Below are 55,866 nucleotides of genomic sequence, written 5' to 3' on the forward strand. Positions count from 1 at the left end.
GGCGCCGACGCCACGGACGCGACATCGGCTACCGGAAGTCGATGAGGAGGACGTCGTCGTCGACCGCTGGCGTCGGCTCCGCGGCCGGCGGACCGTCCTCGGCCACGGGTGTCCGGACGATCCGGTCGGCGACCGGGGCGCGGAAGCAGGAGACGACGTACGGGAGCTGCATGCCGTCCATCCCCCGGCCGTAGTCGTCGTAGAAGGCGAGCACCTCGGCGAGCTTGGCGCGGCGGCCCTCCTCGTCGAGGACGGCGACGTTGGAGCGGGAGAGCACGAGGTCCTGGATGGAGTCGCGGTCGATGACCTGCCAGTGCTTGTGCAGCTCGTGCTCGACCGGCCCGAAGCACCCGGAGGCGTCGACCTCGTCGGTCGGGTCGGTGCCGCGCTCCTGGCTGCCGATGATCCGGCCGAGCTTCTTGACCCACGGGATCCGCTCGTCGCGCTGGTTCCAGACCAGGGCCAGGTGGCCGCCGGGCTTGAGGACCCGGGCGATCTCGGGCAGCGCGCGCTCGTGGTCGAACCAGTGGAAGCACTGCGCGCCGATCACCACGTCGTACGACGCGTCCGGGACGGGCAGCTCCTCGGCGGCGGCCGTCGAGGTGCGGACGTCGGGCAGCCGGAGCCGCAGGCGGGCCAGCATCTCGTCGTCGGGGTCGGTCGCGTGCACGTCGTGGCCGGCCGCGACCAGGGCGTCGGTCAGCTTGCCGGTGCCGGCGCCGATCTCGAGGACCGTGAGCGGTTGCTCGCCCACGAGCCAGGCCACCGCCTCGGCGGGGTAGCCCGGGCGTCCGCGGTCGTAGGCATCGGCGACGGAGCCGAAGGAGCGGGCGTGGTCGGGCTGGTCGGTCATCGGGGTCACGGTACCTGCTGGATACGGTTGCGGACGTGAGCGCTGATCCCCTGTCGCGGCTGGTGTCCCTCGAGGGCGTGCCGTCCGCGTACGCCGCCGCCCGGGACGGCATCGACGTGATGCTGCGCGACCGCGGCCTGCGCCGTACCTCTCCCGAGACGACGGGCGAGAGCCTGCTCCGCGGCGCGCACGCGTCGGCGGTGCTGGAGGGCTCGGCGTCGTCGCTGGCCGAGGTGCGCGAGGGCGTCGGGGACGAGATCGCCGGCGACGCGGTCCGGGTCTCGACCGAGCTCCTGGGGCTGGCGCCGGTGCTGTCGCGGGCGCCGCTGCAGGCGTTCGCGCGGATCCACGCGCTCGCTGCCGCGGGGCTGCCCGCCGAGGTCCGCGGCCGCCCGCGCGACGCCGACGCCGCCGCCCGGCTGCGGATCCTGGCCGACGCGCTGTCGGCCCCGACGACCGCCCCGGCGCTGCTGGTCGCCGCCGTCGTGCACGCCGAGCTCGCCACCGGTGCGCCCTTCGCCTCGCACAACGGCATCGTCGCCCGCGCCGCCGAGCGGCTGGTCCTGGTCGCGCGCGGCGTCGACGAGAAGTCCCTGGTCGTCCCCGAGGCCGGCCACCTCGCCCTGCGCGCGGCGTACGAGTCCAACCTGCGCGGCTACCGCGACGGCGGCGACGCGGGTGTCCACTCCTGGCTGCTCTACGCCGCGGAGGCGTACGCCGCCGGCGCCGAGGCGAGCCCGCTGCGGCGGGCTGCGGAGTAGGCGCTCTCCCTGAAGATGCGAACGGCACCCGGGAAAACGAGTGGTTGGGCCGGGTGCCGCCGCTGACACATGAGCCCTGGGCTACCAAGCGTGCAAATTCCAATTGCGGCCCCGGGAGTGTCCCGGCTCGGCCAGCGCCCTGTAGGAAGGGTAGGTCGCCGCGTGGGTACCCGGCTCACGTGCAGGATGTGGAGTTCTTGCCCTCGTTTGTACGCCGGTCTCCGGAGGCCTTCAACCCCCTACGTCCCTTGACTTGTCGGGCCGAGAGTGGGTGGGTCATGTCCCGAGACGACGCTTGCGCGCATTGACCCACAGGACTCCGCCGACCGCCACGACCCCACCCACGGCGAGGGCCGCGAGGGTCTGCTTGGGGGGCAGCGAGACCCGCGACTGGAGGGCCACCGGCTTGGTGAAGACGAGCACCGGCCAGCCGTGCTCGCCCGCCGCCCTGCGCAAGTCCCGGTCGGGGTTGACGGCGTACGGATGGCCGACCGCCTCCAGCATCGGCACGTCGGTGACCGAGTCGCTGTAGCCGAAGCACTCGGCCAGGTCGTAGCCGCGCTCCTCGGCCAGCTCGCGGATCGCGCGCGCCTTCTCCTCGGCGTACGCGTAGTACTCGATGGTGCCGCTGTAGCGCCCGTCGACGATCTCCATGCGGGTCGCGATCACGTGGTCCGCACCGAGCATCGCGGCGATCGGCTCGACCACCTCCGTGCCCGACGCCGAGACGATCACGACGTCGCGGCCGGCCAGGTGGTGCTCGTCGATGAGCGACACGGCCTCGTCGTACACGAGCGGGTCGACGACGTTGTGCAGGGTGTCGGCGACGATCTCGCGGACGGTCGCGACGTCCCAGCCGGTGCACAGCTGCGACATGAACTGCCGCATCTTCTCCATCTGGTCGTGGTCCGCGCCGCCGACGAGGTAGACGAACTGGGCGTACGCCGACCGCAGCACCGCCCGCCGCGAGATCAGGCCGCCGGCCTGGAACGGCTTGCTGAAGGCCAGCGTGCTCGACGTGGCGATGATCGTCTTGTCGAGGTCGAAGAAGGCAGCGGTCGGGCGGGACGCCATGCCGCCATCGTAGGGCGTACGACGGACCGGTCCGGCCCACTTTCCATCCACAGGTACGCGCGAAACCCCTGTCTCCACAAGGGCTCTCGCCTCCGGCCCCTCTCGTCGCCGCTCCGGGTGAGGATCCCGACATGACCTCCGCCACCGCACCCTCGCCCCCACCTCCCCTCGTCGTGACGCGCGACCCGGCGCTGCTCGACGAGCTGCTCCGGCTCGCCGCCGCGGCCGGCATCACCCCCGAGGTGGCCGCCGACAGCGGCGCCGCGCTGCGCGCCTGGTCGTCGGCGCCGGTGGTGCTGGTCGGGGCCGACGTCGCCGACGAGCTCGCCCGGATCGGACCGGTCCGACGCCCTCGCGTCCACGTGGTCGCCCTGCTCGCGGTCCCGGACGAGCTCTTCCGGACCGCGCTCGCCGTGGGCGCCGAGAGCGTCGCCCAGCTCCCGCGCTCGGAGGCCTGGTTGACCGAGATGCTCACGGACCTCGGCGAGGCGGATCGGGCCGCGGGCGTCGTGGTCGGGGTGCTCGGCGGCAGTGGTGGGGCCGGCGCCACGACCTTCGCCTGCGCCCTCGGGCAGCTCGCCTCGCAGCGGGGCCGGGCGCTGGTCGTCGACGCGGACCCGCTCGGTCCGGGCGTCGACCGGGTGCTCGGCCTCGAGGACCGCGACGGCGTCCGGTGGGACGGGCTCTGCCAGACCACGGGTCGCCTCGGCGCCCGGGCGCTGCGCGAGGCCCTGCCCCGTCGTGCCGACCTCGGCGCCCTCACCTGGCGGGTTGGGGCGCCGGGCTCGCTCCAGGCGTTCGCGGTCCGCGAGGTGCTCTCGGCCGCGCGTCGTGGCCACGACTTCGTGGTGGTCGACCTGCCGCGCAGTGCCGACCCGGTGGCCGCCGAGCTCGCCGACCGGTGCGACCAGCTGCTGGTCGTCGTGGTGCCGACGGTGGCCGGGGTGGCCGCCGCGGTCCGCACCTGCGCACGCCGTCCCGACCCGGCGGCCGTCCGGCTGGTGCTGCGGGGATCCGGGATCGACGCAGCGGCGATCCAACGGGCGACGGGCATCCCGGTCATCGTCGAGATGCCCGAGCAGCGCGGGCTCGCGGAGGCCATCGACCTCGGGCTCGGTCCGGTCCGCTCCCGCCGCAGCGCCCTCGGCCGCGCCGCCGGCCAGGTGCTCGACCGGATGGCGCTCGTGCACGGCCGCGAGCTCGCCGCATGACCGCCGGCCCGGGCGCGGTCGCCTCCTCCGACCTCGAGCTGGTGCGTGACCGGCTCGCGCGCGACCCGGGCGACCTCACCCCGCACCGGGTCGCCGAGGCGCTGCGCGAGAGCGGGCGCCCGGTGGGCGACGCGACGGTCCTCGCGGTCTACGAGACGCTCCGCCGCGACGTCGTGGGCGCCGGTCCGCTCGAGCCGCTGCTGCGGCTGCCCCACGTGACCGACGTGCTCGTCAACGGATGCGAGCGGGTCTACCTCGACCGCGGGTCCGGGCTCGAGCTCACGCCGGTGCGGTTCCCCGACGAGGAGTCGGTGCGGCGCCTCGCCCAGCGGCTCGCCGCGCTCGGCGGCCGGCGGCTGGACGACGCGACGCCGTACGCCGACCTGCGGCTGCCGGACGGCACCCGCTTCCACGCCGTCCTGGCGCCGCTCGCCCGGCCCGGCACCGTCGTCTCGCTGCGGGTGCCGCGGCGCGAGTCCTTCAGCATCGGCGAGCTGGTGTCCCTCGGGATGCTCGGCGAGGACGTGGCGGCCGTCCTCGAACAGATCGTCGCCGCCCGGCTGGCGTTCCTCGTCAGCGGCGGCACCGGCACCGGCAAGACCACGCTGCTCGCCGCCCTGCTCGCCCGCGTCGACCCGGCAGAGCGGCTCGTCCTCGTCGAGGACGCCAGCGAGCTGCGGCCCGACCATCCCCACGTCGTCGCGCTCGAGGGGCGCCCGCCCAACATCGAGGGACGGGGCGAGATCCCGGTCCGCACCCTCGTGCGGCAGGCGCTGCGGATGCGCCCCGACCGGCTGGTCGTGGGGGAGGTGCGCGGTGCCGAGGTGGTCGACCTCCTCGCGGCGCTCAACACCGGCCACGAGGGTGGGTGCGGCACCCTCCACGCCAACTCCGCCCGCGACGTCCCCGCCCGGGTCGAGGCCCTGGCCCTGGCCGCGGGTCTCGGGCGCGACGCCGCCCACAGCCAGCTCGCGGCCGCGGTCGACGTGGTGCTCCACGTCGGTCGGGGCCCGGACGGCACCCGTCGGCTGCGGGAGGTCGCGGTCCCGACCCGGGGCGCGGACGGGCTGGTGGTGATGTCGAGCGCCCTCGCCGTCGGCCCCGACGGCACGGCCGCGCCGGGTCCCGCGGCCGAGGGCCTGAGCGCCCGGCTGTGCCGATGACCGGCCTCGCGCCCCTGGCCTGCGTGGCCGCGGCGCTCGCCGCCGCACTCCTGGTCCGACCGCCTCCCGCGCTCCCGGCCCGGCCACGTCCGGCTCGGCCGCCGCGGGCGCTGATCGCGCTCCTCGCGGCGGGGCCCTGCCTGCTCGTGCCGCGCGTCGGCGCGCTCCTGGCGATCGCGGCCGGCGCGACGTGGGCCGGGGTCGCCCTGTGGCGCCAGCACCGTCGTCGGCGACGAGCCGTCGAGGTGGCCGACCGGGTGCTGGAGACCTGCGAGGTCCTCGCCGGTGAGCTCGCGGCGGGGCAGCCTCCGGGAGCCGCCCTCGACCGAGCCGCCGGGATCTGGTCGCCACTGGCGCCGGTGGCGGCGGCGTTCCGGGTCGGCGGCGACGTGCCCGCCTCGCTGCGTCTGGTCGCCGGGGAGGTGGAGGGTGCCCGCGACCTCGCCGTGGTGGCCGCGGCCTGGCAGGTCGCGCACCGCACCGGCCAGGGCCTAGCGGTGACGGTGGAGCGGCTCACCGACTCCCTGCGCGCCGCCGCCGCGACCCGTCGTGTCGTCGCCGGCGAGCTGGCCTCGGCCCGGTCGACGGCCCGGCTGGTCGCCGGGCTGCCCGTGCTCGCGCTGGCGATGGGGTCCGGCGCCGGCGGCGATCCGTGGGGCTTCCTGCTCGGCACGACAGCCGGCCTCGCCTGCCTCACCGGCGGGCTGGCGCTCGGCTTCGCCGGGCTCTGGTGGATCGAGTCGATCGCGCGCGACGCGGAGACCCGCGCATGACCGCCGAGGCCTGGCTCGCCGCCCTCGCGGCCGGTGCCGCCGTCGCGCTGCTCGTCCCGGTCCGGGCGCGGCTGCCCGACCTGCAGGCCCCGGCCGCCGCCGGCGGGCCGCCGGAGGAGCGAGGACTCCTCCACCGGTTCCGGCTGGTGTGGAGCGTCCTGGCCGGCTGCGGCGCCTTCGCATTCCTCGGCGGCCCGGCCGCGCCGGTGGCCGCGGTCGTCGCGGCCGCGACCACCTGGGTGCTCGTCGGTCGCAGCGAGCCACCCGCCACCCGCCGCCGTCGGGAGTCGGTGCGCCGCGAGCTGCCCCACCTGGTGGAGCTGTTCGCCGCGACGCTGCGCGGCGGCGCCTCACCGGGCGACGGCATCGCCGTGGTCTGCGCCGCACTCCCCGGTCCCGCCGCCGACCGGCTCGCCGGCGTCGCCGCCCGGCTCTCCCTCGGGCTCGACCCGGTGGCCGTCTGGTCCGCGCTCGAGACCGACCCCGAGCTCGGCCGGCTCGGCCGCGCGCTCGCCCGCGCCCAGGCGAGCGGCGCTCCCGTCGTCGCGTCCGTCGAGCGCCTCGCCGACGACCTCTCCCGCTCCGCCCGCGCCGAGACCGAGGAGCGAGCCCGCTCGGTCGGCGTCAAGGCGGCCGTCCCGCTCGGCCTCTGCCTGCTCCCCGCCTTCCTGCTCGTCGGCATCGTCCCGCTCGTCGTCGCGCTGCTCGCCACCCTGGACCTCTGATCGCCGAGGCCGCCGAGGCATGTAACGCGGAGTTGTGGGCTCTGCGGGGTCGTTCTGCCGCCTCACCAGACCCCACAACTCCGCGTTACCTGCGGCCGCGGCCGCGAGCCCACCCACCATCCACAGGCGAGCCCCGGACCGAGCTCTCCACAGTCGGCGCGACGCCGGCTGCGACGGCCGGCGCGATCGCGGAAGGTCGACCCGTCGGCCGCATCGGGCGGCCGGAAGACGAAGGAGCTCCTCATGCGCGTCCGCCCCACCTTCCGCCGCTACCTCCACGGCCACCGGGCCCACCTGCGCCGCCCGGCCGCCGCGGACGAGCGGGGCATCACCACCGCCGAGTACGCCGTCGGCACGGCAGCCGGCGCCGGCCTGGCCGGCCTGCTCTACAAGCTGCTCACCGGCGGGTTCGGCGACCAGCTGCTCAAGACGCTGTTCGACCACGTCCTGAGCCTCCTGGGCATCGGATGATCACCCCACGACACCGCGGACTTCCCCCGCTTCACTCCTCCCGTCCGCGCTTCCGCGGGGACCCCGGATGAGGCGCCGCCGGCGCGACCAGCGGGGTGCGGCGACCGCCGAGCTCGCGCTGACCCTGCCGCTGCTCATCGCCGTCACCATCGGGCTGGTCTGGCTGCTCGCCGTCGGGGCCGCGCAGGTGCGCGCCGTCGACGCCGCGCGGGAGACGGCCCGGGCGGTCGCCCGCGGGGACGACGAGGGGGCGGCGGTCGCCCGGGGTCAGCAGGTCGCGCCGGCGGGCAGCCGGGTCGTGGTCACCGACCGGGGCGACGAGGTGGTCGCGGAGGTGACCGGCAGCGTCGGCGGTCCGGGTGGCCTCTTCGGGTTCCTCCCGTCGGTCACCGTCACCGCCCGGTCGGTCGCGGCCGCCGAGGAGACCGCGCCATGAGCCGGCGGCCGGGACGCGGCGACCAACGCGGCTCGGCGACCCTCTTCGCCGTCGCCTGCCTCGCGCTGCTGATGGTCCTCGGCGCCGCGCTCGGGGTGGTGGCCGCGATGGTGCACGCCCACCGGCAGGCCCAGTCCGCCGCCGACCTGGCCGCGTTGGCCGGTGCCCAGGCGCTGGCCCGCGGCCGTGACCCGTGCTCGGCGGCGACGGCGATCGCGAGCGCCAACGACGGGACCCTCGCGTCCTGCCGGGTCGACGGGCGCGACGTGCTGGTCGAGGTCCGGGTCGACGGTCCGCGCTGGCTCGGCCAGCACGGCGACCTCAGCGGTCAGGCCCGGGCCGGCCCCGGCTGAGCGGACCGGCCTGCGGGGTGGGGGCGGCGTCAGCGGGGGCGTCAGAAGGAGCGCTCGGCGCCGTTCCCGTCCTCCTCGCGGCGCTCGGCCTCCTGACGGTCGAGCTTCTCCGAGAGCTCGCCGAGCCGCTTGGACTCGCGCCGGTGCCGCAACGACCGCTTGGTGCCCCACTTGGTCAGGCTGAAGCCGAGCAGGAGGGCCACGCCGCTGCCGACCCCGATCAGGAAGAGCGTGAGGTCGCCGATGCCGACACCGAGCAGCTCGGTGGAGCCGTCGACCGTGCCGACGGCGGCGATGATGGCGAGCGCGCCGAGCGCGATCAGGATCAGACCCAGGACCATGCCCCGAACCTAGAGCATGTCTCCCACCACGTCGGTGGCCTGCTGCGCGCCGTTCATGGCGCCTTGCCATCGCACGCCGTGGACGACGCTCGCGACGGCCAGACGTGAGAGACCTGCCCTGATATGTCGTCGGAGGGTGCACCCGCCAGCAGCAGCGCGAGCAGCGCGGCGGCGCCCGGCTTGTCGAGCGGGTTGTTCTGGTTGCCGCACTTGGGCGACTGGATGCAGGACGGGCAGCCGTCCTCGCAGGCGCAGGAGAGGATCGCGTCGCGGGTCGCGCCCAGCCAGGCACGGGCGGCGTGGAAACCGCGCTCGGAGAAGCCCGCGCCGCCCGGATGGCCGTCGTAGACGAAGACGGTGAGCTGCCCGGTGTCGGGGTGGACGGCCGTCGAGACGCCGCCGATGTCCCAGCGGTCGCAGGTCGCGAAGAGCGGCAGCAGCCCGATCGAGCAGTGCTCCGCGGCGTGCGCGGCGCCCGGCAGGTCGGCGGGCGCGAGGCCGGCCTCCTCCAGCACGGCGTCGGGGACCGTCCACCACACGGCGGCGGTGCGCAGGGTGCGCGGCGGCAGGTCCAGGGGCTCCTCGCCGAGCACCTCGCCGCCGGGCTGGCGGCGCCGCAGGAAGCTCACCACCTGGTGGGTCACCTCGACCTCGCCGAAGGACAGCCGGCACGGGCCCCAGGCGCGGTGGTCGCGCTCGCCGACGATGGTGATCTCGGTGGTCTCCCGCGCGGTCGTGGAGTAGGCCGGGTCGTCGCGCTCGATCTCCGCGACGTGCTGCTCCAGGTCGAGCGAGTGGACGAGCCAGGTCTCGCCGCGGTGGACGTAGACCGCGCCGGCATGGGCGGTGGAGTGGGCGCTCGATGCGTCGACGGTGCCGACGACCCGGCCGGTGCCGCGCTCGACCAGCTGCACGGGCGAGCCGCCGGCGGAGCGGATGTCGGTCAGGTCGCAGGCGCGGCGCCGGTCGGTCCAGAACCACCCGCGCGGTCGGCGCCGGAGCAGGCCGCCCTCGGTCAGCGCGTCGACGACCTCGCGCGCGGTCGGGCCGAAGAGCGGCAGGTCGGCCTCGGTGAGCGGCACCTCCTGGGCAGCGGCGCAGAGGTGCGGGCCGAGGACGTAGGGGTTGCCGGGATCGAAGACGGTCGCCTCGACAGGCCGGCCGAGCAGCGCCTCGGGGTGGCTGACGAGGTAGGTGTCGAGCGGGTCGTCGCGGGCGACGAGGATGCCGAGGGCGTCCTGCGCGCCGCGCCCGGCGCGGCCGACCTGCTGCCACAGCGCCGCGCGGGTGCCGGGGAAGCCGGCGATCAGCACGGCGTCGAGCCCGCTGATGTCGATGCCCAGCTCGAGCGCGTTGGTCGCCGCCAGCCCGATCAGGTCGCCCCGGCGCAACGACTCCTCGATCGCGCGGCGCTCCTCGGGGAGGTAGCCGCCGCGGTAGGGCGCGACCCGCGCCGGCAGGGACGGGTCCACCTCGGCCAGCAGCTCCGCGGCCGTCATCGCGACCTGCTCGGCGCCGCGCCGCGAGCGGATGAAGGCGAGGGTCCGGACGTCCTCGGCGACCAGGTCGGCGAGCAGGTCGGCCGTCTCGGACGACGCCGCCCGCCGCACGGGCGCGCCGTGCTCGCCGGTGGCGCCGCTGAAGGGCGGCTCCCACAGGCCGAGCGCCACCTGACCGCGAGGCGAGGCGTCGTCGGTGATCGCGAGGACGTCGACGCCCGTCAGCCGGTGGGCCGCGGTCTCCGGTTCGGCCACCGTGGCGGAGGCGAGCACGAAGGTGGGCGTGGCGCCGTAGGACGCGCAGACCCGGCGCAGCCGGCGCAGCACGTGCGAGACGTGGGCGCCGAAGACGCCCCGGTAGTGGTGGCACTCGTCGACCACGACGTAGCGCAGGGAGCCGAGGAACGACGACCATCGGGCGTGGCCGGGCAGCAGCGACCGGTGGAGCATGTCCGGGTTGGTGAGGAGGTACTCGCCGTGGTCGCGCGCCCAGTCGCGCTGCTCGCGGCTGCTGTCGCCGTCGTGCGTGGTCGCGCGGACGTCGAGCCCGAGCGCGGACAGCCCGGCGAGCTGGTCGTGGGCGAGCGCCTTGGTCGGCGCGAGGTAGAGGACGGTCGCGCCGCGCTGGCCGCGCGGCCCACGGGCGGCGCGGACCTCCGAGAGCGCCGGCAGCTGGTAGCCGAGGCTCTTCCCCGACGCGGTTCCGGTCGCGAGCACGACGTGCTGCCCGGAGTACGCCGCCTCCGCTGCCGCCACCTGGTGCCACCACGGCTGTGCCACCCCCCGCGCGTGCAGCGCGTCGACCAGCTCCGGGTCGGCCCACGCCGGCCAGTCGGCGTGCCGGGCCGCCCGCTGCGGCAGCACCTCGAGGTGGCGCAGGCGGTCCTCGCGACCCGGGACCGAGGCGAGCCGGTCGACCAGGTCCGCCACCGCCGCCGGGCGGCTGCCCGCAGGGAGGTGGGAGGCCGTCGTCACCCCGCCATTCTCCCCGACGACACCGACACCCGACCGACACCCGGCCGCCCCGCCGGGCCGCACTCCGGCCGGTCGGCGTACGCTGCGAAGCGCCACGGTCCTGACGTCCACAGCAGCCCTCATCCCAGGGTGTGTGGCCTACTTTGTGCGCAGGACCACGAGAGCGTGGTTTCATTGACCTGGCCGGAGGACGGGCGCTCGTCGCCCGCGATCCCGGCGGACTGATCGAACCGTACGGGAGAATCACGTGGATCTGACTCTGACGACGCGCGACGCCGGTGGCAAGACCATCGTTGCGGTCGGCGGCGAGATCGACGTCTACACGGCACCGAAGCTCCGCGACAAGATCACCGAGCTGGTCGCCGCCGGCGTCTACGACATCGTGATCGACATGGAGCAGGTCGAGTTCCTCGACTCCACCGGCCTCGGCGTCCTCGTCGGCGGCCTGAAGAAGGTCCGGGCGCACGACGGCTCGCTCGAGCTGGTCTGCAACCAGGACCGACTGCTCAAGATCTTCAAGATCACCGGGCTCGCGAAGGTGTTCGTCATCCACGACAACGCCGACGCCGCGCTCGCCGGGAGCTGACCGCTCCCGCCCACCGCCTCCGCTCCGCACCGGCCCGCCGTCCACGACGGCGGGCCGTTCGCATTCCCTGCTCCGGGATCCGCGCGCCGGCGCCGGTACGACGCGCCGTGTGGCGTGGATCACATGGTCGTGCTCTGCCGGGCACCCTCATGCGTAGACTCCGGCCCGTCCGTGAGATCTGCGTCACGTCCAGGTGACGGTGAGCCGCGCTCCCGGACGACCTCGATCATCCAACCTGAGCACCACGAGCACCCAGGAGGAATCGCATGACGGGGATCAGTCCCGCTGTCGTGGAAGTCTCCGGGGGCAACCTCGTCCTGGTCATCGTCGTCGCACTGATCGCGCTGGGCGCGCTCGCGATGGCGGCGATGTTCCGCCAGGAGGTTCTTGCCGCCGGTGAGGGCACCGACAACATGAAGAACATCGCCCAGGCGGTGCAGGAGGGCGCCAACGCCTACCTGCAGCGGCAGTTCCGCACGCTGGCGATCTTCGCCGCCGTCGCGTTCTTCCTGCTGCTCGCCCTGCCCGCCGACGACGCCACCGTCCGGATCTTCCGGTCGGTCTTCTTCCTCGTCGGAGCCGGCTTCTCCGCCTCGGTCGGCTACTTCGGCATGTCGCTGGCGGTCCGGGCCAACCTCCGGGTGGCCGCCGCCGCGCAGTCGGAGGGGCGCGACCCGGCCATGAACATCGGCTTCCGCACCGGGGCCACGGTCGGCATGCTGACCGTCGGCCTGGGCCTGCTGGGCGCGAGCATCGTGGTGATCATCTTCCAGGAGCACGCCCCGCACGTGCTCGAGGGCTTCGGCTTCGGTGCCGCGCTGCTCGCGATGTTCATGCGGGTCGGCGGCGGCATCTTCACCAAGGCCGCCGACGTCGGCGCCGACCTGGTCGGCAAGGTCGAGAACAACATCCCCGAGGACGACCCGCGCAACGCCGCGACGATCGCCGACAACGTCGGCGACAACGTCGGCGACTGCGCCGGCATGGCCGCCGACCTCTTCGAGTCCTACGCCGTGACCCTGGTGGCGGCGCTGATCCTGGGCTCCCAGGCGTTCGGCGACAAGGGCCTCGTCTTCCCGCTGCTCGTCCCGGCGATCGGTGCTCTCACCGCCGTCGCGGGCGTCTACCTGTGCAAGCCGCGCGCCGGCGAGAACGGCCTGGTCACCATCAACCGGGCCTTCTACATCTCGGCCGCGATCGGCGCCGTCGCGAGCGTGATCCTGGCGTTCGTCTACCTGCCGACCGACTTCTCCGACCTCGCCAACGCGACCATCGACTCCGACGGCAACCCGGCGCTCATCGCCGCGCTCGCCGTGGTCATCGGCATCGTGCTCGCCGCGGTCATCCTCAGCCTCACCGGCTACTTCACCGGCACCGACTACCGCCCGGTTAAGGACGTCGGCCGTACGTCGCTCACGGGCGCCGCGACCGTCATCCTGTCCGGCCTCTCCGTCGGCTTCGAGTCCGCCGTCTACACGACGCTGGTCATCGGTGCCGCGGTCTTCGGCGCCTTCCTCATCGGCGGCGGCACCGTCGGCATCGCGCTGTTCGCGGTCGCGCTCGCCGGCTGCGGCCTGCTGACCACGGTCGGCGTCATCGTCGCCATGGACACCTTCGGTCCCGTCTCCGACAACGCCCAGGGCATCGCGGAGATGTCCGGCGACGTCGACGGCGAGGGCGCGCAGATCCTCACCGAGCTGGACGCGGTCGGCAACACCACCAAGGCCATCACCAAGGGCATCGCCATCGCGACCGCCGTGCTGGCGGCCAGCGCGCTCTTCGGCTCCTACGTCAACGGCTACACCGACGCCCTCAAGGAGGTCCGGGTCACCGAGGAGCCCAGCAAGCTCACGCAGCTGGCGTTCTCGTTCGACATCTCCAACCCGAACATCCTGGTCGGTGCGCTGCTCGGCGCCGCCGTGGTGTTCCTCTTCTCCGGGCTGGCCATCAACGCCGTCGGCCGGGCCGCCGGCGCGGTGGTCTACGAGGTTCGCCGCCAGTTCCGCGAGATCCCCGGGATCATGGAGGGCACGGGCCGTCCGGAGTACGGCCGCGTGGTCGACATCGTCACCCGCGACTCGCTGCGCGAGCTGGCCACGCCCGGCCTGCTCGCGGTGCTCGCCCCGATCGCGGTCGGGTTCGGTCTCGGCATCGGCCCCCTGGCCGGCTTCCTGGCGGGCGCCATCGCGACCGGCACGCTGATGGCGGTCTTCCTGGCCAACTCGGGCGGCGCCTGGGACAACGCCAAGAAGCTCGTCGAGGACGGCAACCACGGCGGCAAGGGCTCGGAGGCCCACGCCGCGACGGTCATCGGCGACACGGTCGGCGACCCGTTCAAGGACACCGCCGGACCGGCGATCAACCCGCTGCTCAAGGTGATGAACCTGGTCTCGCTGCTGATCGTCTCGGCGATCGTCAAGCTGTCGGTGGGTGAGGACGCCAACACCCCGCTGCGGATCGTGATCGCGCTCGTCGCGTTCGCTGGCATCGCCGTCGCGGTCTACGTGTCGAAGCGCCGCTCGACGGTGATCGGCGACGACGAGCCGACCAGCTCCGCGCCGCCGCCCCCGCCGCCCCCGCCGGCGCAGGACCCGGCGCCGACGCAGCCGTTCGCGCCGACCCAGCAGTAGCCGGCAGCAGCCGCACCAGACGACACGACCCGCCCGGGAGACCGGGCGGGTCGTGTCGCGTTCGGGGTCTGCGGCTACTTCCGCTTCGCCTTGGTCACCGTGAGCGTGACGGCCTTGGACCTCGCGGCGGCGACCTTGCCGGACCCGGCGTACGCCGCGGTCAGCCGGTGCTTGCCGGCCTTGAGGCCCGTGAGCGAGACACCCTTCGCGGCCTGCTGGACCGACACCGTGCGCAGCTTCCTCCTGCCGTCGTAGACGGTGACCTTGCCGGACGGCTTGACGCCCGACCCCGCCTTCACCAGCACCGTGAGCAGGGCCGCCCTGCCCTGCGCGACCGAGGCACGGGCGAGCTTCGAGGAGACCTTCGAAGAGAGCTTCGCGACGGTGAGCATGGCGGTGGTGAACCTGCCGGCCTTGTACGCCGGGCGGGTGGCGGTGATCGTCACCGAGAGCGGCTTCCCGATGTCACGCTTCGTCACCTGGTAGGTCTGGGCGACCGCCCCGGTGATCGCCGTGCCCGCCCGCAGCCACTGGTAGGCGTAGTCGATCTGCACGGCGCCCTCGCTGCCACCGGTCCACTGTCCGGGGTCCGCGGTCAGGAGCCGGCCGACCTTCGGGGTGCCGGTGACACGCGGCTTGGCGACGAAGGTGATCGCGTCGCCGATCAGCGGGTCGACCGGGTCGCTGGTGATCGTGTTGTCGGTGTAGCCGTCGGAGTGGCCGGTGACCTTGACCGTGATCGCGTGACCGTAGTCGGCCGGCACGAGTGGGTAGGTCGCCGCCGTCGCGCCGCTGATCGGGGCGTCGTCGCGCAGCCACTGGTACTTGTTCGTCGCTCCGGCGCCGTCCCAGGTCGGTCCGCTCGTGGTCAGCGTGGTGCCGATCTTCTTCGTGCCGCCGACCGTGACGTCGGCGGTGGGGGTGAGGGCGGGCTGGGTGGCCAGCGGGATGTCGAGCGTGTCGGTGAGGACGGTGACCAGCGGCAGGCCGGCGAGCGCGCCGGTGACCTGGGCGGAGAGGGCGTGGCCCGCGTCGTCGAGCGAGGGGACGTAGGTCTGTCCGTCCGCACCGGGGATGGCGGTCCCGTCGCGCAGCCACTGGTAGGTCGTGCTCACGCCCGGGAGGCTCCAGACCGGGTCGGTCAGGCTGATCAGCTGCCCGACCTCTGCGGTGGCCGGGAGGCCGAGGCCGGAGAGCAGGGCGAGCACGGTGTCGCCGGGCTCGGGGTCGCCCGGGCTGCCGGGGTCGCCGGGGTCGCCGGGATCGCCTGGGTCGGTGGACCCGTCGGGGATCACCGAGATGGCGTTGCTGAAGACCGAGACCGGGAGCAGGCCGAGCACGGTGCCGGTGACGACGGCCTGGATGGCGTGGCCGGCGTCGGCGGTGGTGGTCGGGTAGGTGGTGTCGGTGCCGCCGCCGACCGCGGTTCCGTCGCGGAGCCAGCCCGTCGTGGTGCTGACACCCGGCAGGTTCCACGTCGGCACGGCGGCGACGGAGATCGCGGACCCGGCGACGCCGGTGCCGTCGATGACCGGCGCGGACAGCGCGGCGAGGGTCTCGCCGAGGCCGATGCGATGGTGCGACTGCGCCTGGGCCGGTGCGGAGGTGCCGACCGTGAGGCCGGCGACGACGAGCAGCGGGACGGCGACGGCGCCTGCGGCGCGCACGATGCGATGCATGGCCCGGTGATTCCCGTCACATTCCGTCACCAATCCGATGGACTAGACCTGCCGCGATCGTGTCGGCGGACGCCCCACCCCTAGGCTCCTGGGATGAGCTCGAGCACGATCGCCTCGCTCCCTCACCGGCTGCGCGCGGCGCTCGTGATGGCGGGGTTCACCTACGACGGGGTCGCGGAGATCCTCGGCCCGGAGGCCCACCAGGCCCTGGCCCGCAACGAGACCACGCCCGCGCTGCGACGTACGTCGGGCGGCTGGCCGCTCGAGACCCTGATCCGGCTCTTCCTCCTCCAGACTCCGGTCGAGCTGGACGCGGCCGAGCGGGCGCTGCCCGGGCTCGTCGCGCGGCTGGCAGCGGAGGGCGTCCTCGAGCAGACCGTCGGCGAGGTCGCGGCGCGCCTGGACGTCCGGCCGTACGCCGCGGACGGCGACAACCTCTGGGTGGTCAGCGACCTGACCCCCGGCCTCGACGGCGGTCCCAGCCGGGTCGGCCCCGACCACGTCCTCGGCATCAGCTCCGCCTCGACGTCGCTGGCCCAGATGACCCTGCGTGAGCCGGTCGGTCGCTCGCTCGACCTCGGCACCGGCTGCGGCGTCCAGGCCCTGCACCTGGCGCAGCACAGCGGCGAGGTGGTCGCCACCGACGTCAACCCGCGGGCGCTGCGGATCGCGCGGCTCAACATGGACCTCAACCGGATCGAGACCCCGGTCGACGTCCGGCAGGGCTCGTTCTTCGAGCCGGTCGCGGGGGAGCGCTTCGACCTGATCGCCACCAACCCGCCGTTCGTGATCTCCCCGGCGACCGGCGAGCGCCTCGTCTACCGCGACTCCGGCCTGCCCGGCGACCGCGTCGTCGAGGACATCGTCCGCGCGGCGCCCGACCACCTCACCGAGGGCGGTTGGTGCCAGGTCCTCGCCAACTGGGTGGTCCCGACCGGCGGCGCCTGGCAGGAGCGGCTGGCGTCGTGGGCGGCGTCCGACTGCGACCTCTTCGTGGTCCAGCGCGAGCTGGTCGACCCCGCGGCGTACGTCGAGCTCTGGCTCAAGGACGCCGGGCTGCACGGCGCGCCCGACTACCTCGTCCGCTACGACACCTGGCTGTCGTGGTTCGAGGAGCAGGGCATCGAGGCCGTCGGCTTCGGCTGGATCAACCTGCGCCGCTCCGGCTCGGCCGATCCGGTCCGCGACCTGCTCGAGTGGCCCTACGACGTGGAGCAGCCGATCGCGCCCGCGATCCGCGAGTGGGCGGTCGGCGCCGACGCCACGGTCGGCCTCGACTCCCGGCTGGTCGTCCGCTCCGACGTGCGGCAGGAGACGCAGGGCGCGCCCGGCGCCGCGCACCCGGAGACCGTGGTGCTGCGTCAGCAGCGCGGGCTGCGCCGCGCGCGGCAGGCCGACACCGTCGAGGCGGCCCTGGTCGGGGCCTGCGACGGCGACCTGACTGTCGGCCAGATCCTCGACGCCGTGTCGCAGCTGCTCGACCTCGACCCGGCGGAGACCCGCGAGGCCTACCTGCCGACCGCGCGCGAGCTGGTCCGCGAGGGCTTCCTGACCGCCTGACTCAGTCGCGCGGCAGGTCGATCACGAAGGCCGCGCCGCCCTCGGCCGCGGCCTCGACCCGGATCCGCCCGCCGAGGTGCGTGACCAGCCGGCCGACGATCGCCAGACCCAGCCCGTGGCCGCCCGGCCGCGCCCCGGCGTACCGGTCGTGGAGCACGCCCGGCTCGAACGCGACCCGGGCGTCGTCGGCGGTCAGGCCGGGGCCGCTGTCGCGGACCTGGAGGCGTACGCCGCCGGGGCCGTCGTCGAGCGCGAGCACGACCCGGGCGCCGGGCGGGCAGATGCGCACGGCGTTGTCGGTGAGCGCGTCGAGCACCTGGCGGACCCGGGCGGCGTCGGTCGTGACGACCACCGTTGACGCGGGGACGTCGGCCGTCACCGTCACGCCCGCCGCCTCACCGGCCGGAGCCCAGGCGGCCGCGGCGGTGCGGACGAGGTCGGCGAGGTCGGCGGGCGCGGGGCTGAGCGCGAAGTCGTCGGACTCCATCCGAGCCAGCGCGAGCAGGTCGGCGACGTAGCGGGCCAGCCGGTCCGCCTCGGTGCGCAGCAGGGCCCCGACCTCGGTGGTCTCCTCGGGGGCGATGACGCCGTCGGCGAGTGCCTCGGCGTAGCCGCGCACGGTCGTGAGAGGCGTGCGCAGCTCGTGCGAGACCGAGAGCAGGAAGTCGTGCTGGCGACCCTCGCTCGCGGCGAGCGCCCGGTCGAGCGCGCCGAGCGCGTCGACCAGGTCGCCGGCCTCGCGGCTGTCGGGCTCGGGGAGGTCGAGGCCGCGCTCGCCGGCGGCCATCCGCCGGGCGACGTCGGCCGCCTGGCCCAGCGGGCGGCTCATTCGTCGCGCGACGACCCACGCCGTCAGGCCGGCTGCGGCCAGGCCGAGCAGGATCGCGAGCAGCACCCGGCGGCGGAGCAGGTCGGTGAGCGAGGTGCTCGCGCTCTCGTCGCTCGCGACGACCACGGCCCCGCCGTCGCGGGCGGGACGCGCCTCGAGGACGACCTCCACGCCGTCGAGCGTGCCGTCGGCGGAGACCGACCCGCCCGCGAGGAGCTCGTCGACCTGCGCGTCGGTGAGGGCCTGGGCCGCCCCGACGCGGGCGCCGGTCCGGGTGACGACCCCGAGCTGGAGGTCGGTGCGCCCGGCGATCCGCTCGGCGCGCGGCGTGACCAGCCGCGCGGCGGGGAGGCGGGCGAGCAGGTCGGCCTGCCGGGCCATCGACTCCCGGACCGCCTGGTCGCTGGCGCCCGACAGCAGCGGCGCGAGCAGGCCGGCCACGACCAGGGCCACGAGCACGGCGACCCCGCCCAGGGCGAGCACGAGCCGGACCGCGAGGGGGCGGCGGGTGCTCACCGGCCCTCCGGGAGCACCCGGTAGCCCACGCCGCGCACGGTCTCGATCGGCGCGTGGTCGCCGAGCTTGGCGCGCAGCTGGGCGACGTGCACGTCGACGGTCCGGCTGCCGCCGAAGTCGCCCTGGCCCCAGGCGGTCGCGAGGAGCTCACTGCGGCCGAGCACCCGGCCGCGGGCCGCCATCAGCGCCTCCAGCAGGTTGAACTCGGTGACCGTGAGCGGCACCTCGGCCCCTCCCGCGGTCACCGTCCGGGTGCCGGGGTCGAGCCGGACCGCGCCCACCTCGAGCGGCGGGGAGCCCGGCCGGCCGTCGCGCCGACGGAGCACCGCCTTGACCCGGGCGACGAGCTCTCGCGGGGAGAAGGGCTTCGTCACGTAGTCGTCCGCACCGAGCTCCAGGCCCAGCACCCGGTCGACCTCGTCGTCGCGGGCGGTCACGAAGAGCACCGGCGTCCAGTCGTCGCGCTCGCGCAGGGTGCGGCACACCCAGATGCCGTCCTCGCCGGGCAGCCCGACGTCGAGCACGATCGCGACCGGGCGCAGCCGCTCGACGGCGGCGACCGCCGCGACCCCGTCGCCGACCACGTGCACGCCGTACCCCTCGCGGGTGAGGTAGCGCCGGTGGAGGTCCGCGATCGGCGCCTCGTCCTCGACGACGAGCACCAGCCCGCGCTCGTCGCCGTCGGGAGAGGTCACGGCAGCACGCTAGTGGCGCCGGGCCTGCCACGGGGCGGCCCTGACACGACCCGAACACGTCCCTGACCGAGCCGTCGCCCGGCGCACCCAGCGTGGTGGCCGTGCCGGGACGGGCCCGGCGGGAGAAGGAGCAGGACCCATGGGACTCATCACCTCGATCGCGGCCGTGACGACCGGCGTCGTCGCCACCGGGGCGACCCTCGCCGGCGCGCACGCCACGACCACCTCCACGCCGCAGGCCGACGCCCCGACCATCGCCTGCGGCGCGGTCTGGGACCGCCTGCCCGACGCTCTCCAGGACGACCTCGCCGCGCTCCGCGGCCTCTCGCCGGCCGAGCGGACCAAGGCCGTGCGGGCGATCCGGAAGGACGCCCTCGCCGGGGAGTACGGCGACCGCGTCCAGTCGATCGCGGAGCGCCGGGTCGGCCACCGGGCCGAGGTCTGGAAGCGGCTGCCGGCCGACCTGCGCCACGACCTGCGCGAGGCCCGTCAGGCCGACCCCGCCGACCGCGCGGCGGCGGTCGACGAGATCCGGACCAACGCGCTGGCCGGCGAGTACGGCGACCGCGTGCAGACCATCGCCGAGCGGCTGGCCGACCGCCGGGACGCCTGCGGGACCGCCTAGCCGAGCGACCCGGCGACGTCGAGCGGCTGCTCCTGGACCTCGCTGCCCAGCGTCATGTCGACCTGCAGCCGCAGGGTCGGCACCGGGTCGCAGGAGGCCTCCAGTACGTGCACGGTGCCGGACTCCCCGCCCGCGCTGCTGGCCACCTCGTTGCCGTCGGTGTCGGCGATGAAGAGCACCAGGGGCATCTGCGCGGTGCCCATCGCCCAGTCGTTGGGGAAGGTGAAGGTCTGGTCGCCCTGGACCTTCGCGACCAGCCCGTTGAAGTAGACGAACGGCTCCACGGCGCGGTCGTCCGCGATCTTCCGTGGGCTGACGGCCCAGATCCGCTGCGGTCCGTCGGCCTCGGCCTCGTCCCCGGGCGGGGGGTCGCACGTGACCTCCACGTCGGGGAAGGCGTAGGTCGAGCCGTCGGGTCGGGTCATCACCAGCGTGCTGGTCGGCCCGGACGGCTGGTCCACGGCGATCGTGTCGCCGCTGCCGTCGGAGCCGCTCAGCCCCAGGGCGACCACGCCGCCCACCGCGAGCACGGCCAGCGTCGTCCCGGCCGCGACGGTCCCGCGCCGCCGGCGCTGGCGGACCGCGACCCGGCGGGTGATCCGCTCCGGGGCGTCCAGCGGCGGCGCGAGGGCGGCCTCCAGTCGGTCGAATCCGTCCTTGATCTGCTGCTCGGTCATGACTCAGTCCTCTCGCGTCGTGACGCGCAGCGGGCCGTGCTCGCGCGCGTGCTCCCGGAGCCGCTCGGTCCCGCGGGACAGCTGGCTCTTCACCGTTCCCTCCGAGCAACCCATCCGCTCGGCGATGCCGCGCACGTCCAGGTCCTCGACGTACCGCAGCGCCAGCGCGGTGCGCTGCCGCGGTGAGACGGTCCCGAGCGCCTCGACCAGCCAGCCGTCGAGCTCCCCGACGACCTCGACCGGTGCCGCCTCGGGCGGCGTCCCGAGGAGCGGCAGCTCCCGCCGCAGGCGGCGGATCCGGTCGATGTTCAGGCGCACCATCACGGTGCGGGCGTACGCCGCCGGCGCGTCGAACCGGGTTCGGCCCCACCGCTCCCCGAGCCGCGCGAGGGTCTCCTGGGTCAGGTCCCACGCGTCGTGCGGGTCGGCCGTCAGCGCGTGCGCCAGCCCCAGCAGCGACCGCGTGTGGGCCGCCGCGAAGTCCCTGAAGTCGTCGTCCACGCTCTGCCTCCGAGTGCGTCGTCCTGCCTCTCACCTACTCTCTCTTGACGGGAGCGCCCACCGGTTCGTTGAGGGCCGACGGGAATGCGTTCTGCGCGGCACGCGCTACCGTGTTCGGCCGTACGCCCTAAATGCAGGAGAGAGACAGAGGTCCAGTGGCCCACAAGTTGGTGATCGTCGAGTCCCCGGCGAAGGCCCGCACGATCGGCGGGTACCTCGGCCAGGGGTACGTCGTCGAGTCCTCCATCGGTCACATCCGCGACCTGCCGCAGTCCGCGGCGGACACCCCGGCCAAGATCAAGGACAAGCCGTGGGGCCGGCTCGCGGTCGACGTCGACAACGGCTTCGAGCCCTACTACGTCGTGCCGCGCGACAAGAAGTCGCACATCTCCAAGCTCAAGACCCTGCTGAAGGACGCCGACGAGCTCTACCTCGCCACCGATGAGGACCGCGAGGGAGAGGCCATCGCGTGGCACCTCCTCGACGAGCTGAAGCCGAAGAACATCCCGGTCAAGCGGATGGTCTTCCACGAGATCACCAAGCCCGCGATCCTCGCGGCGGCGGAGAACCCGCGCGAGCTGGCGATGGACCTCGTCGAGGCCCAGGAGACCCGCCGGATCCTCGACCGCCTCTACGGCTACGAGGTCAGCCCGGTCCTCTGGAAGAAGGTCATGTCCGGCCTGTCCGCGGGTCGCGTGCAGTCGGTGGCGACCCGCCTGGTCGTCGACCGCGAGCGCGAGCGGATGGCCTTCCGGGTCGCGTCCTACTGGGACCTCGAGGCCACCTTCGACGCCGGCGCGTCCAAGGAGCCCCGGATGTTCCCGGGCAAGCTCCACTCGATCGACGGCGCCCGCGTCGCCGGCGGCTCCGACTTCGGCGCGGACGGCCTGCTCAAGTCCAAGAAGGACGAGCGCGTCCACCTCGACCGCGCCGCGGCCGAGGTCCTGGTCAGCGCGCTCGCCGACACGACGTACGACGTCCGCTCGGTGGAGGCGAAGCCCTACCGGCGCTCGCCGTACGCCCCCTTCCGCACCACCACCCTCCAGCAGGAGGCGAGCCGCAAGCTCGGCATGAGCGCTTCGGTGACCATGTCGGTCGCCCAGCGTCTCTACGAGAACGGCTTCATCACCTACATGCGTACCGACTCCACGACGCTGTCCGGCGGCGCCGTCGAGGCTGCCCGGTCGCAGGTGCGCGAGCTGTACGGCGCGGAGTACCTCCCTGACGCGCCGCGCACCTACACGAGCAAGGTCAAGAACGCCCAGGAGGCGCACGAGGCGATCCGGCCCGCCGGCGACTCGTTCCGCACCCCCGCGCAGACCGGTCTCACGGGCGAGCAGTTCCGCCTCTACGAGCTGATCTGGATGCGCACCGTCGCATCCCAGATGCGCGACGCCGTCGGCCAGTCGGTCTCGGTGCGCATCGGCGGCGCCGCCTCCGACGGCCGTGACGTGGTCTTCTCCGCGTCCGGTCGGGTCATCACCTTCCACGGCTTCCTCAAGGCGTACGTCGAGGGCACCGACGGCGGCAAGCGCAGCGACGACGACCAGGTCCCGCTGCCCGACCTCCACGAGGGCGACGCCGTCTCGGCCGCCTCGCTGGCCGCCAACGGCCACGAGACCAAGCCGCCGGCGCGCTACACCGAGGCCACGCTGATCAAGGAGCTCGAGGACCGCGAGATCGGCCGGCCGTCGACGTACGCCTCGATCATCGGCACGATCCTCAACCGCGGCTACGTCTACAAGAAGGGCACCGCGCTGGTGCCCGCGTGGCTGGCGTTCTCGGTGACGCGGCTGCTGGAGGAGCACTTCCCGCGGCAGATCTCCTACGAGTTCACCGCCAGCATGGAGGACGTGCTCGACGAGATCGCCGCCGGGCGCAAGGACCGGCAGAGCGAGCTCGGCGAGTTCTACTACGGCTCCGGCGACGTGGAGGGGCTCAAGAAGCTCGTCGACGAGCTCGGTGACATCGACGCCCGCGAGCTCGCGACGTTCCCGATCGCGGGGCCCGACTCGGGCATCCACCTGCGGGTGGGCCGCTACGGCCCCTACCTGGAGGGTCCCGACGACGAGGGCACCGCGTTCGCCGTACGCGCGAACGTGCCCGACGACCTGCCGCCCGACGAGCTGACGCTGGAGAAGGCCAAGGAGCTGCTGGCCAACCCGGCCGGCGAGGAGATCGAGCTCGGCATCCACCCCGAGAGCGGCCTGCACGTCGTGGCGAAGAACGGCCGCTTCGGCCCCTACGTCACCGAGGTCCTGCCGGAGGATGCGAAGAAGGGCGAGAAGCCGCGCACCGGCTCGCTCTTCAAGTCGATGTCGCTGGACACGATCACCCTCGACGACGCGCTCAAGCTGCTGTCGCTGCCGCGCGTCGTGGGCGCCGACCCCGAGTCGGGCGAGGAGATCACCGCGCAGAACGGCCGCTACGGCCCCTACCTCAAGAAGGGCACCGACTCCCGGTCGCTGACCTCCGAGGACCAGCTGCTCACCATCGGCCTCGACGAGGCGCTGCGGATCTACGCCCAGCCCAAGCAGCGCGGCCGGGCCGCTGCCGCAGCCCCCCTGAAGGAGCTGGGCAACGACCCGGTCTCGAAGCAGCCGATCGTGGTGAAGGCCGGCCGGTTCGGCGAGTACGTCACCGACGGTGAGTACAACGCCACGCTGCGCAAGGACGACTCGGTCGAGGCGATCACCCTCGAGCGGGCCGCCGAGCTGCTCGCCGAGCGGCGGGCGAAGGGTCCAGCCAAGAAGGCGGCCAAGAAGACGACCAAGAAGGCCGCTGCGAAGAAGACGACGGCCAAGAAGACGACGGCCAAGAAGACCACCAAGAAGGCCGCCGCCAAGAAGTCCTGAGCCGGAGTCCGGGGGAGTTTCATCGGCCGGCCGATGAAACTCACGGCGGGACGACGAATCTCACGGCGGGACGACGAAACTTCCGCCGGCCACCGCCAGAGCCGGACTCAGCCGCCGACGGCCGGCACCGCCCGCTCCTCGCCGGTGAGGAAGAGCTGGGTCAGCTGGTCCTCGGTCCAGGACGGGGACTCGAGGGCGAAGAGGTTGCCGCCGTTGCGGGTCGGCGCCTTCACCCACAGGGCGTGGTTGCCGGTCGCCGGGTCGGTGCCGACGTAGGCCTCCACCTCGGCCGGCGCGCCCTTGACCGGACTCGCGTCGTCGGGCACCGGGGCCGGGCTGAGGTCGGCGTAGAGGTCGTCGGCGACCTCGGTGCCGGCCGCGTGCCGGTAGGTGAAGGTGTAGCCGGCCACGTGGATCTCCGAGGTCACCATCCTCGGCGCGTGGGCGGTCGCCGACGGGGACCCGCCGGCCTCGGGTGCGGCCGGGCTCGGGGCGTCGTCCGTCGAGCCGACGACCACGAGGGCCGCGGCGGTGGCGACGGCGGGCACCGCGAGCCAGCCGGTCGACGGGGTACGGCGTGCCGTGGGCACCTCGCCGGCGTACCGCAGGTCGGCGGAGGAGGAGCGGAAGGCGCTCCCCAGCTGGTGGGTCAGGTCGTCATCGGTCAGCATCGGCGTTCTCCTTCTGGGTGGTGAGCGCGGACCGGAGCCGGTCCAGCGCACGGGATGTCTGTGACTTGACGGTGCCGGTCGTGCACCCGAGCGCCGCCGCGGTCTCGGCGACCGACAGGTCGTCGAAGAACCGCAGCACCAGCACGGCCCGCTGGCCGGACGGCAGCGTCCGGACCACGCGCAGCAGCTCGTCGCGGTCCGCCAGGCCGTCGGACACCGGGATTGGGAGGTCCACCTCGAGGGCGGTCTCCACGGGACGGCGGGACAGCCCGCGCCACCGGTCCTTGGCCAGGTTGACCACGACCCGCCGCGCGTACGCGTCCGGGTCCCGCCGCGCCGCCCGCCACCGCCGCGCGGTGCGCAGCAGCGCGGTCTGGGCGAGGTCCTCGGCGTGGCCGCGGTCCCCGCACAGCAGGTACGCCGTCCGCACCAGCCGGTCCGAGGACGCTCGCACGAACTCCTCGAACTCGCGCTGGTAGCCCCGGGCGATCATGTCCAGCTCCGTCTCGTCACACCCGTCAGAACGCCGGCGGGCACGCCCAGGTTGTCAGGCGTGGGGGAGCCGCGGTGGAAACCGTCGGAGCCGCCCCGTAGGTTCTCCGCGTGAGCAGTGCGCCGGGGAGGTACGCCGAGAGCGGCGTCTTCGTGTGCTTCGAGGGCGGTGAGGGGTCGGGCAAGTCGACCCAGTCCCGCCGGCTCGCGGAGTGGCTGACCGGGGAGGGGTACGTCGCGCTGCTGACCTTCGAGCCCGGCGACACCGGCGTCGGCAAGGAGCTGCGCCGGATCGTGCTGAGCCCGGAGACCGGCGAGCTGTCCGACCGCACCGAGGCGCTGCTCTACGCCGCCGACAAGGCCGAGCACGTCGACACCGTCGTCCAGCCCGCGCTCGACCGGGGCGAGGTCGTGATCACCGACCGCTACGTCGACTCGATGCTCGCCTACCAGGGCGCCGGCCGGGCCCTCGACGTCGGCGAGGTCGAGGAGGTCGCCCGGTGGGCGACCGGCGACCTGCGGCCGCACCTCACCGTGGTGCTCGACCTCGAGCCGTCCGACGGTCTGGGCCGCTTCGACGAGCGCGACCGGATCGAGGGGGAGTCGCTGGACTTCCACCAGCGGGTGCGTGCGGGCTTCCTGCGGATGGCCGACGCCGACCCCGACCACTATCTCGTGCTCGACGCCCGCGACGACGTCGACTCCATCGAGGCCGCGATCCGAGCCGCCGTCGCCCCGCTGCTCGCCCAGGCGGTGCACGGATGAGCGTCTGGGACGACCTGGTCGGCCAGCACCGCGCGATCGAGGCGCTGCAGGCCGCCGCCGACGGCCACGGCATGAGCCACGCGTTCCTCTTCACCGGGCCGCCCGGCTCGGGCCGCTCCAACGCCGCGATCGCCTTCGCGGCCGCGCTCCAGTGCGAGGAGCAGCCCCGCGGGTGCGGCACCTGCAAGGCCTGCCACACCGTGCTCGCCCGCAGCCACGCCGACCTCACCGTCGTCAGCACCCAGGGCCTCTCCATCGGCGTCAACCAGGTGCGCGACCTGGTCCGCCGCTCGGCCCTCGCGCCGGTGGGCCACGGCTGGCAGATCGTCATCGTGGAGGACGCCGACCGGGTCACCGAGCAGGGCATCAACGCGCTGCTCAAGGCGATCGAGGAGCCCGCCGCCCGCACCGTGTGGATGCTCTGCACGCCGACGGTCGAGGACGTCCTGCCCACCATCCGCTCCCGCTGCCGGCTGGTCACCCTGACCACTCCCACGGCCGACGACGTCGCCGCCTTCCTCCGCCGCGCCGACGGGGTGAGCGAGGCGCTCGCGTCGTACGCCGCCCGCGCGAGCCAGGGCCACATCGGCCGGGCGCGGGCGCTCGCGCGCGACGAGGACACCCGCAACCGACGCCGCGAGGTGGTCGCGATCCCGGCGCAGCTGACCTCGCTCGGGGCCTGCATGGGCAAGGCGTCGACCCTCAACGAGGTCACCAAGGCGGAGGCCGACGCGCTGACCACCGAGCTCGACGCGCGCGAGAAGGCCGACCTCGACGCGGCGTTCGGCGTGGTCGAGCGCGGTCGTCGGCCGCGCGAGTACGCTCCCGCGCTCCGCGACCTCGAGAAGGAGCAGAAGTCGCGGGCCAAGCGCCGCCACCTCGACGTGGTCGACCGCGGGCTGATGGACCTCGTGTCGGTCTACCGCGACGCGATCGCGCTCTCGACCGGCGCGCCCGGGATGCTCGTCAACGAGGAGATCCGCACCGACGTCGAGCGGCTCGCCACCACCTCGACGCCGGAGGTGCAGCTGCGCCGGATCTCGGCGATCTTCGAGGCCCGCGAGCAGATGCTGGAGTTCAACGTCCAGCCCGCGCTCGCCCTCGAGTCGATGATGCTCGCACTGGTCGCCCCGGAGGTCCGGGGCCGGTGACGCGCGCGGTCGCCTTCCTGCTGGTGCTGGCCCTCGTCGTCGGCGGTGCCAGCGTGGCGGCGATCGCGATCGTCGGGCACGGCGACGACGGCTCGAGCGCCAGCGCCCCGAGCCCCGAGCCCGGCTCGTCCGAGGCGCCGTCGGCCGATCTCGCGCCGTTCTACGGCCAGCAGCTGTCGTGGGAGTCCTGCCGCGACGGCGACCAGTGCGCGACGCTGACCGTCCCGCTCGACTACCGGCACCCCGACGGCGAGACGATCGACCTCGCCGTGCTCAAGGTGCCGGCCTCGGGCGACCGGATCGGCTCGCTCGTGGTCAACCCGGGCGGGCCCGGGGCGCCCGGCACCGACTACGCCGCGAGCGCCGATGCGGTCTTCCGCGAGCCGCTCCGCCGGGCCTACGACATCGTCGGCTTCGACCCGCGCGGGACCGGTGGCAGCGACCCCGTCGACTGCCTGAGCGACGACGACCTCGACGCCTACGTCGCCGAGGACCCCGACCCCGACACCCCTGCCGAGGTCGACGACTACCTCGGCTGGGCCGACGCGATCGGCGCCGGCTGCGTGGACCTCTCCGGCGACCTGGCCGCGCACGTCTCGACCGTCGAGGCCGCCCGCGACATGGACGTCCTCCGCTCGGCCCTCGGCGAGTCGGCCCTCGACTACTTCGGCGCCTCCTACGGCACCAAGCTCGGCGCGACGTACGCCGACCTCTTCCCCGACCGCGTCGGCCGCTTCGTGCTCGACGGCGCGCTCGACCCCGAGATCTCCGCGCGCGAGCTCAGCCTCGGTCAGGCGAAGGGCTTCGAGACCGAGCTGCGGGAGTACGTCGGCGACTGCGTCGAGCAGGGCGGCTGCTTCCTCGGCGACAGCGTCGATGCCGGCATCGGCCGGATCCAGGACTTCCTCGCCGACGTGGAGGACCAGCCGCTCGACACCGACAGCGGTCGGCAGCTCGCGATCGGCAACGCCGTCTACGGCATCGTGCTGCCGCTCTACAGCCGCGACTCGTGGACCTACCTCACCCAGGCCCTGAAGCAGGCCTTCGACGGCGACGGCACCACCCTGCTGGCCTTCTCCGACATCTACGCCGGGCGCGGCGACTCGGGCTACACCGACAACTCGCTCGAGGCCAACTACGCGATCAACTGCCTCGACGACCCCACGTCCTACACCCCCGACGAGATCGAGGCCGAGCTCCCGGCCTTCGAGCAGGCCGCCCCGACCTTCGGCCCGGTCCTCGCCTGGAGCCTGGCCTCCTGCAGCGGGGTCCAGGTGACGGCGACCGAGAAGGCGCCGAAGGTCGAGGCGAAGGGCGCCGCCCCGATCGTCGTCATCGGCACGACCCGCGACCCGGCCACGCCGTACGACTGGGCGGTCTCGCTGGCGAAGGAGCTGGACTCCGGCGTCCTGGTCAGTCGCGACGGCGACGGCCACACCGGCTACAACTCCGGCAACTCCTGCGTCGACGACGCCGTCGAGTCCTACCTCGTCGACGGCACCGTCCCCCAGGACGGCCTCAGCTGCTGAACCCGCTCCGGACATGCTTCGGGCCCCGGGGAGGGTGCGTTCCCCGGGGCCCGAAGTGTGAGTGGACTAGCTGATCAGCTCGTCCAGGCTGGAGAAGGCGCCGGCGTCGCCCTCGATGACGCGGCTGTGCCGACCGTCGATGCTGACGGGCACGTCGCCCGCGACGGTGATGCGGCGGACCTCGCGGTACTGCGTGTCGAAGTCCGCGACGGCGTAGTGCTGGGTGGCGCGGTTGTCCCAGACCGCGACGTCGCCCTCGGTCCAGGTCCACCGGATGGTGTTCTCGAGCTTGGTGACCCGGTTCTGCAGGAGCTGGAAGAGCGCGTGCGACTCGGCGGTGTTGAGGCCGACGAAGTTCTTCACGAAGTGGCCGAGCACGAGCGAGCGCTCGCCGGTCTCGGGGTGCACGCGCACCACCGGGTGCTCGGTCTTGAAGGCGATCCGGGTGAACTCCTGGCGGCGGAAGACGTTGTCCTTGTCGTAGTTGACCGCGTCGCCCTCCTCCGCGCTCGCGGCGTAGTCGTAGTCGTTGGTGTGCACGGCCCACAGGCCGTCGACGAGCGCCTTGAGGGGCTCGGGCAGCGACTCGTACGCCGTCACCGTGTTGGCCCAGTTGGTGGTGCCGCCGTACGCCGGGATCGCGACGCCGCGCAGCACGCTGATCGCCGGGACGCGGTCGACGAAGGTCACGTCGGTGTGCCAGCTGTTGGCGGCCATGCCCTTGTTGGCGGCCAGCGACAGCACCCGTGCGCTGCCGGTGTTGACGGTCGGGTGCGCCGTGGTGAGGGTGCCGAGCTGCTCGGCGAAGGCGATCTGGCCGTCGTCGTCGAGGTGGTTCTGGCCGCGGAAGAAGATCACCTTGTGCTGGAGGAGCGCGGCGCGGATCGCGGCCACGGTCTCCTCGCCGAGGTCGGGGCCGAGGCGCACGCCGTCGATGCGCGCACCGATGCGTCCGCCGAGCTGCGTGACGGTGGGCTGGCTGGTCTCGCGGTCGAGGCTGATGGTCATGGGGGTCCTTTCTCCGGATCCGACGAAAGGCGTCGGGCTCCGCCACTGTCCGGGCCGCACCGGGCCGGGCCAAGGTTTTCTCTCACGCTGATGCAAACCCCGTGTCGGGGTTTGAGACCTTGGCCCACTTCCGCTATTACTCCCTATAGTCAATCAAGACACTCGACTTTGATCACATGGGGAAAGAGGGAGGAATCCGGGTGCAGCGCTCGCCGATGGTCGTCGTCTCCCGGGGCCGGGTCGCCTCGGCGGCGACCCGCGTCCTGGAGGAGCTGCGCGGCGTCGGCCCCCTCTCCCGCGACGAGCTCGCCCGTGCCACCGGCCTGAGTCCCGCGACCATCGCCCGGGCCGTCACCTCCCTCGTCGGGTCGGGCCTGGTGCGCGAGCGCCGCGACCTGGTGCCCTCGGGCGTCGTCGGGCGGCCGCGCACCCCGGTCGAGGTCGACCCCACGACGTACGCCGTCGTCGGCATCCACCAGGGTGTCCTCGAGACCACGGTCGCGCTCTGCGACCTCGCCGGCCGGGTGATCGCCAGCGAGTCCCGCCCGCACCGGCACGGCGCTCCCGTCGACCTCGACCAGATCGCGCGCCTCGCCGCCGACCTGCTCGCCGACGACCCCAGGCGGGTCCCGCTCGGCGCCGGCTTCGTGGCCCCGTGGCGCGACCTCGGCCTCGACCCGGCCGCGACGGCCGCCGAGCTCCAGGAGGTGCTCGGCCTCGACGTCGTCGCCGCCGACCACATCGCCGCGGTCGCGGCCGCCGAGTACATCCACCGCCGCCACGGCCTCGGCGGCGTCACCACCTATCTCTACGCCCGCAACTCCGCCGGGTTCGTGATGGCCGTCGACCGCGGCATCCAGACCGAGGTGTCCCGGGTCGCGAGCCTCACCCACTTCCCGTCCGGCACCGACAGGGCCTGTCACTGCGGCCACGCCGGCTGCTTCGCGGCGAGCGCCGGTGACCAGGCGACCGCCCAGGAGGCGTACGCCGCCGGCCTGGTCGCCGGGCCGCGGATCGAGGAGGTCTACCTCGCCGCCTCCGGAGGGTCGGAGCAGGCGACCGCGCTGCTGCGCCGCCGCGCGCGGCTGCTCGGCCGGGTCGCGGCCACCGTGCGCGACATGGTCAACCCCGACCGGCTGATCCTGGTCGGCCAGGCGTTCACCGACTACCCGCCCGTGCTCGACGACGTCCTCAGCTCCTTCGCCGAGACCACCCGCCTCCCGGCCCTCACGCCGACCTTCACCCGCTTCGGTGCCGGGATCCAGGCCGTCGCCGCCGGGACCATCGCCCTCGGTCCCGTGTACGACGACCCGCTCGGCGTCGTCCCCCGTCGCGCTCCCGCGGCCGACCGATGTCAGCAGGTCACGGCCCGCCCCGAGCACGTGATCGCCTGACCGGCGCGCGCTCTCCGGACCTCTCCCCGTCTTCCCGAGAAGCACCACCCCCGAAAGGACACGCCCGTGCCCAGACCCCCTGCCCGACCGTCCCTGCTGCGAGCCCTGGTGCTCGCACTGGTCAGCCTGCTCGTCGTCAGCAGCCTCGCCGCCTGCTCCTCCGCGGTGAAGGAGGCCAGCTCCGGCAGCGAGGACTCCGGCCCCACCGACGGCGGGACCCTGCGCATCGGGTCGACCAACGACATCGTCCCGGCGTCGATCTTCACCAACTCCTCCGACGCGGCCAACACGCTGATCGGCGCGGTCTACGACAGCCTCATCGACTACCCGCAGGACAGCCTCGACCCGCAGCCCAGGCTCGCGACGTCGTGGGAGGTCGCCAAGGACGGGCTCTCGATCACCCTCCAGCTGCGCGACGACGTGACGTTCCACTCCGGCCGCGAGTTCACCTCCAAGGACGTCGAGTTCAGCATCAAGACCTGGGCCGACCCGACCTGGACCGTCCAGCTCCAGCGCACCGCCGCGGCGGTCACCGGCTTCGACACCAGTGACCCGCACGCGATCACGCTGAGCTTCGACCACCCGCTCAGCAACATCTTCGACCTGCTCGACATGCTGCCGATCATCGACAGCGAGTCCTTCGACCAGCTCAAGGAGGGCAAGGCGTACGTCGGCACCGGGCCGTTCGTCTTCACGTCCTGGACCCCGAGCTCCAAGCTCGAGTTCACCCGCAACGACGACTACTGGGGCGACGAGCCGCACCTGGACGGCATCGAGGTCGACATCGTCTCCGACCCGCAGGCCCAGGTCTCCCAGCTGCGCTCCGGCCAGCTCGACCTGATCACCGGTGCCTCCAACCGCGACCTGGAGACGCTCGGCAAGGACGACAGCTACACGGTCACCCCGTTCGACGGCTCGGTCCAGCAGATCTACGTCGGCGCCGACCTGGCCAACCCCGACCTTCAGGACGTCAAGCTCCGTCAGGCGATCGCCTACGCGCTGGACCGCCAGCGCATCGTCGACGACGTCTTCCGCGGGCAGGGCACGCCGATCAACCTGCCCTGGCCGGACTACTCGCCGGCGTACGACGCGAAGGCGAACGAGACCTACGCCTACGACCCGGACAAGGCGAAGGAGCTCGTCTCGCAGCTGGGCAGCCACCCGACGATCCCGCTGGCCTACTCCGCGGGCAACGCCAACTACGAGGCGGTCGCCCAGATCGTCCAGTCCGACCTCGAGGCGGTCGGCATCAAGACCGAGCTGCAGCCGGTCGAGAACAGCCAGTTCATCAAGCAGCTCATCGGCGGCACCTTCGGCGGGCTCTGGATCCTCCAGCACGGCTACGCCCACTACACGCCCTCGACCCTCGCGGTGAGCGCCTACCCCTTCAACGCCGACAAGAACGCCTCGCACTTCGTCGACAAGCAGTACAAGGAGGACGCGGACGCCGCCTGGGAGCGGGTCGACGGCAGCGACTCGGGCGCGGTCGAGATCTACCAGCGGCTGAACAAGGACCTGCTCGACAACCTCTTCCTCATCGAGATCGCGCTCCTGCACTTCACGGTCGCCTCGAGCGACCAGGTGCACGACCTCGGCATGTCGAAGCGTGGCGAGCTCGACCTCGACGCGGCGTACCTCTCGAAGTGAGGTGAGGCGACGATGACCCACTACCTGCTCCGCCGGCTGCCATCGGCGCTGGTCGTCCTGGCCGTCGCGTCGTTCGGGATCTTCGCGATGGTGCGGATGGTCCCGGGCGACCCGGTCTCCACCCTGGCCGGCCCGGATGCGACCCCGGAGGCCCGGGCCGCGATCCGGGCCGACCTCGGGCTCGACCAGCCGCTGCTCACGCAGTACGTCCACTGGCTCGGCCAGCTCGCCCACCTCGACCTCGGTACGTCGTACCGGATCGGTGGCCAGGTCAAGGACCTGGTCGCCGACGGGGCGGTCAACACGATCGTGCTGACCCTGACCGCCCTGCTGCTCGCCTCGCTGGCGGCGCTGGTGTGCAGCGTCCTCGCGGTGGTGCTCGACAACCGGTGGGTCAACGCCGCGCTGTCGTTCGGCAACACCCTCGCGATCGCGCTGCCGACCTTCGTGACCGGGCTGGTGCTGATCCTGCTCTTCGCGGTGGTGCTCCCGGTGCTGCCCGCCGGCGGCACCCCGCCGGACGGGTTCATCGCCCGGCCGGACATCGCCGCGCAGTACCTGCTGCTGCCGGCGGTCTGCCTCGCGCTCGGCGCCGGCGCGGCGCTGACCCGTTTCCTCACCGAGGCGCTGCGCACCGAGATGCGCCAGCCCTACGTCACCACGGCCCGCGCGCTGGGCATCTCGCGGCGCCGGATCGTGCTCACCCAGGCGCTGCGCAACGCGCTGCCCTCGGCGGTGACGGTGCTCGGCATCCAGTTCGGCACCCTGCTCGGTGGTGCGGTGCTGGTCGAGGCGATCTTCACCTGGCCCGGCCTGGGCGGCCTCATCGAGGAGGCGATCTCCGGCCGCGACTACCCGCTGGTGCAGGTGCTCCTCCTGCTGTCGGTGACGGTCTTCGTGGTCATCCAGCTGCTCACCGACGTCGTCCACGCCTGGCTCGACCCGCGGATCCGCATCGGAGGTACCGGCTCATGAGCGAGTCCCTGCTAGACGTCGCGGCCCCCGAGGCCAGCGACCCCGACGACCAGTTCGACACCCGCCGCCGGCCCGGCATCTGGACCGCACTGGGTCGCGGCAAGGGCCTGGCCGGACTGATCCTCATCGGCGTGGTGGTCGCGCTCGGTCTGCTCGCGCCGCTGCTCGCGCCGCACAGCCCGACCGAGCAGATCCCCGGCGCAAACCTGGTGGGCCCGTCCGGAGCGCACTGGTTCGGCACCGACGAGGTCAACCGCGACATCCTCAGCCGCACGCTCTACGGCATCCGGACCGACCTGCTGGTGGTCTTCCTCGCCGTCCCGATCGGCGCGGCCATCGGCATCCTGGTCGGCCTGGTCTCGAGCTGGTGGAGCTTCACCGACGTGATCGCCCAGCGGGTCTTCGACCTGGTGCTGGCCTTCCCGACGCTGATCCTCGCCATCGCGCTGACCGCGTTCGTCGGCCCCGGCCTGCGCACGGTCTTCTTCGTGATCGTCGCGGTGGAGCTGCCGGTCTTCGGCCGGCTGACCCGCACCTCGGTGCGCACCGTCCGCGAGATGCCGTACGTCGAGGCCGCCCACGTGATCGGCGCCGGCTCCCTGTGGCAGCTGCGCCGGCACGTGCTGCCCAACTCGCTGGAGCCGCTGCTGGTCCAGCTCGCGGTGTCGATGTCGGTCGCGGTCTTCATCGAGGGCGCGATGAGCTTCCTCGGCCTCGGCGTACGACCGCCGCAGCCGTCGCTCGGCTCGCTGATCCGCGACGGCGTCCGCAACATGTACGACGCGCCGTACTTCGCCGTCGGACCGCTCGCGCTCGTCGTGGCGCTGGTCCTCGGCCTGCTGCTCGTGTCCCAGGCCCTCGCGGAAGCGAGGCGCAGGTGACCTCCCCCCAGACGTCGCAGGAGACCCCGATGTCCACACCGCTCCTCGAGGTCACCGACCTCGCCATCTCCTTCTCCCACCCGCGCCCGGCGGTCCGGTCGGTGAGCGTGACCGTCGACCGGGGCGAGGTCGTCGCCCTGGTCGGCGAGTCCGGCTCCGGCAAGTCGATGACCGCCCGCGCGATCATCGGCCTGCTGCCCGACGGCGCGCGGGCGACCGGGTCGGTCCGGCTCGGCGGCGACGAGCTGCTCGGCCTGGGGGAGAAGGCCTACACCGCCGTCCGCGGCCGCCGCGTGGCGATGGTCTTCCAGGAGCCGCAGACCGCGCTCAACCCGGTGCGCACGATCGGCTGGCAGATCGCCGAGGCGCTCCGCGCGCACGGCGGCGTCCGCGGGAAGGCGGCCCGCGCGCGGGCCGTCGAGCTGCTCACCGAGGTCGAGATCCCCGACCCCGAGGAGCGCCTGGGCTGGTACCCCCACCAGCTGTCCGGCGGCCAGAAGCAGCGCGTCGTGCTCGCGCTGGCGCTGGCCAACGAGCCGGAGCTGCTGCTCGCCGACGAGCCGACCACGGCGCTCGACGTGACCGTGCAGGCCGAGATCCTCGCCCTGCTGCGGCGCATCCGCGACCGCACCGGCACCAGCATCCTGATCATCACCCACAACATGGGGGTGGTCGCGCACCTGGCCGACCGGGTGGTCGTGCTCCGCCAGGGCGACGTGGTCGAGGCGGCCGGGACCCGGGAGCTCTTCGCGCACCCGCAGCACGCCTACACCCGGCAGCTGCTGGCCGCGGTGCCCCGGCTGCCCGAGGCCGACGACGGCGTCCGGGTCCTCGCCGACGCACCCGCGCCGACCGGCGAGGTCGCCGCGCTCGAGTACGACGACGTCAGCGTCCACTACGGCTCGCGGATGCGCGGCCGGGTGCTGCCCGCCGTCGACGGCGTCACGCTGCGCCTCGAGCGCGGCCAGGTGCTCGGCCTGGTCGGCGAGTCCGGCTCCGGCAAGACCACCCTCGGCCGGCTCGCAGCGGGCCTGGTCCCGCTGGCCGGTGGCCGGGTCCGCGTCGGGGGTGAGGACCTCGCCGGTCTTCGCGGCCGCCGCCGCGCGGACCTGCGCCGCCGGCTGGCGTTCGTCCACCAGGACCCCGAGGCGTCGCTCGACCCGCGCTTCTCGATCGGCGAGGCGATCCGCGAGCCGCTCGACGTGCACGGGGTCGGCAGCCGCGCCGCCCGCGACCAGCGGGTGGCCGAGCTGCTCGACGCCGTACGCCTGCCGGCATCGTTCACGAAGCGCCGCCCGCGCGAGCTCTCCGGCGGCCAGCGGCAGCGCGTCGCGCTGGCCCGCGCGCTGACCCTCGACCCGCAGCTGCTCGTCGCGGACGAGCCGACCAGTGCGCTCGACGTGTCGGTGCAGGCCGAGGTGCTGGAGCTCTTCGCGGACCTCCAGCAGCGGCTGGGCTTCGCCTGCGTCTTCATCAGCCACGACCTCGCCGTGGTCAACACGGTCGCCGACCACGTCGCCGTCCTGCGGGCCGGCAAGGTCGTGGAGCACGGCGCGGCGGCGCGGGTCTTCGGCGACCCCGCCCACGAGTACACCCGGCGGCTGCTCGACGCCGTCCCCGTTCCCGACCCGACCGTTCGCGACGCCACCGGTCCCGCGCTGCACGAGCAGCGCGAGCAGATCGCCTGAGGAGACCCCATGGACCGCACCCACCTGCCCTTCGACGGCGCCCGCCCGTCGTACGACGCCGCCGTCGACGTCCGCGACCAGACCGAGCCGCTGCCGACCCGACCGCTCGCCCAGGCGCCCGCCGGCGCGCCGAACGTGCTCCTCGTGCTGCTCGACGACATGGGCTTCGGTGCCTCGTCGGCCTTCGGCGGCCCGTGCCGGATGCCGGTCGCCGAGCAGCTCGCCGACGACGGCCTGCGCTACAGCCGCTTCCACACCACCGCGCTCTGCTCGCCGACCCGCGCCGCGCTGATGACCGGCCGCAACCACCACTCCGTCGGCATGGGCACGGTCGTCGAGATCTCGACCGGTCTGCCCGGCTACGACGCGACCCGGCCGCTCAGCGCCGGCACCCTCGCCCAGACGCTGTCCTACAACGGCTACGCCACCGGCGCCTTCGGCAAGTGGCACCAGACGCCGTCCTGGGAGCAGACCGCCGCCGGTCCCTTCGACCGGTGGCCGACCCGCGAGGGCTTCGACCGGTTCTACGGCTTCCTCGGCGGCGAGGCCAGCCAGTTCGAGCCGACCCTGGTGGAGGGCACCACGTTCGTCGACCCACCGAGGACCGCCGAGGAGGGCTACCACCTCTCCGAGGACCTGGTCGACCGGGCGATCGGCTGGGTGCGCGACGTCCGCACCCACGCGCCGGACAAGCCGTGGTTCTGCTACCTGCCGTTCGGCGCCACCCACGCGCCCTTCCAGGTGCCCGAGGGCTGGGCCGAGAGGTACCGGGGCGAGTTCGCGCACGGCTGGGACCGCCAGCGCGAGATCACCCTCGAGCGGCAGAAGGCCCTCGGCATCGTGCCGGAGGACGCCGAGCTGGCGCCGTGGACGCCCGGCGTACCGCACTGGGAGGAGATCTCGGACGCGGACCGTGAGGTGGGGGAGCGGCTCATGGAGCTGTACGCCGCCTTCGCCGAGCACACCGACGCCCAGGTCGGCCGCCTGGTCGAGGCGCTGCGCGAGTCCGGCGAGCTCGACAACACCCTGGTGCTCTACATCCTCGGCGACAACGGTGCCTCGGCCGAGGGCGGCATCGAGGGCACGCTCAACGAGACGCTGCGGCTCAACGGCATCGGCGACGACACCGCGCGGATCGCCACGCAGCTCGACACGCTCGGCACCCCGGAGAGCTACGCGCACTACCCGGTCGGCTGGGCGGTCGCGATGGACACCCCCTACCAGTGGACCAAGCAGGTCGCCTCCCACTACGGCGGCACCCGCAACGGCCTGGTCGTGCACTGGCCCGCCGGCATCGACGCCCGCGGCGAGGTGCGGCACCAGTGGCACCACGTCGTCGATGTGCTGCCGACGCTGCTCGAGGCGGCCGGCGTCCCCGTCCCGGAGACGGTGGACGGCGTCGAGCAGCAACCCCTGGACGGCGTGTCGTTCCGGTACTCCTTCAACGACGCAGGAGCGCCGGAACGACACGTCACGCAGTACTTCGAGATGTTCGGCAACCGCGGCATCTACCACCACGGCTGGACCGCGGTCGCCAAGCACAAGACGCCGTGGGAGACGGCGCGCACCGGGACGCCGAGCCTCGCCGAGGACCGCTGGGAGCTCTACGACACCCGGACCGACTGGACCCAGGCGCGGGACCTCGCGGGCGAGGACCCGCAGCGGCTGGCGGACCTCCAGGAGCTGTTCCTGGCCGAGGCGCGACGCAACCACGTGCTGCCGATGGACGACCAGCTGGCCCGCCGCTTCGACGCCAAGACCGCCGGTCGACCGGCGCCGCCCCGCGCGATCCGGCTGCTCCCGGGCGCGGGCCGGCTGCGCGAGGACGCCGTACCCAGCCTCAAGAACACCTCCTTCGCGATCCGCGCCACCTTCACCTCCGACGCCGAGACGGTCGGGGTGCTCGTCGCGCAGGGCGGCGGCTTCGGCGGCTGGTCGCTCTACGTGAAGGACGGGCGCCCGACGTACGCCTACAACTTCGGCGCGGTCACGGTGACCCACGTGCGGTCGTCGGCGCCGCTGACGCCGGGCGACCACGTCGTCGAGGTGCTCTTCGCGTACGACGGGGGCGGGCTCGGCCTCGGTGGCGAGGTCCGCCTGGTCGTCGACGGCGAGAAGGTCGGCGAGGGCCGGGTCGAGCGGACGCTGCCCTTCTTCTTCTCGATGGACCAGACCCTCGACGTCGGCCTCGACCGCGGCACGCCGGTCACCGACGACTACGGCCGCGCCGCCCGCGGGTTCGCCTTCACGGGCCGGCTGCGCGAGGTGCTGATCGAGGCGGGCGACGACGCGCTGCAGCCGACCGACGAGCAGCTGCTCAAGGCCGCGCTGGTCACCCACTGACGGCGACGCGAGGAGATATGTAACGCGGAGTTATGGGTGCTGCGGAGCCGTGACAACGCCTCGGTGGACCCCGTAACTCCGCGTTACATGTGTGGCCGCGGTCAGCGCCCCGCCGCCCGGTCGAACCCGGCCCAGCGCTGGCGCACCCACCAGGGCCGCGCGTCCCGCTCGGTCACCTGCCGGACGGCCGGGAGCCAGCGCTCGTGGGCGAGCCGGACCTCGGCCAGCGCCTCCTCGGCGGCGGGCGGCTCGGACACCCAGGCCCTCTGGAGGCGGTCGCGGTCGGTGGCGACGACGCGCTCGGCGCGCAGCCAGTCGCGCAGCGCGCGCCGGTGCAGCTCCTCGTGCCGCCACCACAGCGACCGGTCGTCGCGCCGGTTGGTGACGCCCGCGGTCACGTAGTCGGCCTCCGCGACCGGCTGGTCGACGCGCAGCGGCACGAAGAGCGAGAAGGCCGGGTCGCTCGTGCCGGTCGCCCAGTGGATGCCCGAGCCGAGGTCGCTCACCCACGACGCCGTCGTCTGGCCCGACGCGAGCAGGCCGCCGGCGTGCATGTTGGGGCCGACCATCGAGCCGTTCACCGGCGACCAGCGCGGCCCGAGCCCGGTGCCGTTCTGCCGCAGCACGCCCATCGCGCCGACCACGCCGCGCACGTCCTCGGCCAGGCCCTCGGTCAGCTCGCGGCGTACGGCGCACGAAGAGATCCGGCTGCGCAGCCGGTCGGTGTGCTGCTCGGCGAAGCCCGGGATCGTCAGGCCGTTGCTGATGCTGCGGGCCCGGCCGCGGACGTCCTCGGTCGCCCACGCGCGGCCCGCGGTCTCGAGGACGATCGCGTGCTCAGGATCGGCGACCAGGAAGCTGTTGTGGTAGGTGAACCGCCGGTGCTCGTGGCTGCAGCGGCCGCTCTGCCCGTGCTCCTCGAGCAGCGCGACGATCACCCCGACGGCCTCGCGCGCGGTGGTCGCGCGCTCGAGGGCGAGGCGCAGCAGGTCCATGCCGAGCAGTCCCGGCTCGAGGCTCGCCCTCTGGGTGGTGAAGACGGCCTCGTTGCCGATCGCGACGCCGTGCTCGTTGGCGCCCATCTCGGCGCCCCACATCCACCAGGGCCGGGAGACGACGGTCGCGTGCGTGTGCGCGACCTGCGGCACCTCGACGTACGTCGCCCGCGCGGTCGCGCCGGCTGCGTGGTCGGCCGCCGGCGTCCACTCCCAGAGCTGCGGCTCGTTGGGATCGCGGTCGGAGTTCTTGGCGAGCAACGTCCGTCCGCCGGCCCGGACCACGAACGTGTCGCACACGAGCGCTGATCCTAGTGTCGCGGGTGGAAAGTATCTGGATGGTTGGTGTCGTCAGGGTGCGTGCCTGGCAAGGCGGCGTCGCGCTGGGCTACCGGGCGTCACTCCAGCGATGCCAACGCAGCCAGGTGCGTGCCATGGCGGCTCGAACCATCCAACGACTTTTCGCCCGCGGCACTAGGGGGCCAGCCGGTGCGCTCCTGGTCTGGACGTCCGCTACGAGAGCCGGCCGAGGACGGACCGGCCGATCCCGGTCAGGCCCGACCCGATCACGTCGAACCAGCTGAACGCGTCGTCCCAGACCGCCACCTTGCCGTCGCGCACCTCGAACGTGCCGCGGCACCAGAACTCGCTGCTCCACCAGCCGTAGGTCAGCACGTCGGTGCGGTCGGTGAGCACGACGCCGTCCGCACCCTCGGCGACGTGGTGCCAGCGCACCTCGAAGTCGATCCCGCGGGCGACCATCTCGCGCAGCCGCTTGGCGACCTCCGGGCCGCGCATCGTCGGCAGGTAGGTGTTGCGCCACACGACGTCCGCGTCGAGCAGCTCGACCGCGTGGTCGACCTCGCCCGCCGCGAGGCTGTCGAGCAGGTCGCGGACGACGGACTCAGCGGTCGGCTCCATGTCGTCGAGGGTACGTCGCGAGCATGGCCGGCTACTTGACCGTGATCTTCCAGGACTTCGTCAGCGCCTGGTCGATGCGGTCCGCGACCGCGACGTTCACGGTGCTGACGGCCGCGGTCGTCGGCGTGCCCGTGATCGTCACGGTGTCGCCGGACGTCGTCGCGCTCAGGCCGGCGGGCAGGGTGCCGAGGTTCCAGGTGTACGGCGCGAGCCCGCCGATCACCCGCCAGGTCAGGGTGTAGGCGCGCGGCCGGGTGAGGGTGGAGGAGGTCAGGTAGCGGCTCCACTTGATCGGCGACGCGGTGATCTTCACCGTCACGAGGACCGTCTTCTTGTACGCACCGCTGGTGACCGTCACCGGGAAGACGTCGTCGACGAGCTCGGTGAACGTGCCGGTGAGCGTGCCGGACTTCGTCAGCGACATCGCGGCGGGCAGCCCGGTGGACGACCACGCGTAGGCCCCGGCGCCGTTGAGCGCCTTGAGCCGGACGCTGAAGCGCTTGCCGGTCACGCCGGCGACGGAGGCGTTGTCGGCCGTGAGCGGCTGCCAGTCGACCACGAAGGTCACCGGCGTCGAGACGACCTCGGTGCCGGAGGTGACCGTCACGGTCGCGACGTACGTGCCCGCCTTGGTGGCCGCGCCGGTGATCGCGCCGGTCCTGGTGTTGAGCCGGACGCCGCTGGGCAGCCCGCGGTACTTGTAGACGTAGGTCCCGGTGCCGCCGGTCGGCGCGAGCTGCTGGCTGATCGGCACCTTCGTCCGCGTGCTCACGGAGGGGCCGGTCAGGGCCAGGGTCTGTCCCGATGCGGCGACGGGAGCGGCCGCGAAGGACAGCTTGACCAGCACGGTCGCCGACTCGCTGCCGCTGGTGACCGTCACGTAGCCGGTGACGCCGCGGGTCGAGGTCGGCGTGCCGGTCAGCCGCCCGCCGGTGCTCACGGAGAGCCAGCTCGGCAAGGTCTTGTTCTGCCAGCCATAGCTGCCGGTCCCGCCGGTGGCGGTGAGGCCGAGGTCGATCGCGCGCCCGACCTCGCCGTAGATCGTCACGGGGTTGGCCGCCAGCGCCTGCGGCGCGGCCGCCCCCACCGTCAGCGACGTCGTCGCGCCGCCGGTCGTGCCGAGGGCGTCGGTCGCGCTGATGGTGAGCGGGTAGGTGCCCTCCTCGGTCGGGGTGCCCGTCAGGGTCCCGGAGGCGGTCAGCTCCAGGCCGTCGGGCAGGTCGCTCGCGGTGAAGGTGTACGGCGCGGTGCCGCCCTCGGCGGTCGCCGCGCTCGCGGCGTACGGCGTCCCGACGGTCGCGGCGGGGAGCGGGGACGGCGTGACGGTGAGCAGGTCGCCGTCGCCGTCACCCCCGGTCGTCGCGGTGATCGTGTAGTTGCCCAGCGAGGCGTAGTCGGAGTAGGTCGCGTAGCTGCGTCCGTTGCCGGCGCCGACGCCCTCGACCAGGAAGGTGAGCGTGGTCGTCCCGTCGTCCGGCAGCGCCGCGGCCCAGCTCGCGCCGAGCCCGGTCGCCACCGACGCGCTGGTCGCCGCGACCTCGGGGTCGGCGACGGCGAGGAGGTTCCCCTCGTCGTCGAGCACCGTCATCTGCACGTCGAGGTCGGAGTAGCCGCGCGGCGCGGTCACGTCGACCATCGTGGTCCCGCTCGCCTGGAGGGAGAAGGCGTCGACGTCCGCCCGGGTCATGATCAGCCCGGCGGTGGCCACGCCCGAGGTCAGCTCGGTCGCGGTGTCGGCGGTGTCGCCGTGGTCGTCGGCGACGACGCCCAGGTGCGAGGCGATGATCGCGACGTCGTCCTCGGTGTTGGTCGAGGACGTGTACTCGCCGGCGCTCCACTGGCTCACCGGCTGGTAGTAGGCGGCGCCCATGATCGGCGCCCACGGCGTGCCGCCGACGGAGTACGCCGAGGAGCCGGCGCCGTCGTGGTGCAGCCCGAGGGTGTGGCCGGCCTCGTGCGCGGCGGCCTCGCCGATCCCCTTGCCGTTGGTGCCGGTGCCGTTGGCGAAGACCCACGCCGGCGAGTAGGAGCCGGCCGGCGAGACGGCGTCGAACACGTCGACGTACGCGAGGCCGCCGCAGCCGCAGCTGGAGAAGATCGGTCCGTCGTTGGTGACCAGCACCCGGACGCCCCACTGGGTGTCGGAGGAGTCGGAGCGCAGCAGCGCCGCCGAGCCGGGGTCCTGGGTGGTGACGTTGACGTCGAACGGCGCGTAGTCCTCGGCGACGATCGCCCACGCGGTCTGGATCTCGGTGAGCTCGGCGTCGGAGAAGTTCGTGTCGACGGGCGCGGTGATCGAGAACGGCTTGGCGACGATGCTCGAGCCGTAGGAGTCGTTCCACGCGGTGCCGGTGACGGTCCGGCCCGTGAAGTCGAGGTAGATCGTCTTGGCCGCTCCGGGGCGCGAGTTGAGGCTGAAGGTGTTCGCCAGCGAGGTCACCGCCGCGCCGGTCGTCGCGCGCGCTGCGGTCGGCGGGTGCGGGTCGGCCTCCTCGACGTAGTACGCCGCGCCGCAGCGGTCGAGCCACAGCGTGTCGTCGTCGGCGGCGACCGTCCGCAGCTGGGCGAGCGGCATCCGCGACGTACGCGCGGCCGTGCGCGCCTGGGGCGCGGACAGCCCGTCGAGCGCCGCGCTCGCGCGGGTCGGGTGGGGGAGGACGGGATCGGCGCACCGTCCTGGTGAGGTCGATGCCTCGCTGATCGGCGCGCGCGAGAGGGCACAGCAGACCAGGGCAGCGACCGTCAGGGTCGCGAAGGCGATGCGCTTCATGCGGGTGTTCCCATCCATCCGTGGATGAGGACCCGATCGGTCGGCGCCCGGCCGACCTGAGTCAGAGCGGGTCGGCGATCTCCTGGATCCGCGCCGTCGCCAGGTCGATCATCAGCCGCGCCGCCGGCGAGAGCGTCGCGCCGGCGCGGTGCACGATCGCGAACGTGTCGTACTGCCGGGGACGCAGCGAGACCCAGCCGGCCCCGGGCGCGAGGCGGGGCAGCAGCTGCAGGGCGGCGCCCTTGGGGATCACCGAGTCGGCGTAGCCCATGCCGACCAGCTCGACCGCCGTCTCGACGTCCTCGACCTCGATCCGGGTCTGCGGGTTGCGGCCGGTCTCGTGCAGCATCTGGCGCAGCACGCGCCGGGTCGAGTCGTCGGAGCGCCAGGTCGCCTCCGGCATCACCAGCGAGGCGAGCGAGAGGCGGTGCGCGGTGACGGGGCTCTCCAGCCGCGCCGGGTCGCGGCTGATGTAGACGAGCTCGTCGCGGGCGACCGGGGTGATCTCGAAGCCCTCGCTGTCCACCTGGGGGACCGCGATCATCGCGGCCTCGATCCGGCCGCGGCGCAGGTCCTCCTGGACGTCCGTGGAGTTCTGGCCGATCAGCTCGACCCGGACGCCCGGGTAGCGCGTGAGCACGTCGGCGACCAGCCCGGCCCCGGCGTACAGGCGGGCGGTGCCGAACATCCCGAAGCGGATCGTGCCGGTCTCGAAGCTCTTCACACGGCGCACCGACTCCTGCGCCTCCTCGACCGCGGCGAGCACCCGCTCGGCGTGCGGGCGCAGGGTGTCCGCGACCGTCGTGGGCACCACGCCGCGGCCGACCCGGCGGAAGAGCGGGACGCCGAGCGACTTCTCCAGCGACCGGATCTGCTCGGAGACCGACGGCTGCGCGTAGCCGAGCTCCTCGGCCGCGGCGGTCAGCGAGCCGTGCTCGTACGCCGCGAGGAAGCAGGTCAGCTGGTGCAGCGAGAGCATGCCGAGATCTTATAGGTCATGCCTTGGGTTTCAGAAGGAAAGTAAGGCTACCCCTATGTCTACATCGGTAGCAGAATTGTCCCCAGTAGACGTCGGAGAACCGGCGACAAGACTTGGAGAGAGGGAGGTTCACCTCATGTTCGACCACCAGTGCACCGCGTGCGAGAAGCGTCAGCTCATCTTCACCAGCCAGGTGACCTCGCTGACCAACACCGACCACGGCATCGTCGTCGCCTTCACCTGCTGGTGCGGCGCCGCCCAGACGCTCGTGACCGGCTCCAAGGCCACCTCGACCTCCAAGGTCACGCTCGCGGCCTGAGCCCCCAGCTCCCCGCCGCGGCGTTGTCGCGTTCGTCGACGGCGGGACCGTCAGCTGCCCGGACCACCTGGTCCGGGCAGTCTGCATTTCGGGCTGCACTGCGGGCGGCGTCGCGGGGTGCCTCCCCGTTTTCGCGCCCGGCCCCGCGGCTCCCTATACTTCCTCGGGTTGTCCGACGGGCAGCACGCCGCCTTAGCTCAGTCGGTAGAGCGATTCACTCGTAATGAATAGGTCGTCGGTTCGATTCCGACAGGCGGCTCCACCTCGATCCCCGTCCTGACCAGCGCAGACATCGCGCGGTCAGGGCGGGGTCATCTGTGTAGTCCTCCGCTCGGTCGCTGCCGCGGCCCCCCGGCGGCCCCCCGCGGCGCATTCAACTGCTCCAGGCCCGCGCGGTCGGCCCCGGTGCCGAGGAAGTGCAGGTAGATGTTCGTTGTCGCGATCGACTCGTGACCCATCCAGGCCTGCACCGTTCCGGGGTCCACGCCGCGGGCCAGCCACAGGCACGCGGCGGTGTGCCGCAGGTCGTGGATCCGGCGCCCGTGACTGGTGCTCTGCTGAGGCCAGGAAGTCGTAGCCACGTGCTGCGTCGAAGCCGCGGACGGCCTTGACGAGTCCCAGATAGGCCACTCCTTCCAGGTCGTCGGTAGCAACACCTCGGTGCCGGAACCGCTGGACTGCTGAGGTGGCCATCTCCATGTTCGCGACCACGATCTGCTCGTCGATGGCGGCGATCTCGGCAGGCTCTGCGGCAGCGCGTAACGCGAAGAGCCGCTCCGTCGCCTCCGCACGGGTCTCGCTGCGAGATGCGCTGGGGTCTTCCTGACGGTGCCTCGTCCTCGACCTCATGAGCTGCTGTGCGGGCGGCGGTTCTGCCGGTAGTGCTGTTCCCGTGATCATCGGGCTGCTCCTGGACTCCCACGCCACGATGGCTAGGGCTCATCAGCACACCTGCCTCGTGTGGGACCGATCAAACCCGCTTGAGGGGTGAACATGGACGCTCGGCGATGCCGACGCCGATGCGGCAGACCAACCGACGGTGATCGTCGGGACCGGCGGCGTGACCCGGCCGCGCATCTGCCCAATCGCAGGAGTTTCATTCCGGTAGTCACCTGAGAGATGGCGCACCTCGCGACAACCCATCCGCGATGTGCCGGAGATGCGAATGCCTGTTGTCAGAAGTTCCCAACGGAGTCTTACTAGCTTCGCCTCAAGGATGTGTCGCAGATGCGCACCACCTCTTCCAAGACCTTCACCGCCAAGCGCGGTCTCGCTGCTCTCGCCATGACTGCCCTCGTCGCCACCCCGCTCGCGGCGTGCGGCAGCTCGGACAGTGACGGCTCCGCGAGCAGCTCCAGCAGCAGCGCCTCGGCGCCGAAGCCGGTCGCATCGATCGAGGCGCTCCAGGGTGAGAACACCGCGATCGCGCTCGACAAGGGCTTCACCGATGCCTTGACCCAGCTCAAGCTCACCCCGGGCACGGTGGGTACCGCCAAGCTCGAGGATGGGTCGCTGATCTTCCCGATCACCGGTGGCAACGTCACGGTGTTCAAGCCCGGCGAGGTCTCGCCGTACGTCATCGGGCAGATCCAGCACGAGGGCTCGGGTCTCTCCCTGACCGCGGGCAAGACCAAGGTCGAGCTGACGAACTTCAACGTCGACCCCGGGGTCTCCCGCGTGTACGGCGACGTCACCGTCAACGGCAAGGTCGCCGCGACGAACGCCTTCCTGTTCCAGCTCGACGGCCGCACCCTGAAGCCGCTGCAGACCGAGGGCAACGAGGCGATCCTCGAGGGCACGAAGGTCGAGATCTCCGACGACGCCGCGCCGCTGCTGAACCAGACGTTCAACACCGACGCCGTGAAGCCCGGACTGCTGGTCGGGATCGCCAAGATCACCGTCAACACGCAGTCCAAGTAGCCCTCCGTTGGGGGACGAGACGCCCTGGGTGCCTGGTCTGGCCACCCGGGGCGTCCGTTCGCCCAGACGGGCTGATGGGATGCGCGACCATGTCCGCGCATCAGTTCGTAGCCCAGGGGGAACGTCTGCAAGACCGGAACCAGGGTGCAAAGGACACGAGGGTTGACCATTGACTGGATGGGGCGCCTACGCGCCACCAGGCGCTGCGGCGCTGGCTGCGGCCGCAAACTGCCCTCGGCGAGGACCGGGCCGTGGTTCTGCCACACCCCCGAGTGTCGGTCCCGACGGGCAGTTCTATTGCAGACAGCGGATCCGGAATGCGTCGCCGCGCACTTCAACGCCACCGTCGAGGCCGTCCGGTCCGGCCTCGCAGACGACCTCGTCCTCAAGGGATCAGCGCGGATGCGCTTCTTCACCTTCACCGGCGACGACATCGTCGTCGACGCCCCGACTCTGGAACTGGCTCGGGCACAGGTCGACGCCGCGGGAGCCGGATCGGTCCCCGGCGCTCCACCCACCGATATGCCCAGCAGCGAAGTCGCTGGCGTGACCGCTTCACGAGGCTGATACGACTCGCGCTCCAGCCCGGGCGCCGCGACGGTGCGGCCCCCCGGCGGCCCCCCGCATCGAAATCGATGCTCGTTGGACAACGTCGTCGAGCGTGAATCACGCTCACCAACGCGACAAACGGGGCCGGGAGCGCCGCTCGTAATGAATAGGTCGTCGGTTCCCCGACAGGCGGCTCCATCAGCTCCATCACCGAACGGCCCCGATCTGCGTCGCGCAGCCGGGGCCTTCGTCGTACGACGGGCGTCAGAGCCAGAAGCCGCGGTGCGGCTCGGCGGCCTCGTCCTCGAGGTGCGGGCCGGAGACCTCGATCGCGCGGCTGCCGTCGGCGAAGACCAGGCGGCAGGAGTGGGCGAGCGTCGGGTTGTCGGCGTGGTCGCCGGTGAGCGCGTAGAGGCCGGTCTCGGAGAGGCCGTAGACGACGCGGCCGATGCTGGACCAGTAGATCGCGCCGGCGCACATCGCGCACGGCTCGCAGGACGTGACGAGCGTGCACGAGGGGAGCTCGTCGTGCGGGACCTGCTGCCACGCGAGCCGGACCAGGTTGGTCTCCGCGTGGCCGGTGACGTCGTGGCCGGTCGTCACCGTGTTCTCCGCCTCGAGCACGATCGTGCCGTGCCGGTCGACGAGTACCGCGCCGAAGGGGTGGTTGCCGTGGTCGCGCGCGTCCCGGGAGACGTGGATGGCGCGGCGGAGATGGTCGAGGTCGGAGGTCACGGCCCCCATTCTCGCGGGAGCCGAAGGATCCTGAGAGTTTCTGGCGATTTCGTCAGAAACTCTTGACGCTCCAAATGTGACGAATACATCATGTCGAGCGATGACCGAGATCCAGCACCTCGCCGACGGCGTCGGCCGCCGTCCGCCCAGCGTCGGCACGATCCTCCGCCACGGGATCGACGCGGCCGCGGCGCCGGCCTCCTTCCTGGTGGCCAACGCGCTCGTCGGTGCCCGCTGGGGGGCGGTCGTCGCCCTGGCGGTCGCGCTCCTCGTCGGCGCCGTACGCCGCCTCCGCGGGGAGCCGCTCGTGGTCGTCGCGGTCTCGACGGGTCTCGTGGCGCTCTACAGTGCGAGCGCGATCGCGGTCGGGACGGGCCGCTCGTTCTTCCTGCCCGAGGTCGTGCTCAACGTGCTCGGCCTGGCGATCTGCGTCGTGGGGCTGCTGGTCCGCCGCCCGGTCACCGCCGCAGCCCACCGCCGCATCCGCGGCTCGGACGCCGTCGCCACTCCCGCCATGCGCCGCTTCCACGACCGGCTCACCCTGGCCTGGGCGGGACTCTTCGTGCTCCACGTCGTGCCGCTCGTGTGGCTCTACGCCGTCGACTCCGTCGTCGGGCTGACCCTCGTGAGCTCGGTGCTCGACAAGCCGACCATCCTGCTGATGGCGGTCGCCTCCGTCGTGCTCACCCGTCGCGCCGCTGCTGCGGACGCCCTCCGGAAGGACCCCCTGTGACCTCCCCGATCCTCGACCTCGCCGACGACGTCTGGGAGGGCCGGGTGCCGCCGAGCGACCTCGCGGCGTTCGTCCTCCACGATGCGGGGGAGGTGGCTCCCGGGGTGCTGATGGTGCCGGGCTTCAGCCACGCCTTCGCGATCCGCCATGACGACGGGCTCGTCCTCTTCGACACCGGGTCCGAGCCGCTCGCCGAGCGGCTCCACGACCAGGTGCGCGCCTGGAGCGACGCCCCGGTCACGCACGCGGTCTACTCCCACGGCCACGTCGACCACGTCTTCGGCCTCGCGCGCTTCGACGCCGAGGCCGAGGCCGAGGCGCGCGGCGTCGCGCGGCCGACCGTGATCGCCCACGAGAACGTCGCGCGACGCTTCGACCGCTACCGCCGGACGCTCGGCTACAACTCCCTGATCAACCAGCGGCAGTTCCAGAACCCCGACCTGCGGTGGCCCGCCGACTACCGCTATCCCGACGTCACCGTCGCCGGGTCCTACGACCTCGAGGTCGGGGGTGTCTCGCTCGGCCTGACCCACCACCGCGGCGAGACCGACGACCACCTCGTCGGCTGGCTGCCGCAGCAGCGGATCCTCTTCCCCGGCGACCTCTTCCTCTGGGTCGCGCCCAACGCCGGCAACCCGCAGAAGGTGCAGCGCTACCCGCTCGAGTGGGCCGGGGCACTGCGCTGGATGGCCTCGCTCGGCGCCGAGCTGATGTGCGGCAGCCACGGCATCCCCGTCGTCGGCGCCGAGCGGGTGCGCGAGGCGCTCGAGAACACCGCCCGCTACCTCGAGACCCTCGTCGAGCAGACCCTCGCCTGCCTCAACGAGGGCGCCACCCTCGTCGAGACGCTCGGCCGGGTCGAGCTGCCCGAGGACCTGGCGTCGATGCCCTACCTGCAGCCGCTCTACGACGAGCCGGAGTTCGTCGTCCGCAACACCTGGCGCCAGTACGCCGGCTGGTACGACGGCAACCCGGCCCGTCTCAAGCCGGCGCAGGACGACGAGCTGGCGCGTGAGATCGCCGCCCTCTGCGGTGGGCAGGACGCACTGGCGGACCGCGCGCAGGAGCTGGCCGGGGCGGGGGAGTGGCGGCTCGCCGGCCACCTCGCCCAGCTCGCGGTCGACGCGGCGCCTGGGAGTGCGCACGCGCACGGCGTCCGGGCCGAGGTCTACGCCGCCCGTGCGGAGGTCGAGACCAGCACCATGGCCAAGGGGATCTTCGCCTGGGCCGCGGGCGAGTCCCGCAAGGTCGTCGAGGCGGCGCAGGGGTGAGCGGCCTGGTCGACGTGCACAGCCACTTCCTCCCGGAGTGGTACGTCGAGCTGGCGCGGTCGCTCGGCCACGCGACCCCGGACGGCATGCCGGCCTGGCCGACGTGGTCGCCCGAGGACCACCTGGCCTTCATGGACCAGCGCGACGTGGCGCGCTCGCTCCTCTCGCTCTCCTCGCCGGGCGTGGCGCTCGGACCGGGGGTCGATGCGGTCGCGCTCGCGCGGCGCGTCAACGACCACGGCGTCGGTCTGGTGGAGGCGCACCCGGACCGCTTCGGGCTGCTGGCCTCGCTGCCGCTGCCGGACGTCGACGCCGCCCTGGTCGAGCTCGATCGTGCGTTCGGCCTCGGAGCCGAGGGTGTCGTCCTCGCCACGCACGCGGACGGGACCTACCTGACCGACCCGTCCCATGAGCCGCTGTGGGGTGCGTTGGCCGACCGGGAGTGCGTGGTGCTCCTGCACCCGACCTCGCCGCCCGGCTGGGAGCAGACGTCACTCGGTCTGCCGCGCCCGATGGTGGAGTTCCTCGTCGACACCACGCGCGTGGTCCTGGGCCTCGCCCTCGCGGGCGTGCTGACCCGACACCCGGGCCTGCGGCTCGTGGTCCCGCACTCCGGCAGCCTCCTCCCGCTGCTCGCCGACCGGGCCGCGCTCTTCCAGCTCGGTGCCCGGATGGCGCTGCCGCCCGACGACCCGGCCCATCGGCAGCCGGGCGTGGTCGAGGCGCTGCAGGGCCTCTGGTGGGATCTGGCCGGGACCCCGACGGCGACCCACGTCGGGGCGCTGCACGACCGCTTCGGTACGGAGCGGATCGTCTACGGCAGCGACTTCTGCTTCACGCCGCCGATCGCGGTCGACCTCCAGCTGGGCCTGCTCGACCAGGTCTGGCCGGGCTGGCGCGACGCCACGAACGCCGCCGCGGAGGGCCTCACGCGGCGCCGGTGACCGCCTCGAGGTCGGGCAGCGGCAGCGCGCAGATGCGCCGGGCCTCGTCCTCGGGCACCCCGAGCATCCGCAGGATGTCCTCGGTCATCTCGTCCGCGGAGGCTGCGGCGTCACGCTCCGGGTCGGCGTGCAGCAGGGCGCCGAGGGCGAGGACGGCGCCGCCGACGACGGTGAGCGCGATGGTCGTGTCGCGGACCCGGAAGCGGCCGCTCGCGACACCGGCCTCGATGTCGCGCAGCGCTCGCGGGGCGAGGCCGTGGTCGGCGTGGGTGAGGTCGACGCCACGGTTGACCAGCACCTTGCTGAGCTCGACGGTCGTGCGGTGCAGGCGCCCGGTCAGCCGCACGCTGTGCGCGAAGACGACGGCCGGGTCGTCGATGTCGGCGGTGAGCTCGTCGAGCAGGGCGCCGTGACGCTCGAGCGCGTCGTTGACCGCCGCGTCCCAGAGCGCGTCCTTGCTGTCGAAGTGGTTGTAGAAGCTGCCGAGCCCGACGTCGGCGAGCTGGGTGATCTCGAGGACGGCGACGTTGGTGCGCCCCTCCGCGATCAGTGTCTGGGCCGCGGCGACGAGCGCCGCGCGGGTGCGCTCGCGGCGGCGGTCGGTGCGGGTCGGCTCGTCGGGCACGGCGCGATCATCGCACAAAGTCACGTGTGACGGTTTCATCAGAAAGCCTTGACTGACCGGAAGGTCATAGGTGACGATTCCGTCAGATTGAGGAGGTGTGGCGGTGACCACAGCGGGGCACGACACGCAGCACGGCACGCACAGCGACCTGCACAGCGATCTGGGCGGCCTGCCCGGCGAGCACCCGGGGCGACACCGCAACCCGGTCATCAAGGTCCGCGACATCGCGTGGCTGGAGTTCGCGAAGCCGGACCTGCGGGCGGCCGAGCGCTTCGCGCACGCCTTCGGCTTCACCACCGCGGCGGTCGCGCCCGGCGAGGTGCAGCTGCGCGGCACCGACGCGGGCGCTCCCTGCGTGATCCTGCGGCAGGGCGAGACCCGCTTCCTCGGCCCGACCTTCCAGGCGGCCGACGCGGCCGACCTCGTCCGGCTCGCGGACGCCACCGGCGCCGCCGTACGCCGGATGCCCGAGTCGATCGGGGGAGCGGCCGTCGAGCTGGTCGACCCCAGCGGCCTCCCCGTCCGGGTCGTCGCCGGCACCCACGTGCTGCCCGAGCTTCCCGCGCAGCAGCCCCTGACCCGCAACGAGGGCCACGGCGTCGCTCGGGTCAACGGCACCCAGCGCCCGCCGCGCGAGCCCGCGAAGGTCCAGCGGCTCGGCCACGTCGTGCTCCAGTCGGTCCGCTACCAGCAGTCCCTCGACTGGTACCTCGAGCACCTCGGTCTGATCGTCAGCGACTTCCTCTTCTTCGACGGCCAGCGCCACCGCGGCTCGACGATGAGCTTCATCCGGTGCGACCGCGGCGACGAGCCCGCCGACCACCACACGCTGGCGATGACGCTCGGCCCGCGCAACCGCTACGTGCACTCGGCCTACCAGGTCGCCGACCTCGACGCGCTCGCCGCCGGCGGGCAGCACCTGCTCGACGAGGGCTACCAGCGCTCGTGGGGGATCGGCCGGCACATCCAGGGCAGCCAGGTCTTCGACTACTGGCGCGACCCCGACGGCTTCCTGGTCGAGCACTTCAGCGACGGCGACATGTTCGACTGCTCGCTCGAGCCGGGGTGGGCCCCGATGACCGCGTCCGGTCTCGCCCAGTGGGGTCCGCCGGCGACCCGCGACTTCCTCGGCGTCGCTCCCGGCCGGGAGTCGGCGGCCGAGCTCCGATCCATGATCCGTGCGCTGCGCGAGGACAACGAGTGGGATCTCGAGCGCCTCCGCGGCCTGATGAAGGTGGCCCGTTCATGAGCCTTTCCGTCCTCCGTACCGCCGACGCCTGGTGGGTGCTGACCGCCGACGGATCGGCGGCCCGCGTCGCCACCGACGCCGCGACCACGGCCGAGCTGCTCGCCGATCGCGCCGCGATCGAGGCGGCCGCGGCCGGCGCGGGCGGCACCGACCCCGTCGACATCGCGACCCTCGACCTGGTCTCGCCCGTGACCGCTCCGTGCCGCGTCGTCGCCCAGATGACCAACTACGTCAGCCACGTCAAGGACTCCGGCATGGATCCGGAGACGGTGCCGCTGACCTTCTTCCGCAAGGCGTCCGGGTCGATCAGCGGGCCCGTCGACGACGTGCTGCGGCCGGCGCACGTGCGCTTCCTCGACTACGAGGTCGAGCTCGGCCTGGTCATCGGGTCCGCCCTGGAGGTGGGCGACGAGGTGACCGAGGCGAGCTGGTCGTCGTACGTCGCGGGCTTCGTCGTCACCAACGACGTCTCGGCGCGCGACGTGCAGCTGCCGAAGACCCAGTTCTACGAGGCCAAGTCCTACCCGACCTTCACGCCGGTCGGCCCGCGGCTGGTGCTCCTCGACGAGGCCGAGGTCCGCCGCTTCCGCGAGCTCCGCCTGCGGCTGAGCGTCAACGGGGAGGTCCGCCAGGACAGCACCGGCGGCGACATGATCTACAGCCCGGTGCAGGCGCTCGCGGCCCTCGCGCGGTTCCAGCGCCTCGCGCCCGGCGACCTCGTCCTCACCGGCACCCCGGGCGGCACCGCTCTCAAGGCGCCGCCCCGGCCGATCGAGATCATCGGCGCGCTGCTGCCGCCGGCGGTCAAGTGGAGGGCCTTCTTCAAGCGCCAGGCCGAGAACCCGAAGTACCTCCAGGACGGCGACCTCGTCGAGGCGTCCATCGCCACCCCGGACGGCGCCATCGACCTCGGCGTCCAGCGCACCACGGTGCGGTGGACCCGGTGACGCTCTTCCCGACGGCGTACGACGACCCCGCAGACCTCGCCGACATCGAGGCCGTGCCGCTGGCGGAACGGGGGCTGCCGGCGACGACGTACGACGTGCTGGCGCGGGCCGCCGAGCTCTGGCCGGACCGGACCGCGCTGGTGGTGCTGCCGGACGCCGAGCGCTGGGAGGAGCCGGTTCGTCGTACCTACGGAGAGCTGCTCGCCGACGTCCACCGGGTCGCGAATCTCCTTCGCAGCAAGGGGATTCGACGCACCGACGCCGTCGCGCTGCTCGCGCCCAACTGCGACCAGCTGGTCACCGCGACGCTCGCCGCCGAGCTCGCCGGGATCGCCGCGCCGATCAACGCCGCGCTCTCCGCGGAGCACGTCCGGCACCTGCTCGACCTGTCCGGCGCCCGGGTGCTCGTGGCGGCCGGGCCCGACCTCGACGCCACGATCTGGGCACACGCCCAGGAGCTGCTCGCCGCCGGCGCCGTGGAGACCGTCCTCCGGCTGGACCCGACCGGCGCTCCGTCACCCGACGGGCTCACCGCGGCCGCCGCGGCCTGCCCGGCCGACCGCTTCGAGGGGGAGCGGCCGGTCGCGGACGACATCGCCTCGCTCTTCCACACCGGCGGCACCACCGGGGCGCCCAAGCTCGCCGCGCACACCCATCACAACGAGGTCGTCGACGCGTGGTCGGTGGCGGCCAACTCCGCGCTCGCCGAGGACGCCGCGATCTTCGCGGCGCTGCCGCTCTTCCACGTCAACGCCCTCGTCGTGACCCTGCTCGCGCCGATGTTCCACGGCCAGCACGGCGTGTGGGCCGGCCCGCTCGGCTATCGGGACCCCGCGCTCTACGGCTGCTTCTGGCGGCTCGTCGAGCGCTACGGCGTGACGGCGATGAGCGCGGTGCCGACCGTGTACGCCGTCCTCACCATGGTGCCGGTGGACGCGGACATCAGCGGCCTGCGCTTCGCGGTCGTCGGTGCGTCGATGCTGCCGCCCGGCGTACGCCGGGGCTTCGAGGAGCACACCGGTGTCCCGCTGGTCGAGGGCTACGGGCTGACCGAGGCGACGTGTGCGAGCGCCCGCAGCTTCGCCGGTCACCCGCGACCGGGCGCCGTCGGGCAGCGCTTCCCCTACCAGCAGATGAAGGCGGTGCGGGTGGCCGACGACGGCGCCTGGGTCGACCTGCCGGCCGGCTCGGTCGGCACCGTCGCGATCCACGGGCCGGCGGTCTTCCCGGGCTACATCACCGGCCGGGCGGACGACGGCACCTTCGTGCTCGACGGCCTCGGCAAGCTGCGCGACGGGTGGCTCGACACCGGCGACCTCGGCTTCGTCGACGGCGACGGCTTCCTGCACCTGACCGGTCGGGCCAAGGACCTCATCATCCGCGGCGGACACAACATCGACCCGGCGCTCGTGGAGGACGCGCTGCTCGCGCACCCCGCCGTGACCGGCGCCAACGCCGTCGGCATGCCGGACCGGCACTCGGGGGAGGTCCCGGTCGCCTACGTCACGGTCTCCGCCGACGTCGCCGAGGACGACCTGCTGGCCTGGGCGCGCGAGCACGTCACCGAGTCCGCCGCCGCGCCGCGGGCCGTGCACGTGGTCGACGCGCTGCCGCTGACGAGCGTCGGCAAGCCCTTCAAGCTGCCGCTCCGTGCCGACGCCGCGCGGCGCGCGGTCGCCGAGGCCCTCGACGGCCTGGCGGGCGTCGCGGACGTGCGGGCCGAGGTGGTCGACGGCGGGGTCGTGGTGACCGTTGCCGCCGACGCCGGTGCCGACGAGGCCGCGGTCGCTGCCGCGCTGGACGCCTTCGCGCTGACCTGGCGGGTCGAGCGATGACTCCCGTCGTCATCGTCGGGTCGGGGCCGACCGGCGTCACCGCGGCCGCGCTGCTCGCGCGGTACGGCGTCCCCTCGGTCGTCCTCGACCGCTGGCCCGACGTCTACCCGCAACCGCGGGCCGTGCACCTCGACGACGAGGTGCACCGCATCCTCGGCCGGCTCGGCCTGGCCGAGGAGTTCGCCGCGATCTCGCGTCCCGCCCTCGGCCTGCGCCTCCTCGACCCCGGGCACCGGGTGCTCGCGGAGTTCCGCCGGGACAAGCCGGTGGGGGTGCACGGCTACCCGCAGGCGAACATGTTCGACCAGCCCGACCTGGAGCGGCTGCTGCGCAAGCACCTGGCCTCCCTCGACCTGGTCACCTTCCGCGGCGACGTCGAGGTCGAGGCGGTCGAGCAGGTCGCGTGGGACCGGGTCCGGGTCCGCTTCACCGACCGCCGCACGGGAGAGCGCGAGACGATCGACGCGGCGTACGTGCTCGGCGCCGACGGCGCCAACAGCGTCGTCCGCGCGTCCATCGGCGCCGCCATGGTCGACCTGGGCTTCGAGCAGCGCTGGCTGGTCGTCGACGTCGAGACCGTGCGCGACCTCGACGCCTGGGAGGGCGTGCACCAGGTCTGCGACACCCACCGCGCCGCCACGTTCATGCGGATCGGCGCGGACCGCTACCGCTGGGAGTTCCAGCTCCTCGACGGTGAGACCACCGACGACTTCGACCGGCTCGAGCGCCTCGCGCCGCTGCT

The 55,866-nt window shown here is 73.2% G+C and carries 52 protein-coding genes and 1 tRNA gene (2 of these 53 only partly in view); 33 read left to right on the forward strand and 20 right to left on the reverse strand.

Annotation, left to right across the window (positions count from 1 at the left end):
* Both K8U61_RS13060 and K8U61_RS13065 read right to left on the reverse strand, forming a co-directional pair.
* Nucleotides 1-25 carry the 5' portion of a sensor histidine kinase gene (locus K8U61_RS13060; RefSeq protein WP_224123469.1) on the reverse strand. It extends 1,091 nt beyond the left edge of the window, so the window shows 25 of its 1,116 coding nt (coding positions 1-25); it begins with the start codon at nt 23-25; its stop codon lies off the left edge, out of view.
* A 3-nt stretch (nt 26-28) separates the two neighbouring features.
* On the reverse strand, nt 29-853 hold the full coding sequence (locus K8U61_RS13065) for a class I SAM-dependent methyltransferase (RefSeq protein ID WP_224123470.1): 825 nt from the start codon (nt 851-853) through the stop codon (nt 29-31).
* Nucleotides 854-888: 35 nt separating this feature from the next.
* Between K8U61_RS13065 and K8U61_RS13070 the strand changes: the two genes are divergently transcribed.
* A complete protein-coding gene (locus K8U61_RS13070; protein WP_224123471.1) occupies nt 889-1,614 on the forward strand; it encodes a Fic family protein in 726 nt (241 codons plus the stop codon).
* A 276-nt stretch (nt 1,615-1,890) separates the two neighbouring features.
* Here the strand turns inward: K8U61_RS13070 and K8U61_RS13075 are convergent, their stop codons facing one another.
* Nucleotides 1,891-2,688: an HAD family hydrolase gene (locus K8U61_RS13075; RefSeq protein WP_224123472.1), complete on the reverse strand. Its 798-nt coding sequence runs from the start codon at nt 2,686-2,688 to the stop codon at nt 1,891-1,893.
* A gap of 131 nt (nt 2,689-2,819) precedes the next feature.
* On the opposite strand from K8U61_RS13075, the gene ssd reads away from it, so the two are divergent.
* From ssd to K8U61_RS13110, 7 genes are all read left to right on the forward strand, one after another.
* On the forward strand, nt 2,820-3,899 hold the full coding sequence (gene ssd / locus K8U61_RS13080) for a septum site-determining protein Ssd (protein ID WP_224123473.1): 1,080 nt from the start codon (nt 2,820-2,822) through the stop codon (nt 3,897-3,899).
* Nucleotides 3,896-5,062: a TadA family conjugal transfer-associated ATPase gene (locus K8U61_RS13085; protein ID WP_224123474.1), complete on the forward strand. Its 1,167-nt coding sequence runs from the start codon at nt 3,896-3,898 to the stop codon at nt 5,060-5,062. The genes ssd and K8U61_RS13085 overlap by 4 nt, the downstream gene beginning before the upstream one ends.
* Nucleotides 5,059-5,835 carry a type II secretion system F family protein gene (locus K8U61_RS13090; protein WP_224123475.1) on the forward strand — a complete coding sequence of 259 codons (777 nt, stop codon included), beginning with the start codon at nt 5,059-5,061 and terminating at the stop codon, nt 5,833-5,835. The genes K8U61_RS13085 and K8U61_RS13090 overlap by 4 nt, the downstream gene beginning before the upstream one ends.
* The gene (locus K8U61_RS13095) at nt 5,832-6,560 is read left to right on the forward strand and encodes a type II secretion system F family protein (RefSeq protein ID WP_224123476.1); all 729 of its coding nucleotides are present in this window, start codon (nt 5,832-5,834) and stop codon (nt 6,558-6,560) included. Before K8U61_RS13090 ends, K8U61_RS13095 begins: the two co-directional genes overlap by 4 nt.
* A 243-nt stretch (nt 6,561-6,803) precedes the next feature.
* Nucleotides 6,804-7,031, forward strand: a complete 228-nt coding sequence (locus K8U61_RS13100; protein ID WP_224123477.1) for a DUF4244 domain-containing protein — start codon at nt 6,804-6,806, stop codon at nt 7,029-7,031.
* A 67-nt stretch (nt 7,032-7,098) separates the two neighbouring features.
* The gene (locus K8U61_RS13105) at nt 7,099-7,467 is read left to right on the forward strand and encodes a TadE family type IV pilus minor pilin (RefSeq protein ID WP_224123478.1); all 369 of its coding nucleotides are present in this window, start codon (nt 7,099-7,101) and stop codon (nt 7,465-7,467) included.
* Nucleotides 7,464-7,820 carry an Rv3654c family TadE-like protein gene (locus tag K8U61_RS13110; RefSeq protein WP_224123479.1) on the forward strand — a complete coding sequence of 119 codons (357 nt, stop codon included), beginning with the start codon at nt 7,464-7,466 and terminating at the stop codon, nt 7,818-7,820. Before K8U61_RS13105 ends, K8U61_RS13110 begins: the two co-directional genes overlap by 4 nt.
* A 41-nt stretch (nt 7,821-7,861) precedes the next feature.
* On the opposite strand, the gene K8U61_RS13115 is transcribed toward K8U61_RS13110, so the two are convergent.
* A complete protein-coding gene (locus K8U61_RS13115; RefSeq protein WP_224123480.1) occupies nt 7,862-8,161 on the reverse strand; it encodes a hypothetical protein in 300 nt (99 codons plus the stop codon).
* Between the two features lie 53 nt (nt 8,162-8,214).
* Nucleotides 8,215-10,635 (reverse strand): DEAD/DEAH box helicase, encoded by a 2,421-nt coding sequence (sftH, locus tag K8U61_RS13120; protein ID WP_224123481.1) that lies wholly within the window; start codon nt 10,633-10,635, stop codon nt 8,215-8,217.
* Between the two features lie 247 nt (nt 10,636-10,882).
* Between sftH and K8U61_RS13125 the strand changes: the two genes are divergently transcribed.
* Together K8U61_RS13125 and K8U61_RS13130 are read left to right on the forward strand one after the other, a co-directional pair.
* Nucleotides 10,883-11,221 (forward strand): STAS domain-containing protein, encoded by a 339-nt coding sequence (locus K8U61_RS13125; RefSeq protein ID WP_224123482.1) that lies wholly within the window; start codon nt 10,883-10,885, stop codon nt 11,219-11,221.
* Nucleotides 11,222-11,487: 266 nt separating this feature from the next.
* Nucleotides 11,488-13,851, forward strand: a complete 2,364-nt coding sequence (locus K8U61_RS13130) for a sodium-translocating pyrophosphatase (protein WP_224123483.1) — start codon at nt 11,488-11,490, stop codon at nt 13,849-13,851.
* Nucleotides 13,852-13,925: 74 nt separating this feature from the next.
* Here the strand turns inward: K8U61_RS13130 and K8U61_RS13135 are convergent, their stop codons facing one another.
* Nucleotides 13,926-15,530, reverse strand: coding sequence for an Ig-like domain repeat protein (locus K8U61_RS13135; RefSeq protein WP_224123484.1), 1,605 nt, complete (start codon nt 15,528-15,530; stop codon nt 13,926-13,928).
* A 93-nt stretch (nt 15,531-15,623) separates the two neighbouring features.
* Between K8U61_RS13135 and K8U61_RS13140 the strand changes: the two genes are divergently transcribed.
* Nucleotides 15,624-17,090, forward strand: a complete 1,467-nt coding sequence (locus K8U61_RS13140; protein WP_224123485.1) for a DUF7059 domain-containing protein — start codon at nt 15,624-15,626, stop codon at nt 17,088-17,090.
* 1 nt (nt 17,091) lies between these two features.
* On the opposite strand, the gene K8U61_RS13145 is transcribed toward K8U61_RS13140, so the two are convergent.
* Together K8U61_RS13145 and K8U61_RS13150 are read right to left on the reverse strand one after the other, a co-directional pair.
* Entirely contained in the window at nt 17,092-18,435 is a 1,344-nt protein-coding gene (locus K8U61_RS13145) for a HAMP domain-containing sensor histidine kinase (RefSeq protein WP_224123486.1), read from the reverse strand.
* The gene (locus K8U61_RS13150) at nt 18,432-19,130 is read right to left on the reverse strand and encodes a response regulator transcription factor (RefSeq protein WP_224123487.1); all 699 of its coding nucleotides are present in this window, start codon (nt 19,128-19,130) and stop codon (nt 18,432-18,434) included. Before K8U61_RS13150 ends, K8U61_RS13145 begins: the two co-directional genes overlap by 4 nt.
* A 139-nt stretch (nt 19,131-19,269) precedes the next feature.
* Here K8U61_RS13150 and K8U61_RS13155 point away from each other — a divergent pair, with 139 nt between their 5' ends.
* On the forward strand, nt 19,270-19,755 hold the full coding sequence (locus K8U61_RS13155) for a hypothetical protein (RefSeq protein ID WP_224123488.1): 486 nt from the start codon (nt 19,270-19,272) through the stop codon (nt 19,753-19,755).
* Here K8U61_RS13155 and K8U61_RS13160 read toward each other — a convergent pair.
* Complete coding sequence (locus K8U61_RS13160) at nt 19,752-20,432, reverse strand: hypothetical protein (RefSeq protein ID WP_224123489.1); 681 nt, start codon at nt 20,430-20,432, stop codon at nt 19,752-19,754. The genes K8U61_RS13155 and K8U61_RS13160 overlap by 4 nt on opposite strands.
* 3 nt (nt 20,433-20,435) lie before the next feature.
* A complete protein-coding gene (locus tag K8U61_RS13165; RefSeq protein WP_224123490.1) occupies nt 20,436-20,933 on the reverse strand; it encodes a sigma-70 family RNA polymerase sigma factor in 498 nt (165 codons plus the stop codon).
* Nucleotides 20,934-21,064: 131 nt separating this feature from the next.
* Between K8U61_RS13165 and topA the strand changes: the two genes are divergently transcribed.
* On the forward strand, nt 21,065-23,788 hold the full coding sequence (gene topA / locus K8U61_RS13170) for a type I DNA topoisomerase (RefSeq protein ID WP_263427114.1): 2,724 nt from the start codon (nt 21,065-21,067) through the stop codon (nt 23,786-23,788).
* A gap of 107 nt (nt 23,789-23,895) precedes the next feature.
* Here the strand turns inward: topA and K8U61_RS13175 are convergent, their stop codons facing one another.
* Together K8U61_RS13175 and K8U61_RS13180 are read right to left on the reverse strand one after the other, a co-directional pair.
* Nucleotides 23,896-24,459 (reverse strand): hypothetical protein, encoded by a 564-nt coding sequence (locus K8U61_RS13175; RefSeq protein ID WP_224123492.1) that lies wholly within the window; start codon nt 24,457-24,459, stop codon nt 23,896-23,898.
* Nucleotides 24,446-24,952, reverse strand: coding sequence for a SigE family RNA polymerase sigma factor (locus tag K8U61_RS13180; protein ID WP_224123493.1), 507 nt, complete (start codon nt 24,950-24,952; stop codon nt 24,446-24,448). Before K8U61_RS13180 ends, K8U61_RS13175 begins: the two co-directional genes overlap by 14 nt.
* A 110-nt stretch (nt 24,953-25,062) precedes the next feature.
* Here K8U61_RS13180 and tmk point away from each other — a divergent pair, with 110 nt between their 5' ends.
* Genes tmk through K8U61_RS13195 form a run of 3 tightly spaced genes read left to right on the forward strand, consistent with a single transcriptional unit; the run spans nt 25,063 to nt 28,396 of the window.
* Nucleotides 25,063-25,716: a dTMP kinase gene (gene tmk / locus K8U61_RS13185; RefSeq protein ID WP_224123494.1), complete on the forward strand. Its 654-nt coding sequence runs from the start codon at nt 25,063-25,065 to the stop codon at nt 25,714-25,716.
* Nucleotides 25,713-26,867: a DNA polymerase III subunit delta' gene (locus K8U61_RS13190; protein ID WP_224123495.1), complete on the forward strand. Its 1,155-nt coding sequence runs from the start codon at nt 25,713-25,715 to the stop codon at nt 26,865-26,867. The genes tmk and K8U61_RS13190 overlap by 4 nt, the downstream gene beginning before the upstream one ends.
* The gene (locus K8U61_RS13195; RefSeq protein WP_224123496.1) at nt 26,864-28,396 is read left to right on the forward strand and encodes an alpha/beta hydrolase; all 1,533 of its coding nucleotides are present in this window, start codon (nt 26,864-26,866) and stop codon (nt 28,394-28,396) included. The genes K8U61_RS13190 and K8U61_RS13195 overlap by 4 nt, the downstream gene beginning before the upstream one ends.
* Before the next feature lie 66 nt (nt 28,397-28,462).
* Here K8U61_RS13195 and K8U61_RS13200 read toward each other — a convergent pair whose 3' ends face one another.
* A complete protein-coding gene (locus K8U61_RS13200; RefSeq protein ID WP_224123497.1) occupies nt 28,463-29,404 on the reverse strand; it encodes a TauD/TfdA dioxygenase family protein in 942 nt (313 codons plus the stop codon).
* A 200-nt stretch (nt 29,405-29,604) separates the two neighbouring features.
* On the opposite strand from K8U61_RS13200, the gene K8U61_RS13205 reads away from it, so the two are divergent.
* The 6 genes from K8U61_RS13205 (at nt 29,605) to K8U61_RS13230 (ending at nt 38,332) form a co-directional block, all read left to right on the forward strand.
* A complete protein-coding gene (locus K8U61_RS13205; RefSeq protein ID WP_224123498.1) occupies nt 29,605-30,798 on the forward strand; it encodes an ROK family transcriptional regulator in 1,194 nt (397 codons plus the stop codon).
* A 66-nt stretch (nt 30,799-30,864) separates the two neighbouring features.
* Nucleotides 30,865-32,445: an ABC transporter substrate-binding protein gene (locus K8U61_RS13210; protein WP_224123499.1), complete on the forward strand. Its 1,581-nt coding sequence runs from the start codon at nt 30,865-30,867 to the stop codon at nt 32,443-32,445.
* Nucleotides 32,446-32,457: 12 nt separating this feature from the next.
* Nucleotides 32,458-33,420, forward strand: coding sequence for an ABC transporter permease (locus K8U61_RS13215; protein WP_224123500.1), 963 nt, complete (start codon nt 32,458-32,460; stop codon nt 33,418-33,420).
* Entirely contained in the window at nt 33,417-34,301 is an 885-nt protein-coding gene (locus tag K8U61_RS13220; protein WP_224123501.1) for an ABC transporter permease, read from the forward strand. The genes K8U61_RS13215 and K8U61_RS13220 overlap by 4 nt, the downstream gene beginning before the upstream one ends.
* 29 nt (nt 34,302-34,330) lie before the next feature.
* Nucleotides 34,331-35,989: a dipeptide ABC transporter ATP-binding protein gene (locus K8U61_RS13225; RefSeq protein ID WP_224123502.1), complete on the forward strand. Its 1,659-nt coding sequence runs from the start codon at nt 34,331-34,333 to the stop codon at nt 35,987-35,989.
* A 9-nt stretch (nt 35,990-35,998) separates the two neighbouring features.
* Nucleotides 35,999-38,332: an arylsulfatase gene (locus tag K8U61_RS13230; protein ID WP_224123503.1), complete on the forward strand. Its 2,334-nt coding sequence runs from the start codon at nt 35,999-36,001 to the stop codon at nt 38,330-38,332.
* A 101-nt stretch (nt 38,333-38,433) separates the two neighbouring features.
* Here K8U61_RS13230 and K8U61_RS13235 read toward each other — a convergent pair whose 3' ends face one another.
* The 4 genes from K8U61_RS13235 to K8U61_RS13250 form a co-directional block, all read right to left on the reverse strand.
* Nucleotides 38,434-39,627 carry a carcinine hydrolase/isopenicillin-N N-acyltransferase family protein gene (locus K8U61_RS13235; protein ID WP_224123504.1) on the reverse strand — a complete coding sequence of 398 codons (1,194 nt, stop codon included), beginning with the start codon at nt 39,625-39,627 and terminating at the stop codon, nt 38,434-38,436.
* Nucleotides 39,628-39,840: 213 nt separating this feature from the next.
* Nucleotides 39,841-40,248: a limonene-1,2-epoxide hydrolase family protein gene (locus K8U61_RS13240; protein ID WP_224123505.1), complete on the reverse strand. Its 408-nt coding sequence runs from the start codon at nt 40,246-40,248 to the stop codon at nt 39,841-39,843.
* A 31-nt stretch (nt 40,249-40,279) separates the two neighbouring features.
* Entirely contained in the window at nt 40,280-43,018 is a 2,739-nt protein-coding gene (locus K8U61_RS13245) for a putative Ig domain-containing protein (protein WP_224123506.1), read from the reverse strand.
* 61 nt (nt 43,019-43,079) lie between these two features.
* Nucleotides 43,080-43,997 carry a LysR family transcriptional regulator gene (locus K8U61_RS13250; protein ID WP_224123507.1) on the reverse strand — a complete coding sequence of 306 codons (918 nt, stop codon included), beginning with the start codon at nt 43,995-43,997 and terminating at the stop codon, nt 43,080-43,082.
* Nucleotides 43,998-44,133: 136 nt separating this feature from the next.
* On the opposite strand from K8U61_RS13250, the gene K8U61_RS13255 reads away from it, so the two are divergent.
* Entirely contained in the window at nt 44,134-44,316 is a 183-nt protein-coding gene (locus K8U61_RS13255) for a hypothetical protein (protein WP_224123508.1), read from the forward strand.
* Between the two features lie 186 nt (nt 44,317-44,502).
* Nucleotides 44,503-44,578, forward strand: a tRNA-Thr gene (locus tag K8U61_RS13260).
* A gap of 49 nt (nt 44,579-44,627) precedes the next feature.
* Here the strand turns inward: K8U61_RS13260 and K8U61_RS13265 are convergent.
* A complete protein-coding gene (locus K8U61_RS13265) occupies nt 44,628-45,107 on the reverse strand; it encodes a tyrosine-type recombinase/integrase (RefSeq protein ID WP_308043163.1) in 480 nt (159 codons plus the stop codon).
* 436 nt (nt 45,108-45,543) lie between these two features.
* Between K8U61_RS13265 and K8U61_RS13270 the strand changes: the two genes are divergently transcribed.
* Together K8U61_RS13270 and K8U61_RS13275 are read left to right on the forward strand one after the other, a co-directional pair.
* The gene (locus tag K8U61_RS13270) at nt 45,544-46,236 is read left to right on the forward strand and encodes a hypothetical protein (protein WP_224123510.1); all 693 of its coding nucleotides are present in this window, start codon (nt 45,544-45,546) and stop codon (nt 46,234-46,236) included.
* A 402-nt stretch (nt 46,237-46,638) separates the two neighbouring features.
* Nucleotides 46,639-46,803: a hypothetical protein gene (locus K8U61_RS13275; protein WP_224123511.1), complete on the forward strand. Its 165-nt coding sequence runs from the start codon at nt 46,639-46,641 to the stop codon at nt 46,801-46,803.
* Nucleotides 46,804-47,049: 246 nt separating this feature from the next.
* Here K8U61_RS13275 and K8U61_RS13280 read toward each other — a convergent pair whose 3' ends face one another.
* Nucleotides 47,050-47,520, reverse strand: a complete 471-nt coding sequence (locus tag K8U61_RS13280; protein ID WP_224123512.1) for a nucleoside deaminase — start codon at nt 47,518-47,520, stop codon at nt 47,050-47,052.
* A 100-nt stretch (nt 47,521-47,620) separates the two neighbouring features.
* Between K8U61_RS13280 and K8U61_RS13285 the strand changes: the two genes are divergently transcribed.
* Genes K8U61_RS13285 through K8U61_RS13295 form a run of 3 tightly spaced genes read left to right on the forward strand, consistent with a single transcriptional unit; the run spans nt 47,621 to nt 50,468 of the window.
* Entirely contained in the window at nt 47,621-48,253 is a 633-nt protein-coding gene (locus K8U61_RS13285; RefSeq protein WP_224123513.1) for a DUF3159 domain-containing protein, read from the forward strand.
* A complete protein-coding gene (locus tag K8U61_RS13290; RefSeq protein ID WP_224123514.1) occupies nt 48,250-49,524 on the forward strand; it encodes an alkyl sulfatase dimerization domain-containing protein in 1,275 nt (424 codons plus the stop codon). Before K8U61_RS13285 ends, K8U61_RS13290 begins: the two co-directional genes overlap by 4 nt.
* Nucleotides 49,521-50,468, forward strand: coding sequence for an amidohydrolase family protein (locus K8U61_RS13295; protein WP_224123515.1), 948 nt, complete (start codon nt 49,521-49,523; stop codon nt 50,466-50,468). The genes K8U61_RS13290 and K8U61_RS13295 overlap by 4 nt, the downstream gene beginning before the upstream one ends.
* Here the strand turns inward: K8U61_RS13295 and K8U61_RS13300 are convergent.
* A complete protein-coding gene (locus tag K8U61_RS13300; RefSeq protein ID WP_224123516.1) occupies nt 50,452-51,093 on the reverse strand; it encodes a TetR/AcrR family transcriptional regulator in 642 nt (213 codons plus the stop codon). The genes K8U61_RS13295 and K8U61_RS13300 overlap by 17 nt on opposite strands.
* Nucleotides 51,094-51,196: 103 nt before the next feature.
* On the opposite strand from K8U61_RS13300, the gene K8U61_RS13305 reads away from it, so the two are divergent.
* The 4 genes in view from K8U61_RS13305 to mhpA are tightly spaced (each overlapping or abutting the next) and all read left to right on the forward strand, a layout consistent with a single transcriptional unit that may run on beyond the window.
* Nucleotides 51,197-52,342: a VOC family protein gene (locus K8U61_RS13305; RefSeq protein WP_224123517.1), complete on the forward strand. Its 1,146-nt coding sequence runs from the start codon at nt 51,197-51,199 to the stop codon at nt 52,340-52,342.
* Nucleotides 52,339-53,289 carry a fumarylacetoacetate hydrolase family protein gene (locus tag K8U61_RS13310; protein WP_224123518.1) on the forward strand — a complete coding sequence of 317 codons (951 nt, stop codon included), beginning with the start codon at nt 52,339-52,341 and terminating at the stop codon, nt 53,287-53,289. Before K8U61_RS13305 ends, K8U61_RS13310 begins: the two co-directional genes overlap by 4 nt.
* Nucleotides 53,277-55,124, forward strand: a complete 1,848-nt coding sequence (locus tag K8U61_RS13315; protein WP_224123519.1) for an acyl-CoA synthetase — start codon at nt 53,277-53,279, stop codon at nt 55,122-55,124. The genes K8U61_RS13310 and K8U61_RS13315 overlap by 13 nt, the downstream gene beginning before the upstream one ends.
* On the forward strand, nt 55,121-55,866 hold the start of the coding sequence (mhpA, locus tag K8U61_RS13320) for a bifunctional 3-(3-hydroxy-phenyl)propionate/3-hydroxycinnamic acid hydroxylase MhpA (RefSeq protein WP_224123520.1). It continues 796 nt past the right edge of the window; 746 of the gene's 1,542 nt are visible here — the first part of the coding sequence; the start codon lies at nt 55,121-55,123; its stop codon lies off the right edge, out of view. Before K8U61_RS13315 ends, mhpA begins: the two co-directional genes overlap by 4 nt.

The sequence above is a fragment of the Nocardioides mangrovi genome, assembly GCF_020073815.1.
Classification (GTDB): domain Bacteria; phylum Actinomycetota; class Actinomycetes; order Propionibacteriales; family Nocardioidaceae; genus Nocardioides; species Nocardioides mangrovi.

What these genes read in the sequence shown, in the direction of transcription:
- K8U61_RS13065 (WP_224123470.1), bottom strand. Translation starts at nt 853, where the DNA reads ATGACCGACCAGCCCGACCACGCCCGCTCCTTCGGCTCCGTCGCCGAT.
- K8U61_RS13075 (WP_224123472.1), bottom strand. Translation starts at nt 2,688, where the DNA reads ATGGCGTCCCGCCCGACCGCTGCCTTCTTCGACCTCGACAAGACGATC.
- ssd (WP_224123473.1), top strand. Translation starts at nt 2,820, where the DNA reads ATGACCTCCGCCACCGCACCCTCGCCCCCACCTCCCCTCGTCGTGACG.
- K8U61_RS13085 (WP_224123474.1), top strand. Translation starts at nt 3,896, where the DNA reads ATGACCGCCGGCCCGGGCGCGGTCGCCTCCTCCGACCTCGAGCTGGTG.
- K8U61_RS13090 (WP_224123475.1), top strand. Translation starts at nt 5,059, where the DNA reads ATGACCGGCCTCGCGCCCCTGGCCTGCGTGGCCGCGGCGCTCGCCGCC.
- K8U61_RS13095 (WP_224123476.1), top strand. Translation starts at nt 5,832, where the DNA reads ATGACCGCCGAGGCCTGGCTCGCCGCCCTCGCGGCCGGTGCCGCCGTC.
- K8U61_RS13100 (WP_224123477.1), top strand. Translation starts at nt 6,804, where the DNA reads ATGCGCGTCCGCCCCACCTTCCGCCGCTACCTCCACGGCCACCGGGCC.
- K8U61_RS13105 (WP_224123478.1), top strand. Translation starts at nt 7,099, where the DNA reads ATGAGGCGCCGCCGGCGCGACCAGCGGGGTGCGGCGACCGCCGAGCTC.
- K8U61_RS13110 (WP_224123479.1), top strand. Translation starts at nt 7,464, where the DNA reads ATGAGCCGGCGGCCGGGACGCGGCGACCAACGCGGCTCGGCGACCCTC.
- K8U61_RS13115 (WP_224123480.1), bottom strand. Translation starts at nt 8,161, where the DNA reads ATGGTCCTGGGTCTGATCCTGATCGCGCTCGGCGCGCTCGCCATCATC.
- K8U61_RS13130 (WP_224123483.1), top strand. Translation starts at nt 11,488, where the DNA reads ATGACGGGGATCAGTCCCGCTGTCGTGGAAGTCTCCGGGGGCAACCTC.
- K8U61_RS13135 (WP_224123484.1), bottom strand. Translation starts at nt 15,530, where the DNA reads ATGCATCGCATCGTGCGCGCCGCAGGCGCCGTCGCCGTCCCGCTGCTC.
- K8U61_RS13140 (WP_224123485.1), top strand. Translation starts at nt 15,624, where the DNA reads ATGAGCTCGAGCACGATCGCCTCGCTCCCTCACCGGCTGCGCGCGGCG.
- K8U61_RS13155 (WP_224123488.1), top strand. Translation starts at nt 19,270, where the DNA reads ATGGGACTCATCACCTCGATCGCGGCCGTGACGACCGGCGTCGTCGCC.
- K8U61_RS13160 (WP_224123489.1), bottom strand. Translation starts at nt 20,432, where the DNA reads ATGACCGAGCAGCAGATCAAGGACGGATTCGACCGACTGGAGGCCGCC.
- topA (WP_263427114.1), top strand. Translation starts at nt 21,065, where the DNA reads ATGCAGGAGAGAGACAGAGGTCCAGTGGCCCACAAGTTGGTGATCGTC.
- K8U61_RS13175 (WP_224123492.1), bottom strand. Translation starts at nt 24,459, where the DNA reads ATGCTGACCGATGACGACCTGACCCACCAGCTGGGGAGCGCCTTCCGC.
- K8U61_RS13180 (WP_224123493.1), bottom strand. Translation starts at nt 24,952, where the DNA reads ATGATCGCCCGGGGCTACCAGCGCGAGTTCGAGGAGTTCGTGCGAGCG.
- K8U61_RS13190 (WP_224123495.1), top strand. Translation starts at nt 25,713, where the DNA reads ATGAGCGTCTGGGACGACCTGGTCGGCCAGCACCGCGCGATCGAGGCG.
- K8U61_RS13200 (WP_224123497.1), bottom strand. Translation starts at nt 29,404, where the DNA reads ATGACCATCAGCCTCGACCGCGAGACCAGCCAGCCCACCGTCACGCAG.
- K8U61_RS13215 (WP_224123500.1), top strand. Translation starts at nt 32,458, where the DNA reads ATGACCCACTACCTGCTCCGCCGGCTGCCATCGGCGCTGGTCGTCCTG.
- K8U61_RS13220 (WP_224123501.1), top strand. Translation starts at nt 33,417, where the DNA reads ATGAGCGAGTCCCTGCTAGACGTCGCGGCCCCCGAGGCCAGCGACCCC.
- K8U61_RS13225 (WP_224123502.1), top strand. Translation starts at nt 34,331, where the DNA reads ATGTCCACACCGCTCCTCGAGGTCACCGACCTCGCCATCTCCTTCTCC.
- K8U61_RS13230 (WP_224123503.1), top strand. Translation starts at nt 35,999, where the DNA reads ATGGACCGCACCCACCTGCCCTTCGACGGCGCCCGCCCGTCGTACGAC.
- K8U61_RS13240 (WP_224123505.1), bottom strand. Translation starts at nt 40,248, where the DNA reads ATGGAGCCGACCGCTGAGTCCGTCGTCCGCGACCTGCTCGACAGCCTC.
- K8U61_RS13245 (WP_224123506.1), bottom strand. Translation starts at nt 43,018, where the DNA reads ATGAAGCGCATCGCCTTCGCGACCCTGACGGTCGCTGCCCTGGTCTGC.
- K8U61_RS13250 (WP_224123507.1), bottom strand. Translation starts at nt 43,997, where the DNA reads ATGCTCTCGCTGCACCAGCTGACCTGCTTCCTCGCGGCGTACGAGCAC.
- K8U61_RS13255 (WP_224123508.1), top strand. Translation starts at nt 44,134, where the DNA reads ATGTTCGACCACCAGTGCACCGCGTGCGAGAAGCGTCAGCTCATCTTC.
- K8U61_RS13270 (WP_224123510.1), top strand. Translation starts at nt 45,544, where the DNA reads ATGCGCACCACCTCTTCCAAGACCTTCACCGCCAAGCGCGGTCTCGCT.
- K8U61_RS13275 (WP_224123511.1), top strand. Translation starts at nt 46,639, where the DNA reads ATGCGCTTCTTCACCTTCACCGGCGACGACATCGTCGTCGACGCCCCG.
- K8U61_RS13285 (WP_224123513.1), top strand. Translation starts at nt 47,621, where the DNA reads ATGACCGAGATCCAGCACCTCGCCGACGGCGTCGGCCGCCGTCCGCCC.
- K8U61_RS13310 (WP_224123518.1), top strand. Translation starts at nt 52,339, where the DNA reads ATGAGCCTTTCCGTCCTCCGTACCGCCGACGCCTGGTGGGTGCTGACC.